At 44.8% G+C, this 44,042-nt stretch carries 33 protein-coding genes and 1 tRNA gene (1 of these 34 cut by a window edge); 21 read left to right on the forward strand and 13 right to left on the reverse strand.

Annotation, left to right across the window (positions count from 1 at the left end):
- Window positions 1-463 carry the 5' portion of an AAA family ATPase gene (locus BHV83_RS06405; protein WP_232432029.1) on the reverse strand. The gene continues 11 nt to the left of window position 1, outside the view, so 463 of the gene's 474 nt are visible here — the first part of the coding sequence; it begins with the start codon at window positions 461-463; its stop codon lies off the left edge, out of view.
- Between the two features lie 216 nt (window positions 464-679).
- Between BHV83_RS06405 and BHV83_RS06410 the strand changes: the two genes are divergently transcribed.
- A complete protein-coding gene (locus BHV83_RS06410) occupies window positions 680-1,369 on the forward strand; it encodes a type 1 glutamine amidotransferase domain-containing protein (protein WP_022192360.1) in 690 nt (229 codons plus the stop codon).
- A gap of 55 nt (window positions 1,370-1,424) precedes the next feature.
- Window positions 1,425-2,153: a nitroreductase family protein gene (locus BHV83_RS06415; RefSeq protein ID WP_057326109.1), complete on the forward strand. Its 729-nt coding sequence runs from the start codon at window positions 1,425-1,427 to the stop codon at window positions 2,151-2,153.
- 94 nt (window positions 2,154-2,247) lie between these two features.
- On the opposite strand, the gene BHV83_RS06420 is transcribed toward BHV83_RS06415, so the two are convergent.
- The 6 genes from BHV83_RS06420 to BHV83_RS06445 form a co-directional block, all read right to left on the reverse strand.
- The gene (locus BHV83_RS06420; RefSeq protein WP_005863355.1) at window positions 2,248-2,658 is read right to left on the reverse strand and encodes a hypothetical protein; all 411 of its coding nucleotides are present in this window, start codon (window positions 2,656-2,658) and stop codon (window positions 2,248-2,250) included.
- A gap of 1,038 nt (window positions 2,659-3,696) precedes the next feature.
- Window positions 3,697-4,752 carry a fimbrillin family protein gene (locus BHV83_RS06425; RefSeq protein WP_005863353.1) on the reverse strand — a complete coding sequence of 352 codons (1,056 nt, stop codon included), beginning with the start codon at window positions 4,750-4,752 and terminating at the stop codon, window positions 3,697-3,699.
- 53 nt (window positions 4,753-4,805) lie between these two features.
- Window positions 4,806-5,837: a DUF5119 domain-containing protein gene (locus BHV83_RS06430; protein ID WP_005863351.1), complete on the reverse strand. Its 1,032-nt coding sequence runs from the start codon at window positions 5,835-5,837 to the stop codon at window positions 4,806-4,808.
- On the reverse strand, window positions 5,834-6,409 hold the full coding sequence (locus BHV83_RS06435; RefSeq protein ID WP_005863349.1) for a DUF5119 domain-containing protein: 576 nt from the start codon (window positions 6,407-6,409) through the stop codon (window positions 5,834-5,836). Before BHV83_RS06435 ends, BHV83_RS06430 begins: the two co-directional genes overlap by 4 nt.
- Window positions 6,410-6,541: 132 nt before the next feature.
- A complete protein-coding gene (locus BHV83_RS06440; RefSeq protein ID WP_286756936.1) occupies window positions 6,542-7,396 on the reverse strand; it encodes a helix-turn-helix transcriptional regulator in 855 nt (284 codons plus the stop codon).
- Window positions 7,397-7,408: 12 nt separating this feature from the next.
- Window positions 7,409-8,938: a glycoside hydrolase family 10-like protein gene (locus BHV83_RS06445; RefSeq protein ID WP_008772985.1), complete on the reverse strand. Its 1,530-nt coding sequence runs from the start codon at window positions 8,936-8,938 to the stop codon at window positions 7,409-7,411.
- Between the two features lie 206 nt (window positions 8,939-9,144).
- Between BHV83_RS06445 and uvrA the strand changes: the two genes are divergently transcribed.
- Window positions 9,145-11,928, forward strand: coding sequence for an excinuclease ABC subunit UvrA (gene uvrA, locus BHV83_RS06450; RefSeq protein ID WP_057326112.1), 2,784 nt, complete (start codon window positions 9,145-9,147; stop codon window positions 11,926-11,928).
- 88 nt (window positions 11,929-12,016) lie between these two features.
- Here uvrA and BHV83_RS06455 read toward each other — a convergent pair whose 3' ends face one another.
- From BHV83_RS06455 to BHV83_RS06470, 4 genes are all read right to left on the reverse strand, one after another.
- A complete protein-coding gene (locus BHV83_RS06455) occupies window positions 12,017-13,648 on the reverse strand; it encodes a RagB/SusD family nutrient uptake outer membrane protein (protein WP_005863343.1) in 1,632 nt (543 codons plus the stop codon).
- 25 nt (window positions 13,649-13,673) lie between these two features.
- Entirely contained in the window at window positions 13,674-16,862 is a 3,189-nt protein-coding gene (locus tag BHV83_RS06460) for a SusC/RagA family TonB-linked outer membrane protein (RefSeq protein WP_048927039.1), read from the reverse strand.
- Window positions 16,863-17,298: 436 nt separating this feature from the next.
- The gene (locus tag BHV83_RS06465) at window positions 17,299-17,517 is read right to left on the reverse strand and encodes a hypothetical protein (RefSeq protein ID WP_005863339.1); all 219 of its coding nucleotides are present in this window, start codon (window positions 17,515-17,517) and stop codon (window positions 17,299-17,301) included.
- A gap of 49 nt (window positions 17,518-17,566) precedes the next feature.
- Window positions 17,567-19,369, reverse strand: a complete 1,803-nt coding sequence (locus tag BHV83_RS06470) for a T9SS type A sorting domain-containing protein (protein ID WP_005863337.1) — start codon at window positions 19,367-19,369, stop codon at window positions 17,567-17,569.
- A gap of 73 nt (window positions 19,370-19,442) precedes the next feature.
- Here BHV83_RS06470 and hflX point away from each other — a divergent pair, with 73 nt between their 5' ends.
- From hflX to BHV83_RS06530, 12 genes are all read left to right on the forward strand, one after another.
- Window positions 19,443-20,654 (forward strand): GTPase HflX, encoded by a 1,212-nt coding sequence (gene hflX / locus BHV83_RS06475; RefSeq protein ID WP_036643657.1) that lies wholly within the window; start codon window positions 19,443-19,445, stop codon window positions 20,652-20,654.
- Window positions 20,655-20,675: 21 nt separating this feature from the next.
- Window positions 20,676-22,664 carry a DUF4954 family protein gene (locus BHV83_RS06480; RefSeq protein ID WP_048927040.1) on the forward strand — a complete coding sequence of 663 codons (1,989 nt, stop codon included), beginning with the start codon at window positions 20,676-20,678 and terminating at the stop codon, window positions 22,662-22,664.
- A gap of 5 nt (window positions 22,665-22,669) precedes the next feature.
- On the forward strand, window positions 22,670-23,551 hold the full coding sequence (locus BHV83_RS06485) for an AraC family transcriptional regulator (RefSeq protein ID WP_005863332.1): 882 nt from the start codon (window positions 22,670-22,672) through the stop codon (window positions 23,549-23,551).
- Between the two features lie 97 nt (window positions 23,552-23,648).
- Window positions 23,649-24,206: a glucose-6-phosphate isomerase gene (locus tag BHV83_RS06490; protein WP_048927041.1), complete on the forward strand. Its 558-nt coding sequence runs from the start codon at window positions 23,649-23,651 to the stop codon at window positions 24,204-24,206.
- Window positions 24,207-24,209: 3 nt separating this feature from the next.
- Window positions 24,210-25,169 carry an ROK family protein gene (locus BHV83_RS06495; protein ID WP_048927042.1) on the forward strand — a complete coding sequence of 320 codons (960 nt, stop codon included), beginning with the start codon at window positions 24,210-24,212 and terminating at the stop codon, window positions 25,167-25,169.
- Window positions 25,150-25,938 (forward strand): glucose-6-phosphate isomerase family protein, encoded by a 789-nt coding sequence (locus BHV83_RS06500; protein WP_286756947.1) that lies wholly within the window; start codon window positions 25,150-25,152, stop codon window positions 25,936-25,938. The genes BHV83_RS06495 and BHV83_RS06500 overlap by 20 nt, the downstream gene beginning before the upstream one ends.
- Window positions 25,939-25,970: 32 nt before the next feature.
- Complete coding sequence (locus BHV83_RS06505) at window positions 25,971-27,407, forward strand: sugar porter family MFS transporter (RefSeq protein WP_009016583.1); 1,437 nt, start codon at window positions 25,971-25,973, stop codon at window positions 27,405-27,407.
- A 1-nt stretch (window position 27,408) separates the two neighbouring features.
- Window positions 27,409-28,668, forward strand: a complete 1,260-nt coding sequence (locus BHV83_RS06510; RefSeq protein ID WP_048927043.1) for a cellulase-like family protein — start codon at window positions 27,409-27,411, stop codon at window positions 28,666-28,668.
- 134 nt (window positions 28,669-28,802) lie between these two features.
- A complete protein-coding gene (locus tag BHV83_RS06515; protein ID WP_048927044.1) occupies window positions 28,803-31,043 on the forward strand; it encodes a glycoside hydrolase family 2 protein in 2,241 nt (746 codons plus the stop codon).
- A 152-nt stretch (window positions 31,044-31,195) separates the two neighbouring features.
- A complete protein-coding gene (locus BHV83_RS06520) occupies window positions 31,196-34,393 on the forward strand; it encodes a SusC/RagA family TonB-linked outer membrane protein (protein ID WP_048927045.1) in 3,198 nt (1,065 codons plus the stop codon).
- 17 nt (window positions 34,394-34,410) lie between these two features.
- On the forward strand, window positions 34,411-35,916 hold the full coding sequence (locus BHV83_RS06525) for a RagB/SusD family nutrient uptake outer membrane protein (protein ID WP_048927046.1): 1,506 nt from the start codon (window positions 34,411-34,413) through the stop codon (window positions 35,914-35,916).
- Between the two features lie 332 nt (window positions 35,917-36,248).
- Window positions 36,249-37,205, forward strand: a complete 957-nt coding sequence (locus tag BHV83_RS06530; RefSeq protein WP_048927047.1) for an Rpn family recombination-promoting nuclease/putative transposase — start codon at window positions 36,249-36,251, stop codon at window positions 37,203-37,205.
- 39 nt (window positions 37,206-37,244) lie between these two features.
- Here BHV83_RS06530 and xerD read toward each other — a convergent pair whose 3' ends face one another.
- A complete protein-coding gene (xerD, locus tag BHV83_RS06535) occupies window positions 37,245-38,150 on the reverse strand; it encodes a site-specific tyrosine recombinase XerD (RefSeq protein ID WP_005859891.1) in 906 nt (301 codons plus the stop codon).
- Window positions 38,151-38,251: 101 nt separating this feature from the next.
- Between xerD and aroQ the strand changes: the two genes are divergently transcribed.
- The 5 genes from aroQ to BHV83_RS06560 are packed head-to-tail and all read left to right on the forward strand — an operon-like array spanning window position 38,252 to window position 42,416.
- Complete coding sequence (gene aroQ, locus BHV83_RS06540) at window positions 38,252-38,668, forward strand: type II 3-dehydroquinate dehydratase (protein ID WP_005859889.1); 417 nt, start codon at window positions 38,252-38,254, stop codon at window positions 38,666-38,668.
- A gap of 60 nt (window positions 38,669-38,728) precedes the next feature.
- Window positions 38,729-40,186 (forward strand): pyruvate kinase, encoded by a 1,458-nt coding sequence (gene pyk, locus BHV83_RS06545; protein ID WP_005859887.1) that lies wholly within the window; start codon window positions 38,729-38,731, stop codon window positions 40,184-40,186.
- 5 nt (window positions 40,187-40,191) lie between these two features.
- Entirely contained in the window at window positions 40,192-40,827 is a 636-nt protein-coding gene (locus tag BHV83_RS06550) for an O-methyltransferase (RefSeq protein WP_005859885.1), read from the forward strand.
- 12 nt (window positions 40,828-40,839) lie between these two features.
- Window positions 40,840-41,175, forward strand: a complete 336-nt coding sequence (rbfA, locus tag BHV83_RS06555; protein ID WP_005859883.1) for a 30S ribosome-binding factor RbfA — start codon at window positions 40,840-40,842, stop codon at window positions 41,173-41,175.
- An 11-nt stretch (window positions 41,176-41,186) separates the two neighbouring features.
- Window positions 41,187-42,416 (forward strand): FtsX-like permease family protein, encoded by a 1,230-nt coding sequence (locus BHV83_RS06560; RefSeq protein ID WP_008778805.1) that lies wholly within the window; start codon window positions 41,187-41,189, stop codon window positions 42,414-42,416.
- Window positions 42,417-42,460: 44 nt separating this feature from the next.
- Here BHV83_RS06560 and BHV83_RS06565 read toward each other — a convergent pair whose 3' ends face one another.
- On the reverse strand, window positions 42,461-43,543 hold the full coding sequence (locus BHV83_RS06565) for a mannose-1-phosphate guanylyltransferase (RefSeq protein ID WP_009016577.1): 1,083 nt from the start codon (window positions 43,541-43,543) through the stop codon (window positions 42,461-42,463).
- Window positions 43,544-43,746: 203 nt separating this feature from the next.
- Between BHV83_RS06565 and BHV83_RS06570 the strand changes: the two genes are divergently transcribed.
- A tRNA-Leu gene (locus BHV83_RS06570) sits at window positions 43,747-43,830 on the forward strand.
- Window positions 43,831-44,042: the final 212 nt, after the last annotated feature.

Here is a 44,042-nt window from a genome sequence, read left to right on the forward strand (position 1 = left end):
TGTTGAAAAATAGGTCGATGCCATATTCGTACATTTCTTGTACTTCTGTGTCACTGGCTCTTTTCACGAAAGTTTCCCCATTCCTGAAGTCAACTAGGTAAATGGCAAGTTTGTCACTCGGTAATTCCAGAAAGTCGTTAACCACATAAGGACTGTGTGTCGTTATAAAAAACTGGTTTCTGTCCGATTGGATAATATCCTGCGTTACCTTTGATATGAAAGGAGGGTATGAGTGGGCTTCCGGTTCTTCAAAAACTAATGCGGACTCACTGTTACTTTCAATAGCCGCTTTGTAGAAAATCATACGCTGCAGGGTATCGGCTATGGAATGAAATGGAATTAAAAATATCTCTCCCGGTTTCTTTTCTTTCATTACTTTAATCTCCTGGCTATTGGTATCGAAGACATATTTCAAGCCATAGTCGTTGAAAATAGTTCTTAATTCTTCTTTCAACTTGGGCATCATGGAAACAATATTCATCAAATTGCTTCCTCCCGGAGGTAATAGGAAAGGGATCGGTAATTTCTCCTTATCGAATGCTGGTGGATAGAGATAGCATTTGAAAGGATTTGCAGGTTTTCATATTTTCGGATTATGTTAAAGATTCCATATTCTGAAAAACAATCTATCCATGTGTATGTTTTCTTTTAAAGAATATGAATCAATAATTTGATTATCATGAAGATTTTAATAATAGTTACTAGCACAGGGACTTTTGCCAATGGGAAACTCGCGACCGGATTATGGCTTAGTGAGTTTACTCATATCTATCATAGTGCAAAAGAAAGCGGCTATGACATAACGGTAGCCAATCCGAAAGGAGGTTATACTCCCATTGATCCCGAAAGTTTAAAACCAATTTTTTTAGATGAAATGTCCGAAAAGTATTGGGAAAAGCCAGAATTCAAAAAGCTGTTGGATCATGCAAACAGTTTGGATAACCTGTTGGAACAACAGTTTGATTGTGTCTATTTAGCCGGCGGACACGGTGCGATGTATGACTTTCCTGACAATGAAGCTTTAAAGACTATCGTAAGGAAACAGGATGAAAGTGGGAGGATAGTGTCGGCCATCTGCCACGGGGTCAGTGGGTTGTTGAATGCCAAACTATCCAATGGCGAATATATGATTAAAGGCAAAAAGCTGACGGGATTCAGTTGGTTTGAAGAAAGTCTTGCCAGAAGAAAAGAAGACGTGCCTTTTGATCTTGAAGCGTTGTTGAAAGAGAGAGGAGCGGATTATGAAAAAGCATTGATACCTATGACTTCAAAAATAGTTGTAGATAATAATCTGATTACTGGGCAGGACCCGTTCAGTTCTAAAGAAATGGCGAAGGTCGTTATGCGGCAATTAAATAAAGCACAATAATAAATGGCTGAAGTAATCAGCTGGGAATAAATGTTTAATTCAAATCAGTATCATTATGAATTTAGATGAAGTCCTTCATCATCGTCGTTCTGTACGGGTGTATGATAAAGAAAAACCAATAGATACGGAAAAGGTAAAACATTGTTTGGAACTGGCTACATTGGCTCCTAACAGTTCTGATATGCAATTATGGGAATTTTACCATATTACAGAACCTGAATTATTGGCAAAAATTTCAAGGGACTGCCTTGGTCAGAAAGCGGCTTCTACCGCTTCACAAATTGTCATTTTTGTGGTTCGGCGTGACTGGTACAAGAAACATGCGCGATTCGTACTCAATTTTGAACGGGAGAACATTCGTCATTACAGTCCTAAAGAACGTCAGGACAAACGTATTAAGGATCGGGAAATATATTACGGTATATTGATGCCCTTTGTTTATGCCCGGTTCTTCGGTATTCTCGGATTGCTCAGGAAATTGTTGGCTAATATAATCAGTATTTTCCGTCCTATGATGCTTGAAGTTTCCGAGAATGACATACGTGTGACAGCCCATAAATCCTGTGCGCTTGCCGCACAAACGTTTATGATTGCGATGGCAAACGAAGGCTATGACACGTGTCCCTTAGAAGGGCTGGACAGCCGTCGGCTAAAAAGGACATTGAAACTACCTCATGGTGCTGAAATAAACATGGCTATTCCTTGTGGGATACGGGATGGAAATAAAGGCATTTGGGGAGAACGTTGCAGAGTACCTTTTGAAGATGTTTATCGTAAACTTTAAGGCCTCCTTTTTTAAGGCTGGAATTTTCACTCACAAATAAAAAGTACAAATATCAAGTATAAGTGGTAGATGTTGTAGATGTTCGCATGAGCCGTTAATTCCCTATCTCGCAAAAATAAGTGACTTGTATCCATTGGCCATTCTGAAAGTGGATAAGTTGAAGGACGGCCCGATGGCTGTTGATGGTGAGGTTGGCGGTAATCTGCTCCGTGGAGAATGAGTGGTGAGCGTATTTGGCAGTGTGGTTGATGATCTTGTTGGCATACGTCTCTTTTCCTTCCTTTTCCCACGTGAAGATAGCGCGATCGAAATCTAGCGTGAAACGATCATGGAAGGTGTTTCCTTTCCATGTCTGACCCAAGGGCTTGACGCCTTGTGGAGTATCAACGCATTCTGTTATCCGGCAAGTGTTGTCGGATAAATGTAGGTGATAGACTTGGGCATGGGCTTGCGTGGCAAGCAGGAGCCATAGCGACAAGACGGGTAACAGGAGGATCGTCTTCATTTAATGGATAAGGGCAACCTGTCTCCATCGGTTGCCGGGCTAAAAATACAGAAGCGTGGAAACTATTGATATTACCGTATTGAGGCTCTGGACGGCCCTATCCATGTAATAAACAATAGCCCACGCCATGCTGTTATATCGTCCAGAGCGATTACTGGTAAATATAGCACCGACGTGAGCGTTTATTGTCTATTATCCATGGATATGAAATTGTCCAGATTTCAATACGGGATAATATCTTTAAACGCTCTTCGTTAACTTATGTCCTCCTTCAGTGACCTACGCTTAGATATGAGGGATTATCGCAAATATAGGAAGAATAATTGATATCCGTATGCTATGTGGGGAGAAGTTTCCTCGCGGATTGACATTTTGACAAAATGTAAACGGAAGTCCGTGAGAGTCGATTATTTCGGGCGGATGTACGTCTCGCTTCCAAATACGCAAGAAAAAAACAGCAATTGTTTAGTAGACAGACAGATGTTGGAAAATGGCCTTTTATTCTAGCGAAATTAATTCATCGTAACTCATGGTTTGCCGGGTGTTTGGGCGATTCCATAAGGTTACGATAGGGTTATAATAAGGTTATAACGCCTTTCTCATTAGGTTATAACCCTATTCTTAGCTGCTTACGATGCCCAACGTAACCATATGTGTCGCCTAACGCGGCCTTTCGCGTTGGCTTTCGCAACCTATTGTGTGTGAAAAGGGGTACTTTTGAGATGGAAAAGGGCACTAATGGCTATCTCCTTCTCGTTGTTTTGTGGTTCTTGCGGGAAGGGGATGTCACGATATATGGCTTATATTGCTCAAAAAGGTGGGATAATGACCGTATTGCTATCGAAAGGTTTTCTGATATTTATTTTATTGTAAGTAATCCTAGCTAAATATAGAGTGGCGTGTTTTTATGAGAATGGATTTTATGATAGAGAAGAGAGGCGGTGATATGAAGACCGGCTATTAAAAATTAATTAAGGGATTAGGTCTTCTATGTTGAAGAAGCCTAATCCCTTAATCTATGAAAATAAAGATAATATATTACTTGATTTCACCATTACCCCATTCTGCGGATTCTACTCCAACTGTTACATTCTGTAATTCGATCTCAAAAGTATATAAATATTTTTTACTAGGCTTCCATCCGTCTGTAACTACCGGTAAATCGATTTTCTTTACATTATTAACATCACCTGCACTTGTGGTTACAGTGTAACTGATCACAGCTGTTATATCTTTTTCTGCATATGATTGAGGAAGTAAAAACATAGGATCTAGTAAGTCGGTCGCTGCTAGTGCTACGGTATTGTCCAACTCATTTGCTAAGTTCGTTTTTTCGATGGCTACGTTGTGGTAAGTATTATCCAGCACCCATATATTATCTGTGTTATTAGTGTTAAATGTATATGTTCCTGCATTCTTAATTTTGTTGGTTGCAAATGATAACTTAAATCCTGTTACGGTAATCTTTGTTGCTCCAGTGTACTGTGCCTTGAGCTTTGCTTGAAACTTAATTTGAGAAAGAAGGTGATCCATTTTGAATTTAACAGTACCTGCATCTACTGCAACTCCATCTATAGTTGTGCTTGTTTTAGTAAGATCTGTGACCATATCTGCTACTAAATCTATTTGCGTATCAATTTCATCGGAAACAGTCAGTTTAATAGTCGGTGCTCCTGTTTTTGCTTTATCTGATATTGTAGTGATACTAGTTGTTTTAGGGCTGTAGGCAAAGAAAGTTACTTTACCAAGATCTCCATCCTCATTTTGTTCATTTGGCCAATATTGTATAGGAGAATAAGACCATTTACTATCAGTATATGTAACGGCTTGATCGTACATGAAGTTTGGAGCTTTAGCTTTGTCTCCACTTAATGATGCCCATGTATCGACACCTGTATAAGTTGCTATAACATTGAATCCCGTTGTTTGTAGTTTGGTGTCATCCATAATACTGGCCTTCGTCTGTTTCCCCACATAAGTTCCGAAATTAATCGCATTGTCATTCTTTGCTACCAATGTGCCAATCTCATCTTCGCCTGAGCAGCCCGCCAATACTACTAGGCTTAATGCTGCGATAAATAAATTTGTCTTCATAATGTTTAGTCTTTTAATGTTGTTTTATGTTGTTACTATTTATCATTCTATAGTTATGCGGGGATTACGATATTCGTCTCATCTCCCCAATTGTCTACTGTCGCATCGAATCCCCCTTCGCCGCCATTCTTTTCCGGCTCCACGTTTGGTAGCTCCAACGGAATATCCTCGGGAACTTCTTCCTTATCCGGATCAATTTTCGTACCCAGCACCACCTCTACCTCTTTCGTCTCATTATTGATCGCGGCACGTGGAGCTATATCATATTGCTTCGTAATGACCGTTCTGTTATCGACCAATAAGATGGAGAGCGTAAGCAAATTACTGATCTCGTCCGTGGCCTTCGATGTGACGTTTGGTCTGCCGAGTGTCAAGTAAGAGCCGGATAAGATACCATCGGTCGTTGAGTTCTCGTGAAAGGTCTTTTCCGAGAAGTCCACGAGTTGCGTCGCTACGCTACTTCCGGTCTTTCTATCCGCTATCCAATATGTATCCGCCATCCCTTTAATCGATCCCCTCGCAGTCCGCATGTTGTGCAATCCTTTTATCTCTAAGGACAGATGGGTCGTGAAGATTACCTTCTCGGGCCGGCAAGCCAAGGAAAACTCCTTTCCCTCCTTAAGGTTCGCCCGTACCATCTCTTGCGTCACCTCAAAACCCTCCAATGTAGCTACCGCTAAAGGTTCCGGATCGTAGATCAGCCGCTCTCCCTCGGTGGGCGTGTACCAATCGCTATCCGTCGTCTTCATCACGATCCGCAGGGTGCTGTATTGATCTTGACCCTCGATCGTGAGATAACTGTATTCTTCGGCCGCTTGGTTAAATACCACTACGTTATAGATCCCTTTCCTCAATCGCACCTCGTCGCCCGTCACCGTGTTGGTAAGGAAACGGCTTGGCTCCCCTCCATCGACCGGGTAAAAGAGCGCGGTCATACCATCCGGGTCGATACCGCAAGGACCCCAATCTATGTCGAGGCGCACTGCGCAACGGTCTACATACTCGCCGATCATAGTCTCTTTCGAGCATCCCGCCAATCCCATGACAAGCGAGATCAAGATGATAAATAACCGGCTCTCTCTCATCGGATACTCGTTTTCTTTAGCCCGTTGATATTGTTTGCGATCCCTTTCCTTTCATTGCTTAGATTCAAGGAACTGTCCTTCGATAGGAAAAACGGCGACAAGGTCAATTCCTTATGCTTCTCCGTGTCCCCCTCAACCTCTACCGAACGGATCGTGGCGACATATAACGGGATCACCTCGTCTTGACATGCCTCCAGATCCTTTAGAGAGGAGATATATGCTTCCGCTTCCTCGAACTTCGACATATTACGAAAACCTATGTTTTTCGCGTCGTAATTGAAAACCAATACATTATATTTATCCGGTGGTAAGAACAGGGTGATGCCATTGGCGTTCCCATCCGTCTGTATCATCGGCCCGCCCTCCGACGGGTAGATACAATAGCGAAGTTTCTCCGGTACCGGGGAAACTGCTACCACGCTATCCCAACGAAGGGTGCAAGTGATGTAGCCCGTGCCTCTTTTCTCCGGTTCCTCGGATCTCTCGCAACTACATTCCAGCACCATGCCGATAATGAATAAAACCGCAATAGAGATCTTTAAGATAATACTTGTCTTATTGTACCTATACATTTTATTTATCTTTGAAAATCAATTATGATTGATCTTCTGGACGCAAATGTATAGGGAATGCTAAAGGGGAGAATTGTTATTTTTGTCCAAAGAGTTGCAAAAGTTGAGAGATTTAAAAAAAATCATTGAATATTATGTATTTTCATCCTTTAGAGAACGGACAGAGCGGGGAGATTGGCCGAAATTAGCCCTGCAGAAGTGCAAGAAGTTGGAAAGCGACTCAAAGCCATACTTGTAGCAAATCTCGGATATGGAAAGCTCTGTCATGATAAGGTCGTTATGAATGTCTTGGCATTTGCGTTTCAGCATCCATTGATAAGCGGGCTCTCCGAACGTATCCTTGAAGATACGGCGGAAGGTGGGTACGCTGTAGCCTCCCAATTGGGCGAAGGTCTCCACGTCTTTTGCCTTTTGGTAGTTCTGCATCACGAAATACTGGAAACTGTGGCTATACCGGTAAACCGGGGCGTAAAAGGCGGCTAGCTCCTTGATGGGGTAGTAGCAGTTCAGCAAGTAGACCATCTCCGAGCGTTTGGCTTGCATCAGTCCGGAGCATCTTAAATCATCGTTGAGGTAAAGCTTCATGCCCTCGATGAAGAGTTGTATCGGCGGGACCATCGTCATTACGATGGGCTGCTGGCGTTCGTTCTCCACGATGGAGATGCCTTTGTTGAAACGATTGTCGCATATGTTTTGCGGACGCTCGAAGAGATAGATGATACATTCGGTGTAGTCGAGTACCTTGCATTCCACTTTCGAGCCGATCGGTTGCAACACGAACTGTCCGCCCCGGAACGTAGTGTCCGGGTGCTCCTCGCTGTTCAGCCAGATCTCTCCCTTGACTAGGAAAAAGACCATGTTCTGCATGCATCTTGTCTGAGGGATCACGTACCCTTTCGGATAAAGACGATACTTGAATATGTCCCTCTGGTAGAAACTACAAGAGGAACAGTCGGTATATTTGGTGCAGCGATGGTCGGTTAACATATATTGTTGTCTTTATAATTTTACTTTCTTTGTCTTGCCCTCGCTCTCGTTGTGAAAGCGATCTACGGCGGTCACTACATAGCGATATTTTACCTTTCCTTTCTCGTAAGGCATCAAGTAGCCGGTTTCCCGGGTGATAGCCACGATCTTCGAGGGATCGCTCGTGTCTATCGGCTCCTTGTCGTTAAAGCGATAGACCACGAAATAGGAGGCTAGCTCCGGATTCGTGGGGCTTTGCTCCGCTTGCCAATGTAACAAGAAGCCTTTAGGTGTCCATTCGGTCTTTAGCTTGCTTACGTCTTTTGGCGGACGGTTATGCATATGGGTATAGGCCGGGATAAGGGCCGGGTAACGGTGGTAGTTCCGTTTCAGGCTGTCGGCTACGCCCTTGTTGTTCCATAGAATCTCATTGGCGGGCCAGAAACAATTGCCGCTCACGTGAGGCAAGGCACGCTCGTAACGCATCTTGCGGGTTAATTGGTCCGCTTTCATGGTGCGGGCCACGTCTTGCCCGATATATAAATGACCTCCGTTGGCGTTTTTGTCCCACCATTTGATAAGCGTGATGTAATCCGCCGCCGGGTGTCCGATCTCCCAATAGATCTGGGGGATGTTATAATCGATCCAACCTTGCTGTACCCAATAGGTGATATCGGCGTAGAGGTCGTCGTAGTTTTGCAGACCGTTGGTATTGCTACCCGATCCGTCTGCGGTGCTTTTCTTGTTGCGGTAGATGCCGAAGGGACTGATACCGAAGCGTACCCAAGGCTTGGTGAGCAGGATGGTACGTTTCAATTCCCGGATCAGGGTATTCACGTTCTCCCGGCGCCAATCGTTCCTTTGCGCCTCGCTGTATCCTTTTCGCAAGCCGTATTTGCGGAAGCTGTTATCATCCGGGAAAGGCATACCCGCTACGGGATAGGGATAGAAATAATCGTCCATATGGATAGCGTCCACGTCGTAACGGCCGACGATATCACGCACTACCCGGCAAATAAACTGACGGCTTTCCGGCAATCCCGGGTCGAAAAGGATTTGTTTATTATAAGTGACAAACCATTCGGGATGCTTATGATAGATGTGGGAATCGGCGAAACGGGTGTTTCCCGCCGTGCTCGCCCGGTAAGGATTCAACCAAGCGTGAAACTCCATGTTCCGTTTATGGCATTCTTGGATTAGGAAGGCCATCGGGTCGAACTCACCTGCCGGGGCTACGCCCTGCTCTCCGGTGAAGAAGCGACTCCACGGCTCGATATCGGATTTATAGAAAGCGTCCGCCTCGGGGCGCACCTGAAAGATGATGGCGTTGATGCCGCATGCTTGCAGGTAATTAAGCTTGCGGATGAAGTCTTTTTTCATCCGGGCGGGAGTCATATCCTTGTATTCGCCTTGAAAAGCGGTCTGTATCCATGCTCCCCTAAACTCTCGCTTGGCCTCCTTGCCCGTACTCGTAGCCGGACGAGGCTTCTCGCGAACCGTAGAACATGAGGTTATCGCACAAAAGAGAATCGCTACTAAGAAGCGAAAATATTTAATGTACATGGGTGCCTTGCTGTGTTTGTCTATGAAATTTTCAACAAATGTAGAAGATTCCCTGTAAATATGAAATATTTCACCCTTGTTATTTTATTTACTTGGCAGTAGGGACGAGGCACACCCTGTCTAACTGTGTGAATTAGTTCGATGAAGATAGGGCAGAATCGGTTAGTTTTGGCTATCTTTGCGTTAAAGAAAAAGATAAAGGTAATATGTCTGAGAGCAATTCGATTTTCATCAAGGGGGCACGTGTCAACAACTTGAAAAATATAGATGTAGAGATTCCGAGGGACAAGCTGGTGGTGATAACCGGGCTGTCGGGGAGTGGAAAATCATCGTTGGCGTTCGATACCCTTTATGCGGAGGGACAACGCCGGTATGTAGAGAGTTTATCCGCTTACGCCCGCCAGTTCTTGGGAAGGATGAGTAAGCCGGAATGCGACTATATTAAGGGAATACCGCCCGCTATCGCTATCGAGCAGAAGGTGAATACCCGTAATCCGCGTTCCACGGTCGGTACATCTACCGAGATTTATGAGTATTTACGCTTGTTATATGCTCGCGTCGGGAAGACGATATCGCCGGTTTCCGGCACCGAGGTGAAAAAACATCAGGTGAGCGATATTATCAAGGAGGTCGTGCGATATCCCGAGGGGACTCGTTTTGCCGTATTCGCCCCGGTTGTCTTGCCGGAAGGCCGGGATATGAAGGAACAGCTGGAGATCTTGCGGAAAGAAGGATATGCCCGTCTGTCGGTGAATGATACGGTATATCGTATCTCGGAGGTACTGGCCAGCGAGGAGTTACTGTCTTACCCGATCGAGTTGTTGGTGGACCGCCTGACGGTATCGGACGATAAGACCTTGAAAAGCCGTTTGGCGGATTCGGCCGAGACCGCTTTCTTTGAGGGCCATGGTACCTGTTTGATCCGTATTTATACGGAGGAAGGGGTAGTCGTGAAGGAATTCTCGAAGAAGTTTGAGGCGGATGGCATGATATTCGAGGAGCCTACCGATATGATGTTTAGCTTTAATAATCCGTTGGGCGCTTGTCCGACTTGTGAGGGGTTCGGTAAGGTGCTGGGCATCGATGAGAATCTGGTGGTGCCCGATAAAAGTTTGTCTGTCTACCAAGGAGCCGTGGTTTGCTGGAAAGGTGAGGTGATGGGGGAATGGCTGAAAGACTTTATCGTGAAGAGCGAGAAATATAACTTCCCGATCCACCGTCCGTATTACGACCTGACACAGAAAGAGAAGGATCTGTTGTGGCATGGGGCGAGAGGCTTACACGGTATCGACGATTTCTTTAAGTTCGTGGAAGAGAATCTTTATAAGATACAATACAGGGTGATGCAAGCCCGCTATCGGGGAAAGACGACTTGCCCGGTTTGTAAGGGGAGCCGCTTGAGACCGGAAGCGCTGTATGTGCAAGTGGGCGGTAAGAATATCGCCGAGCTGGTGACGATGCCGGTTTCGGAGGCAAAGGCTTTCTTTGATCAACTGGAACTGGACGAGACGGATGCGGCGATCGCTAAACGTTTGCTCACGGAAATCAATAATCGCTTGCAATTCCTGTTGGATGTGGGGTTGGGTTATCTGGCTTTAGATCGCCTCTCGGCCTCTTTATCCGGAGGAGAGAGCCAACGTATCAATCTGGCTACCTCGTTGGGTAGTAGCTTGGTGGGTTCGTTGTATATTTTGGATGAGCCGAGTATCGGTCTGCATTCCCGGGATACGGATTTGTTGATCAAGGTATTGCGACAGTTGCAAGCCTTGGGGAATACCGTGGTCGTGGTGGAGCATGATGAGGAGATTATCCGTGCGGCGGATTATATCATCGATATCGGTCCGAAAGCGGGGCGTTTGGGGGGTGAGGTTGTTTATCAAGGCGATGTGAATAACCTCCGGAAATGTAGCGATAGCCATACGGTACGTTATTTGACGGGAGAGGATCAGATCGAGATCCCGCCTTACCGCCGTCCGTGGAATAATTATATAGAAGTGACAGGGGCCCGGAAGAATAACTTAAAGGGCGTGGACGTGAAGTTTCCTTTGAACGTGATGACGGTGGTTACCGGCGTGAGCGGTTCGGGTAAAAGTTCCTTGGTTCGTGATATTTTCTACGAGGGCGTGAAACGCCATTTGGATGATGCCGCCCGCCTGACCGTAGATTGCTCCGGTATCAGTGGAGATTTGAATATGATTCAGGCGATTGAGTTTGTAGACCAGAACTCGATCGGAAAGAGTTCTCGCTCGAACCCTGTGACGTATATCGGCGCTTACGATGAGATCCGTAAACTATTCGGCGAGCAGCCTCTAGCGAAGCAGATGGGATATAACGCCGCTTATTTTTCCTTTAATAAAGAAGGAGGTCGCTGCGAGGAATGTAAGGGCGAGGGCAAAATCACGGTAGAGATGCAGTTTATGGCGGATATCACCTTGGAATGCGAGGCTTGCCACGGCAAACGCTTCAAGCAGGATGTATTGGATGTAGAGTATCAAGGCGCTAACATATACGATGTGTTGGAAATGACCGTGAATCAAGCGATCGAGTTCTTCGAGAAAGGTTCCGGCTCCCAAGAAAAGAAGATCGTGAAACGCTTGAAACCGCTGCAAGACGTAGGTTTGGGCTATATCAAGCTGGGACAGACTTCCTCCACTTTATCCGGTGGTGAGAACCAACGTGTGAAACTGGCTTATTACTTAGGCCAAGAGAAGCAGCAACCTACCTTGTTCGTTTTCGACGAGCCTACGACCGGTTTACATTTTCATGATATCAAGACTTTATTGAAAGCTTTCAATGCCTTGATCGAGAAAGGCCACTCCGTGGTAATTATCGAGCATAATATGGATGTGATCAAATGCGCGGATTATGTGATTGATTTAGGACCGGAAGGCGGAAAGGCCGGCGGACAGCTGGTTTGTGCCGGCACACCGGAGGAGATAGCGGCTTGCGAGGCATCCTATACCGGTAGGTTTTTAAGGGATAAGTTATAAAGAGACGATATAAAGACAAATGTAAATAGCTCCTGCCCGAATATTCGGATAGGAGCTATTTCTTTTAAGAAGAATGGGAGCATTCCCATTAATATCCTGGGTTTTGCTCGATGATTCCATTTTTCGCAAGGTCTATAACCGCTTGCGGTATCGGGCCGTATTCGTGGGTCCCTTTGATGAAACGGGCATTTTGGAGATGAGAGCGGAATGTCTTCTCATGCTCGAAATAAGTGTTCATCACGTCTGAGGCGATTCCCCAACGGACTAGATCAAAGAAACGTTCACCTTCTAAGGCGAATTCCAGACGTCGTTCGGTACGTAAGGCTCGGATCGCCTCCTCTTTGTCGGAAAATGACGGATATAATCCGATCCGGTATTTGGCGGCATCCGCTGTCCCGTCAGCGGTTTTTACGGTCTGGCTGTTCATGGCACGCTCGCGAACTTGGTTGATGTATTTCAATCCGGTAGCTAAATCGCCTAGTTCGATAGCAGCTTCGGCACGCCACAATAACACGTCCGCATATCGAATAATATAAACATTCAATGCGTTTACGTATGGCCAGATAGCCAAATAGTAACTTGAGTTCTTGGAGACAATACGTTTTTTCGGGCTATACGGACCGTAAACCGTAGCCTCACGAGGAGTCCAGTCATAGAGTTGGACATCTAGGAACATGATTCCGGGGCGGGCTACTGTGTGGTCTAGGCGGGTGTCTACATAATCATTTTCCGAAACGTCTATGCCGTCTTCCAAAGGCAAGCCGTTGGAGTCGGTCTTATAAGCGTTTACTAGGTTTTGGGAAGGACGAAGGAAACCATAGTTGGGATAAGGGCCTCCCGGAGGTAACAAACGGTCGCCCGGATTTCCGTTGTAGTTGTTCGGGGAGCCATCGTTGATAGAGGCTTGGACTGAAAATAAAATTTCAGAGCAGTTGTCATTTTCTGGCAAGAAGATATTCCGGAAGTCGGGGAGTAGCTGGTATTTGCCGGAATTGATCACCTCATCCGTCGCTGTAGCGCATTCCTGCCATTTGCCTTGGAACAAGTAAACTTTAGCCATATAAGCCCGGGCCGTCATCTTACATGGACGTGCCACATCCGGCTGGGAATCCGGGAGACCTTCGTAGGCGGCCTTAAAATCATTCAGTATCTTCTCCCATAATTGATCGGATGTATACTCCTTATTCGAGATAGAGGCGAACGCGGAAGGATCGCTGACACTCTCGTCGAAATATGGGATCTGGTTATAGATGATCTTTAAGTTGAAATAGAAATGGGCACGCAGGAAACGCATCTCGGCGATACGGGTCTCCTTTTTATCATAATCGCTGCCTTTGAGGATACGGATCGCTTGGTTACAGCGGTTCACGCCCTCGTATAAGGCTAGCCATTTCCGATTGTAATCTTGGATAGTCGGGTCGATATGGAAGATTTCCATCAAGTGAACCGGGTTCTGGTCTCCCGTACCACCTCCGCCTTTGTAGGTATCGTCTGAGATCACATCGCCAAATTGCCAGTTGGAGCATCCTGAATTCAAGCCGGAGCTGGCATCGTCCATCTGGCCGTCTAGGATGGAATAGGCGGAGATAATCAATCCCTCGATGTTATTGGGATCTTGTGCTTGTTCGGGAGTCAGTTCGCCTACAGGTGTCTCTTCCAGAAAATCGCTGCATGATGTCAATGCGAATACGGCACAGGCCGCTATAATCATTTTCTTCATATTCTTGTTTGTTGTTGTTTGATGATTAAAAACTTACGTTTACTCCAAAGGTGAAGGTGCGGGATAACGGATAGATGCCGCGGTCCACACCCATATCTAGGTTACGGTAGTCACTGGAGTAACTTTGCAATCCCACTTCCGGATCGATACCGTCGTATCCGGTGATCGTGAATAAGTTGGTTGCTTGCGCATAGATATACAAGCTATTGAACTTAATCTTGGATAGGATGGACTGAGGTACGGAATAACCGATTTTCATGTTCTTTAAGCGAACGAAAGAAGCGTCTTGCACATAGTAAGACGAGGGCCGGATGTTATTGTTCGGATCGTCCATGGTGACACGGGGTATGTCCGTATTCGTGTTGGTTGGTGTCCATGCATTAACGACACGGCTGTTTTTGTTGTATTGCGATTGATTGTAGAAATCACCCACATAACGGGTCAAGTCGTATACATCGTTTCCGAACATTCCCTGAAAGAATAGACTGAGGTCAAAATTATGGAAGTTGACTCCTAATGTAAGGCCTGCCGTGACATCGGGGAGCGGGTTACCGATATAGTCACGGTCGTTACCGTCTATTACGCCATCTCCGTTTACGTCTACGAACTTGATATCACCCGGTTTTGCGTTAGGTTGGAGCAGTTCGCCTTTATTATTGGTATATGATTTGATTTCCGCCTCGCTCTGGAATAAACCGTCTTCTTTATAAGCGTAGAAAGAGCCGATTGGTTGTCCGATGGCGGAACGAGAAACCTCTTGATCGAAGTTGAGGGAGTGAATCACGCTGGTAGGCAGTCCGATATAGGAGACATCACCGTCTAATTCAGTCATCTTGTTTTTGATAGCGGACATATTGAAGGCGACATTGAACCCGAAATCTTTATTGATGCTCTTATTGTAGCTGACCTCAGCTTCGAAACCCCGGTTACGCATTTTCCCGACATTGTCCCATACCGTTTGGTTCGTACCCCCCACGGTACCGATCAAGGGACGCTCCCATAATAAGTCCTTGGTATCTTTGTTAAACCAATCCAGCACAACGGTTAGGCTGTTATCTAGGAAGCCTAGATCCAGCCCGACATTAGTTTGCGTGGTGGTCTCCCATTTCAGGTTTGCGTTACCGTAACGGGTTTGGGTGTATCCGGTTGTCACGGAACTTTGGCTACCGTCGATCGGATAGTTGGAGTGGTTCGGATTACTCATGTAAGAATCGATCGTAGAATAAGCCGGGATATCAGAGTTGCCGTTTTGTCCCCAACCTATGCGGACTTTCATGTTGCTGATAGCCGGAATATCATAAAACGGTTCGCTACTGATACGCCAGCCTGCGGAGACAGCCGGGAAATTACCCCATTTATTGTTACCAAGTTTAGAAGATCCGTCACGTCGGAACGTGGCTGCGAATAAGTAGCGGTTGTCGAAATTATAATCAATTTTACCGAAATAAGACATCATCTTGGAAGTAAAGGCAGAACCTGCGTTCTTCTGGGAGCCACTATCGCCCGCATCGAGGAAATGGAAGTTATCGTCATCCGAGGCAAAGCCTTCACGGGAGGCGGAGAAGTATTCCTCTTGATAACGGTTTGTCTCGATACCTAATAAGGCTCCGATCGTATGTTTATCGAATGTCCGTAAATAGTTTAACGTGTTCGTGAATACCCAATTGAAGTTCCAACGGTTTTGCGTGCTCAACGTACTCAAGGGTTGCTGGGTGTTCAATTCGTTGTATTTGGCCTTGAAGCTTCGTTTATACAGGTTTTTGTAATCCGCTCCGAAGTTGGTCTTGAAATAAAGTCCCTCTAGGATATTCAGTTCGGCGAATAGATTACCGAATAGACGGGTGGTACGATCTTTATTATCCTTATTACGGTATAATTCGCCTAACGGGTTGGAGATGTCGGCGATCGGGTTGCTGCCGAAATTCCCGTCCAGATCGTAAACAGGGGTAATGGATACGGTCTTATAGGCGTTGTATAACATACCTCCCAGTGCGGCGTTATTGGTGACCGAGGTTCCCCACGCATGTGATAATGTGGCGTTCTCACCGATTTTCAAACGATCGTTGAAGAGCTTGAACTCATTGTTGAAACGTCCGGATATACGTTCGAAACCAGTATATTTCATAAGACCGTCTTGGTTGAAATAGCCTAGGGAGAACAAGTGGCTGCTAACTTTATCTGCTTTCGCCAGAGAGAGGTTATAGGACTGGACCATGGCTTTTTGCATGATCTCGTCAACCCAATCCACGTCTCCCGAGGGAAGGCGGTGATCTGCGTCAAGGAATTCCGGAATTACGGCGGTCTCGCCGGAGCCATACACGTCGCTTACTGGTGATTTCCCGTCGTTACGCTGTGCCTGCCATAATAAGTCACCATATTCTTGGGCGTTTAGCATACGCATCTGTTTTGCCGAGGTTTGTACTCCCACGTAAGCGTCTAGGTTTACCCGGAAAGTACCTTCCTTCCCTTTTTTTGTACTGATGATAACCACGCCGTTTGCCGCACGTGCGCCATAGATGGAAGCGGAAGAAGCATCTTTCAATACCTGCATACTTTCGATATCATTCGGGTTGAGAAAATTGATGCCGCCCTCTACTGGTACGCCATCGATGATATAAAGCGGATCATTGTTACGGATCGTGCTGAAACCGCGTACACGTACCGCTACGCCTCCGCCGGGCATATTATCCGGGATTACGTTTACGCCGGACAATTTACCTTGCATCATTTGATCTACACTGGATACCGGGGTATCTTTCAGATCGCCTACCTCCAGTACGGAAACAGCACCGGTAAGGTCTTTTTTCTTCTGTACACTATAACCTACCACGATAACCTCGTCTAGGTTCTGGGTGTCATCCTGCAATTGGATCGTGAGGGGAGAACCATTCCCGGCTGGAATCTCCTTGGTGTTATAACCGATATAAGTAACGACCAATATGCTTTGCTTGTTTTGCAGCGAGAGAGAAAATTTGCCGTCAAAATCGGTTACGGCTCCATTTGTAGTCCCTTTCTCAATCACGTTAGCCCCGATAATTGGTTCTCCGTTCGTATCGGTGACTACGCCACTTACCGTGAATGTCTGTTGAGTGATCGTCATTCGTCCAGTAACGTTTGGCAGATCCTCCGCCGATGCCGCATTGATTGGCTGTAAGTATGCTACGCCTAGCAAAAGAGCGGGAATCGCCATCGTAAAGTAATTTCTGTTGTCCATCCTTTTGTCCTTAAAATATATTAGAATTAATCTATTTTTTCAGAACGCAAAGGACGTGTGATTATATTACGATGATATGTCTATGTTATTAAAAATATGTTCACGATTGTATTGCCTTTCAGGGATATGACGATTAGGCTACGATTACAAAAATGATATTGGCTGTCTTTTGCGTATTGGTTAATGACGTTTTAGTACTAGTGAATAAAATGTAAGAATTATGAAAGTAACTCATTTTAAGAAAGTAAGCGAAACAAGTGGTGTGTGTGTCCTGTTAAGATTGTACTTATTTATAATCGAATAATTTATACTGTGCGTAGTCTTTATGAGACATTCAAGTAGCCTGTGAGGGCGAAAAAGCAGTAATATTAATACTAGTGTAATAAAATAAAGTTCATTCAGCCTGTTCTTCTGTGAAGAAAAACAGGCTGTGTTTTTATTGCTTGGCAGGATCATCGTCTTTATTCCACTTATCTCGCATTCTCAGACGTTTGACTTGCAGATAGCGTAGAAGGATGATGATGACGAGCGTAGCGCCGATCATCAAGAAATATTCGGTATAATTGTTTCCGGGATTGTTTCCCGGCCAGCCGATGATACTCATTACGATTAAGTAAACAAGTAAGGCAATTGTTGTGATATTGATCTTCTTCATATTCGTTTTATTCTAAAAACAGGGCAAAGATATAAGATTGTTTCGGGCTTTAGGAGGTTAAAACGCATTTGTACTGTGCCCGATAATGTTCTGTTTGAATAATTAAGATATATAAACCTTGTGGGAGGGGAATCGGGAGGATAGGGTTCCCTGCCTGTACCGCTTGCGTGAATACTAATATGCCTGCCGGAGTAAACAGTTCGACTTTACCGGGGGATGGAAGATTAGTAATGAATAAAGTCTTGTTCTCTAGCTGATAGCTTAATTCCGGAAATGAAAATACTTGATTGGAAACAGGGGAATCTTGTCGGGCTTGAGGTTCCGATGTCGGGAAAGATATGGGTGCGTTCGTTGATAATAATTTATAATTGGCTGGTTCGGATGTATTATATACAGATAGGCTGGTACTTTTATTCGCTTTGACAAAGAAAGCGGAGAATGGAGGGATGGCGAAATCGCTACCGATCACGTAGGGTTGGTAGGTGGAGCCGTCATATATATAAATGTATCCGTCTAAGGCCGAGTTTGATTCTATTTGACTAAGAGATAAAGGAGCCGGCAGAGGATTACCGCATAGATACCAGCCGTTATGATTCTGGTTCTGGCTTTGGTTGTTAATGCTTACCGGAATAGAGGCTTGACCGTTTTTTCCGAAATCTATAGGGATATCTCCTGCTTTCGAGGAGAAACGAAGGTTCTGACGATCGGCGGAAGCGTCAATAGCGATTAGGTATCCCTTGTTCTTCTTGAAGATGGGCTGGGATGTATTGATTATTGTTTGTGGTATGACTTCCCAGTTGTTGGAAGGGCTTTGTGAATTAGCTCGCTTTTCTCCGTTATAGGTTTGTACGTAAAAGTAATTACCGTTTGTATCGCTTTTGTCATCACCCAGTTGGAAATCCGGGTCTATGCCGGAAGCGAATACATCGAAGGGGAAGGAGATAAAATACCATTTGCCTTTTTGAGCGAAGGTCTTCTCGATTGTTATTTTGCCGGAGATGTTAATAGTTCCAGACGATCGCAAGGTGGAGGAAGACGCCAAGATACCATCATTAGGATAGATGGTAAGGTTATTTGCGGATAGATTTCCGGTTGGTAAAATATGGATATTTCCATTGCCAATAAAGATATCTTTACAGCTGATATTTGTATTTATGGAGATATTGCCGTTAATCAAGGCGTTGCGGTGACGGTAGGCGGGTAGGTGGCTCCAGCGATCCTCATGGTTCCAATCGCTGTTTCCGGTAAATAGGGAATAGGTAGGAATCATGCCGTGTGCGTAAACGCTGTCTACATAATAATAGCCGTTTTTGGTATTGGCGGCCTGTGTGGGGACGATAATATCCAATCCCGGGGGATTGCTGCCTATATCCGTCTTTTCGAATGAAGCAGTAGCATCGTCTTTATTTAAAGTTATGATCGACACATATTCTGGTTTGTTAGGGCGGTAAGTCTTAACTTGCATCTTTTCTCCGAGCATTAAATGGATGCCCCCTTTCCGTATACTGATTTTTATATCTTGATGATCTGTTAACGTGAAATGCTCGAAAGCCGCTTGCGTATTCATTGGCATTCGTAACCCGTAGTTTCCGTGGCTGTTAGGAATATCTTTCACGCCGGAGATATCTTCAATAAGGGCTTCACCTGTAATGGCATAATCCCAATTATCAGAAGCAAGTCCCTCAAATGTCTGCATCCGAAACGTATCTCGAATAGATATATTTGCGTTACTTTGCACAAAGCTTTCCCATGTAGACGGATTTGAAACTTGTGACTGGATAAATTGTTGTACGAATAGGAATACCGTACAAACGACAACGCGTCTGGATAGATGCCAAATTCTCTTTTTCATAGCTAAGTTGATTTATATTTGTAAATATGTTCGCGAATATACGTAAATAATTGAAATAATATATCTTTGTGGCATGAAAGAATTTATCATATCTGAGGCACAGACCGAGAAGGCCGTTTTGGTGGGTTTGGTTACCCCTGAGCAAAATGAGCAAAAAGTTAAGGAATATCTGGACGAATTGGCTTTCTTGGCCGATACGGCAGGGGGGGATGCGGTAAAGCGTTTTACCCAGAAAATGGATTACCCGAATTCCGTCACTTTTGTCGGGACCGGTAAATTGCAGGAAATTAAGGAGTATGTGGTAGAGAATGAGATCGGTTTGGTGATCTTTGATGATGAGCTGAGTCCGAAGCAACTCCGTAATATTGAGAAAGAATTGCAGGTGAAAATCTTGGATCGTACGAGCTTGATCTTGGATATCTTCGCTAGCCGTGCACAGACCGCCCATGCGAAGACACAGGTGGAGCTTGCACAATATAAATATATGTTACCCCGCTTGACTCGTCTGTGGACACACTTGGAGCGTCAGCGAGGCGGCGTAGGTATGCGTGGTCCGGGTGAGACACAGTTGGAGACTGATAAACGTATTATCTTGGATAAGATCGCACGATTGAAGAAAGAGCTGGTGGATATTGACAAGCAAAAAAGCGTACAACGGAAAAACCGGGGTAAGATGGTACGTGTAGCGTTGGTCGGATATACGAACGTAGGTAAATCTACCTTGATGAACTTATTGAGCAAGAGTGAGGTCTTTGCCGAGAATAAGTTGTTCGCTACGCTAGATACGACCGTACGCAAGGTAATTATCGAGAACTTGCCGTTCTTGCTGTCTGATACGGTCGGATTTATCCGTAAGTTACCGACCGAGTTGGTGGAATCTTTTAAATCTACCTTGGATGAGGTACGGGAGGCGGATTTGCTGGTACATATCGTGGATATCTCACACCCGACTTTTGAGGAGCAAATAGAGGTCGTGAACCGTACGTTGGCGGAGATCGATAAGACCGAGAAACCGATGATCATGGTTTTCAATAAGGTGGACGCATTTACCTTTGTCCCGAAAGAGGAAGATGATTTGACCCCTCGTGGTCGTGAGAATATCGATCTGGATGAACTGAAACGTACGTGGATGGGAAAATTGCAAGATAATTGCATCTTTATCTCCGCCAAGGAACGTACGAATATAGAGGCGTTGAAAGAGATGTTGTATGAACGGGTCAAACAAATCCATATCACCCGTTTCCCTTACAATGACTTCCTCTTTCAGCAATACGATGAAGAGTAGAGTCTTACAAAATTAGTACCAATGAATCATTTGAGAAATTTGCGGCCGGATGAGATCGCCACCTTGCGATCTCAGGCTTGCCGGGCCGATGATTGGAATCAAGTTTGGGTTCCAGAGGTGTTTGATATTGAATATGTGAACCATGTACGTTTTTCAGGAGTGGTTAAGTTAGGAGCCTTTCGTAAGGTGTTTACCCTGCCGGGAGGATTGGTAAAGCATAGCGGGCTTCGTCATGTTACCCTGCATAATTGTACGTTGGGGGATAATGTGCTGATCGAGAACGTACAGAATTATATCGCTAATTACCGGATCGGTGATGACTGCTTTATCCAGAATATAAATGTTATGTTGGTGGAAGGCAAGGCTACGTTCGGGAATAATGTCGAGGTGTCGGTCTTGAATGAGACCGGCGGGCGTGAGGTTCCGATTTACGATGGCCTGTCGGCTTCATTGGCTTATATTATCGCTTTGTACCGCCATCGTCCGGCCTTGATCGAACGCTTGCGGGATATGATTACCGCTTATACGGAGGGTATCGCCTCTACGGAGGGAACGGTTGGCGATAAGGTCAAGATTGTCAATACCGGTACGATCCGTAACGTGAAGATTGGTGATTACGCGACCATAGAGAATAGCGCACGTCTGGAAAATGGTTCCGTAAATAGTAAGAGAGAGGCCCCGGTATTTATCGGGGATAGTGTGATCGCGCAAGATTTCATTGTCTCTTCGGGAGCCAAGATCGCGGATGCCGCTAAGATTATCCGTTGCTTTATCGGACAGGCTTGCCAAGTGACGCATAACTTCTCGGCCCATGATTCCTTGTTGTTCAGCAACTGCGCTTTCGAGAATGGGGAGGCTTGCGCTATTTTCGCCGGTCCGTTTACGGTGTCTATGCATAAGAGCAGTTTGCTGATAGCGGGAATGTATTCGTTCTTGAACGCGGGAAGTGGCTCCAACCAGAGTAATCATATGTATAAGCTGGGACCGATTCATCAAGGGATCGTGGAACGTGGTTCCAAGACGACCAGCGACTCGTATATCCTTTGGCCGGCCCGTATTGGCGCTTTCTCTTTGGTAATGGGTCGCCATCATCACCATAGCGATACTTCCGATATTCCCTTCTCCTATTTAATAGAGAAGGATGATGAGACTTACTTAGTCCCGGGAATTAATCTTCGCAGCGTAGGTACGATCCGTGATGCCCAGAAATGGCCGAAGCGTGATAAACGTACGGACCCGGATCGCTTGGATATGATTAACTATAATCTATTGAGTCCCTATACGATCCAGAAGATGCTGAAAGCGGTGGATATCTTGAAAAACCTGCAGGCATTGGTTGGAGAGACTTCCGAGATTTATTATTATCAGAATACTCGTATAAAAGGTTCCTCACTCCGGAATGCGTTGAACTTTTATGGCATGGCAATTAATAAGTTCTTTGGTAACTCGTTAATCAAGCGTTTGGAAGGTACGACCTATTATTCTATGGAAGAGGTCTGGGAGCAATTGCGTCCTACGGAATCCAAAGGCTCCGGAGAATGGCTGGACTTGGCGGGCTTGATCCTCCCGAGGGAACCGCTAGATGCCTTGTTGCAAGATATCGAACAGGGGGAAATCGCTTCCTTAGAGGATGTGGAATGCTTTTTCCGTTTGGTTCACGGACGTTATTATTCCTTGGAATGGACATGGGCCTACGAGATGATCGAACGTTATTATGGGGTGGATCTCCGTTCGATTTCCGCCGCGGAGATTATTGATCTGGTTCGTCGTTGGCAAGAATGTGTGATCCGCTTGGATGAGATGCTTTATGAGGATGCCCGTAAGGAATTCTCTTTGACTTCTATGATCGGTTTCGGAGTGGATGGTTCCAACAAGGAAAAACAACAGGATTTCGAGGGTGTTCGAGGAGATTTCGTGAATAATCCGTTTGTTACCGCCGTGCAGGAACATATCGTGAATAAACGGGCGCTTGGGGATGAACTGATCGAGAGGTTGAAACCTTTAGTATAAAGCTTATGAAACCATTATTTCAAGAACTGCCATTCCCGATAGATAGTCACATTCATTTCTATGTGGAGGATCTACCGCATTTTATAGTGCCTTGGCACTACCATCCGGCTATTGAGATAATGTATATCACAAGTGGTACGGGTACTCGCTTTGTCGGGGATCATGTGGAAGGATATTTCGAGGGCGATGTTTGTATGATCGGCCCTCAACTGCCACATGAGTGGAGAAACGACCCTGTTTATTTCGATAAGAGCTCTGGCTTGCGGGCTACTTGTATTTGCTTGTTCTTCAAGCGTCAGATTTTTGAACCTAATTTAATCCGTCTTCCGGAGATGAATAATATCCGGGAATTGATAGAGCGTTCCCGTAGAGGGATTAAGTTTGTGGGTAAGTCCCGGAAGAAGATTGCCGAGCTGATCAGCCAATCCGCCAATGAGACGGGAGCGAGTAGGGTGATCAAATTGATTGCTTTACTGGAATTAATGGCGACTTCCGAAGAATATGAGATATTAGCCAGTACGGGGTTTACGGAAACGGTCAACTCGGACGATTTCGAGCGTTTCAATAAGGTCTATAAATATCTGGTGAAGAACTTCACGTCTCCAGTGAAGCTGGAGGAAGTCGCCGCTTTGGTAGGCTTGACTCCGACCGCTTTTTGTCGTTATTTCAAGAAACGGACCAAGAAGACTTTCGTGGAGTACTTGAATGACATGCGCATAGGACACGCGAAAAAACTATTGATAGAGGGAAATCTGAAGATATCCACGATTAGCTCCGAGGCCGGATTCAATAATCTATCCAACTTCATCGGCCAATTTAAGAAAACCACGAATATGCTTCCATCCGAGTACCAGAAAAAATATAAGGAGCGCCTGGATGGAGAATAAGGGCAGGATTTCATAGTTGTTTGGAAAAATACTAAAATAAAGCCCAAGGTATTCGATCTATTTTTGCGATATAAGTTGTATCGTAAAATAGAATATCATGGAACATAAAAAGATTGTAATCCCATCCTTGTCATTTTTTCAAGATGAGCTAAAGGGGGAAGGTGTGGTAAAGAGCCGGAGAACTTTAGGCGAGCTTGCCGGAATTTTTGAGAATCAAGATGCTTATTCCCAATTACCATTAGATCAATTAGCATACGAGGTATATAGTTATTTACCGGAGCGGGAAGGCACTCCGGGAGGGCTTTATTTTGGTATTACTCAATTATATCCGGGAAAGGTGGGAGATGAGTATTTCATGACGAAAGGCCATTTTCATCAACAAGAGGATCGTTCGGAGTATTATTGGGGATTGGAAGGCGAAGGTATGTTGATCTTGATGGACCGAGAACGGAATACGTGGGCGGAAAGGATGATGCCGGGTAGCCTGCATTATATACCGGGCGGTGTAGCGCACCGGGTAGCTAATACTGGAAATAGCGTCTTGTCATTTGCTGCGTGCTGGCCTTCGGATGCCGGGCATAATTATGAAGAGATCGCGAATAAGGGCTTCTCGGCCCGATTGGTAGAAGTGGACGGTACCCCTAAATTGCGATAGCTTATGTATACGATAGCGATAGATTTAGGGGGGACGGTCGTAAAGATCGGACTATTGTCTGATGGTGAGATCGTAGACTGTGTGAGATTACCTTCCCGTCTGGCTCTGGGATTAGCTCCGAACTTACCTAAGATAAAGGAGGCGATTGATCGGTTGTTGGCCGCTTGGCGTATTGATGTGGCTGCGCTTCGTTGTATCGGCCTGGCTTTTCCCGGGCTGGTAGATCCAATTCATAACCGGGTAATCTCTACGAATGAGAAGTATGATGATGCCTGTTCGATCAGTCTGGATAAATGGGCATGGGAGAATTGGGAAGTTCCTTTCTGCATGGATAATGACGCTCGTTTGGCCGTAGCCGGAGAATGGTGGCAGGGTGCGGCCCGGGGAAAGAACAATGTAGTCATGATGACAATCGGAACCGGTATCGGTACGGGAGTCGTGATTGATGGACGGCTCCTGTATGGACAGCATTTTCAAGCGGGTTCTTTGGGTGGGCATTTTGTGCTGGATTATAAGGGCCGTCGGTGTTCATGCGGGAATAACGGCTGTGTAGAAGCTCTGTCTTCCTCTTTCTTCTTACCGACCATTGTCAGGGAGCATGCCCTTTTATCGGAATCGTTTAAACGAGATGCGGATGTCTATGATTTCAAGCGCATTTTTAGGTTAGCGCAGGAGGGGGATGAAGATGCTTTATTAATTAGGAATGAATGTATGGATATCTGGGCGTCGGCGATAATAACCTATATACATGCTTATGATCCGGAAGTCGTGATTCTAGGTGGGGGGATTTTAAAAAGCCAAGAGGTGATTATCCCTTATATCAGCAAACGAGTGGATGAGTTGGCTTGGTGTCCTTCCGGGAAAGTCCCGATTGTGCCGGCAATCTTGGGCGATGACGCCGCTTTATTCGGTTTGGAGTATTTCATGGTAAAACAACAGCAAAATGAACGGATTTGTATTTGATAAAGGAATTGATATAACACCGGTTCAATCGCCTATGGGGTTTACCTATGGGGCGGGTGTATTTGGTCCGGAGGTCGAGATTCGCCGGCTGGAAGATATACGGGCTAGTTTGCGTGATCCTCAATGCAAGGGACCGGAGCAGGTTTACTCGATCGCTATGGATGTCGGCAAAGAAGAACATCGTGCGTTGCTGAATAAGTTACATTTGTTATTCGGGGTAGTGACATATAGTGCTGGTAAATTGGGGCAGGAGCCAGTCAGAAGTCAAGGGCATATTCATAAGATATCTCCTTATAGCGGTTGGTCTACGCCGGAGATCTATGAGATTTGGTCGGGAGAGGCGATTATTTATATGCAGGAGTATGCGGAGGATCAGCCCGGTCGATGTTATGCGGTACATGCCTTTCCGGGGGATGTAGTGATCGTTCCTCCCTATTGGGTACATGCGACGATTAGCGCGAATCCGAGATTGCCTTTGACTTTCGGAGCGTGGTGCGATAGAGATTATGGTTTTGTGTATGAGGGGATTCGTAAACACAGGGGAATCGCTTGGTTTCCTGTATTTAATGGAAGCGATGAATTAGAATGGATCGCAAATTCGATGTACGATTCCTCTCATTTGATTTGTAAATCTCCTTCGGATTATATTTCTTTAGATATTCGGAAAGGGGTATCTATTTACAGACAATTCGAGGAAAATCCGGAGATTTTCTTATATGTGCCTAATCCGGCGTTGAAGGCGGAGGTATGGCGTGATTTCGAGCCTTGAGTTTATAGATGGATTAAATACACAAGAAAAACATGAAAAACACGAGCTATAGATATTGGATGATTTATGTAATAGCGATTGTCGCCGCTATGGGAGGACTATTGTTTGGCTTTGATACCGGCGTGATTTCCGGGGCGATTCCTTTTTTCCAGAAAGATTTTGGTATAGACGATAGTATGGTGGAGGTAGTTACTTCCTCCGGTTTGCTGGGAGCTATTCTGGGAGCGCTGTGTTGTGGTAAATTGACGGATCGCATAGGACGTAGGAAAGTCATTTTGACTTCGGCTGTTATTTTCGCTTTCGGTGCGTTAGGATCGGGTTGGGCTCCGGACATTTACCACTTGATTGCCGCCCGTTTATTCTTGGGAGTGGCTATCGGGATCTCTTCTTTTGCTGTACCTCTTTATATTGCGGAAGTTTCCCCGGCGAAGTCACGGGGGATGTTTGTCGCCATGTTCCAATTGATGATTACGATCGGGCTTCTGGTATCTTATCTTTCGGATTTGTATTTTGCGGATGAGACGTCTGTTTCATGTTGGAGGCCAATGTTTTATGTGGGGGTGATTCCCGCTATTATTTTGTTCGTGGGTATGTTGCTGGTTCCACCATCTCCAAGGTGGTTGATGTCTGTTGGCCGGGAGGAAGAGAGCCTATCCGTCTTAAAGATGGTCGAGCATCCGGATTTGGTAAATGCCTCGTTTGAGCAGATGCGGAATGAGATGCGAAAGAATGATGAGCGACAAGGATGTTTTAAGGATCTGGCCCAGCCTTGGTTACGGAATGCGTTAGTTATCGCTATCGGTATTATGTTTTTCCAGCAATTTGTAGGTATCAATACCGTGATTTATTATAGCCCTAAAATCTTTTTGATGGCCGGTTTCGATGGTGCGGTCTCTGCGATTGGGGCCTCTGTCGGGGTAGGTGTTGTCAATTTATTATTCACGTTGTTGTCTGTCTACTTTGTAGATCGGCTGGGAAGGCGTAAACTTTATTTTCTGGGGTTGAGCGGTATCGTGATTTCCTTGTTGCTACTCGCTACCTCTTTTATATTCGCCGCTCAATTAGGGGATTCTGGGAAATGGCTTTCCATCGTCCTTATTTTCTTATATGTGGGATTTTTCGCTATCAGCATCGGGCCGTTAGGTTGGTTGATTGTGTCGGAAGTGTTTCCACAAAAGCTAAGAGGGTTGGGGACTTCTCTCGGCTCGTTGTCCGTATGGTTTTTCAATGCGATCGTATCGTTTACTTTCTTCAAGATATTGAAGGTGTTTTCAATATCGGGAACCGAATTAACGATCAATGGCGAAAGCCAAGGGAATCCGGCGGGAGCGTTCTTATTTTATGCGTTCATTGGAATTGTGGCGATTATTTGGGGATATTTCTATGTACCGGAAACGAAAGGAGTTTCATTGGAGAAGATCGAGGCTTTTTGGAGAAAAGGAGGACACCCGAAAGATAAAATAATATAATATGGATAGAAGAGTATTTATTAGACAAACAGCAGTTGCGGCATTAGGCGGCTTAGTGGCTTTTGATTTATCAAAGGCATCAGCTAAAAGTGAAATGGCTTTTGCCGGGAAAGGAGAAATCTCGCCCCGGGCAATCACCATGTGGGATTTTTCTTGGTTGGAGAGGCGTTGGCCCGGAGCCGGTTATGAGGACTGGGACCAAGTATTGGACGAGCTCTCGGAACGGGGGTATAATGCGATACGTATTGATGCTTATCCTCATTTAATAGCGGAGAATCCAATGAAGAAATGGTTACTTAAAGAAGTTTGGAATCAGCAAGATTGGGGAAGTCCGGATATGAATGAGGTACAAGTTCAACCGAATTTGAACTTGTTCTTGTCGAAATGTAAGGAGCGGGATATTAAGGTCGGGCTTTCTTCTTGGTATCGTCTCGATGTGGATGAGGTTTGCCTGAAATTGGATACACCGGAGAAATTGGCGGATTGCTGGCTGACAACCCTTCGTTCGATCGAAGAAGAGGGGCTATTGGATACGATCCTTTATGTGGATCTTTGCAATGAATGGCCCGGTGATTCATGGGCTCCTTTTTTCGCTAAGACATATCCGAATGTCGGTTGGGGGAATTGGTATAAGGAGGAATCCTTACGATGGATGAAAACCTCGTTGGGGAAGATGCGACAAGTATATCCGGATATGCCATTCTTATATTCTTTTGATCATGGGGATGTCAAGAAATATGAAGAGGTGGATTGCTCTTTTCTTGATTTGTATGAGCATCATATTTGGATGGCCCAACAGAATGGTGGAGAATTTTATAAGCTGGTGGGATATGGCTACAATCGTTTTTCACCGGATGATTATAAGAATGTGGTGAAAAATGCGGAACGGGTTTATCGGGAAAGACCTGAATATTGGCAGAAATTGTTGACTGATAAGATCGAGCTTATGGCTTCCGTGGCCCGGAAGAATCGCCGTCCTCTCGTTACGACAGAATGTTGGGGATTGGTGGATTATAAGGATTGGCCTTTATTGAAATGGGATTGGATAAAGGATCTTTGCGAGTTAGGAGCTATTACGGCTGCCCGTACGGGTATGTGGGTCGGTGTAGCGACCAGTAATTTTTGCGGACCTCAGTTTGTTGGGATGTGGCGGGATGTGGAATGGCATAAACGCTTGACTTCCATCATCCGTTCTTCTCCGATTGATGCGTCTCTCATGAAGAATAATGAGGTAGCGGCCAAATTGTTGAAACGACTTTAATCTTGGGATGGTATGTATTACGATCATTCTTATATTTTGATAAGATTCTAAAAGCAGGAGGTAAATTTCTATAAAGTTTATGTCTTTAATAATTGTAACTTGCCTTCGTGAAAGAGTTAAATAAATCGGATGTCATGAAAAGAATAATTTTAATTATGTGTTGTTTCCTATCTGTATTCGCTTGGGCCGATGATGGGAGGACAACGATCTCATTAAATGGGGAATGGGATTTCGATCAAACGGAACTGGCTTTTCCTCCACGGAAATATACCCGTAAGATACCGGTTCCGGGATTGGTGCATTTAGCGAGGCCTAAAATCTCTCAATACGAGAAATTCTTTAAGAAACCTGACGGCGTGGAGCTGGTGGAACAGTTTAATTTCTTAGAGAGAGATTATACGCCGATGTATAATTGGTATAAGCGGAAAGTATTTATCGATGAGAAATTTAAGGATGAGCAATTATTCCTTACGATAAAGAAAAGCCAATATGTTACACGAGTCTTCGTGAATAGGCATGAAGTGGGGGCTTCTATGGAATGCTATACTCCAATGGATTTTAATATTACGAGTGCCGTAAAATATGGTTCGGACAATGAGATATTGATTCAGGTGGGCGACCGGGCGTGGTTGCCTAGCGAGGCCGCCGGCGGAACGGATAAGGAGAAAGTCCATTACCTACCCGGAATCTGGGATGACGTGTTCATTACGGCTACTGGTAAGATGCGGGTCGATAAAGTTTTATTCCTGCCTTCTCTGGCTAAAGGATTGGTGACAGTTAAGACCTTGGTGAGAAGTTTGTATCCACCCCAAATGTTGTATGGGGATAAAATGAAGGATTCTTGTAAGATTGAGTACTGTGTCAAGGAGAAGACTACAGGGAGGATAGTAGGAAAGAAAATGATTGAAGGTGAGGCTAAGCGGGATAATAGGACTTATTTCGAAACGAGTATCTCTTTGGATAATCCGAAGGCTTGGACTCCTGATTCCCCTTTCTTGTACGAAGGTGAGGTCTCGGTGTATGACCAAGATGAGCTTGTAGATCGTTATTCCGTGAACTTCGGTATGCGTGATTTTTCGAGAAAAGGTAAATTCTTTACGCTTAATGGGGATAAATTCTACTTACGAGGCTCCAATATCACGCTTCAACGTTTCTTTGAGGACCCGGATTGTCAAGCGTTGGCTTGGGACCGGGAATGGGTGAAGAAGCTGATGGTAGACCTGCCAAAGTCAATCGATTGGAACGCTATGCGAATATGTGTAGGAATTGTACCTGACTTCTGGTATGACCTTTGCGACGAGTATGGTATCGTATTACAGAATGAGTGGCTATATTGGCAAAATCATGGATGGGATGAACAGGTACGTAAGGAGTATACGAATTGGGTATGGAGCGATGGGAATCATCCCAGTATCGTGATCTGGGATGCGATCAATGAGAACTGGGACAGTTATATAGGAAATACGCTGATTCCCAAACTAAAGGAATTAGACCCGACCCGGATCTGGGATGCCGGTTACATGACATCAGATCAGATGGGGACGAACGATGAGATGGATGAGCCACACCCTTATCGTGCGCTTACGTTGATGCATTCCAGCGAACTGAACGACTATTTCAAAAACAATCCCTATAACTTAGGTGCATTGCATGAGAATTGGGTAGGTTTCTCTTCTATACTAGATGCGGGCGTTCCTCAGTTGGTGAATGAGTACGGATGGATTTGGTTATGGCGTGATGGACGGCCCTCGAAATTGACACTTAACAATTACAATTACTATCTTGGCGAGAATGCCACTCCGGAACAATGTCGTGAATTGCAGGCATATTGGTTGGAACTTGAGACGGAATGGCTGCGTTCGGAACGTTCGGTAGGCGGAATCTTGGCTTTTTGTCATTTGACCAATAATTATGGTTTCACGGGAGATTGGTTCATCAATGATATCAAGGATTTGGAACCTTCACCGGCTTTCCGCTGGTTCAAGCATTGTTTCGCCCCCTCGGCAGTCTTTATCGATTTAGCGGATCGTCGTTATACCAAACATCTCGAGCCCTTGAAACCGGGTAGTGATTTAGTATTCAACTTGGTAGGGGTGAACGACTTGAATAAGGAGTCGTCTGGAAAAGTTCTCTTGAAACTACTAGACGAGAAAGGAACTATTATTTCGACACAAGAAGAGTCTATTGTGATTGAACCTTTTGGCAAGCGGCTTCAACCTTGCCTTCTGAAATTGCCCTCAAAATCAGGAGGCTATCTTCTGATAGCCGAGTATCATGAGAAGGGGAGGGCGAAACCAGTACTTAGTCGCCGTTATCTAAAAGTAGGCGATGCGGTAACCTCTTTCAAGGATTACTTTGAGTATACATTAAATTAGTTAGGTTAGCTTTTATATCCAATTTCCTACGGCGGCACTCCTCGTGAGTGCTGTCGAGGGGAATGCTACCCCTTTTTTGAAAATACTCAGAGTCCGACTAACCAAAAAGTAATGTTAGGAATATTGTTTAAACCTTTAAATTCGAATAGTTTATGAAAAAGAAAAGTAAGGATCAGCGATGGCGTTGGATATGTGTCGGGTCATTATTGCTCGCTTCCTTAAATGGCAATCTGGAGGCAAGCGGCCTTTCCCATCCTAATGTAAATCCGGTGGAAGTTTCTCAAGCGACAAGAAAATTGCGAGGAACGATCTTGGATACAAATGGAACTCCGGTTATCGGTGCGAGTATTTCCGTAAAAGGAACTACTACCGGTACGATCTCTGACATGAATGGCGTATTTACGCTAGATGTGAAAAATGGCGATGTATTAGAAATCTCGTTTATAGGCTATCTCTCCCATACGGTTAAGGTCGGTACGCAGACTGATTTACAGATTGTCTTGAAAGAGGACACGCAAGCCTTGGATGAGGTGGTAGTGGTTGGTTATGGCGTTCAGAAGAAGAGCGTGATGACAGCGGCCATCAGTCGTGTCACCTCCGATGATTTGGAGAAGCTGACGCCGACCCGGGTAGAGGATGTGTTACGAGGAAAAGTCTCGGGAGTAAGCATTATGCAGAATTCCGGACAACCGGGAGCCGAGTCGAGAGTCCGTATCCGTGGTACAGGAACTATCAATGATAGTAACCCTCTGTATATTGTGGACGGAATGCCACTTGAAGGAGGTGTCGATTATCTGAATCCGCAGGATATACAATCTATCGAGGTCTTAAAAGATGCCGCTTCTGCCGCTATCTACGGTTCGCGTGCGGCTAATGGTGTTATTCTGGTTACGACAAAGAGCGGGAAAAAAGGAAAAGCGGTTGTCAATTATGATTTCTCTATCGGTTGGCAAAATCCTTGGCGAAAAATGTCGGTCTTGAATGCCACCGAATATGAGACAATAATGAATGAGGCTTACGTGAATGCCGGGATGGACCCTATTTACGATGATCCTTCGAAAGCAGGTGTAGGGACGAACTGGCAGAATGAGATTTATAACGAGAATGCCCCGATCATGAATCATCAAGCGAGCATCAGTGGGGGTGGTGATAAGGGAAGCTATTTCCTCTCTTTTGGTTATTTAGATCAAGAAGGAATTGTTGGAGGAAAAGATAAGTCGGATTATAAACGATATAGCTTACGTTTCAACAATACCTATAATGTGTTTGAGAATAAGGCGAATAAATTTTTCCGTAGTTTCAAGGTCGGTACGAACCTAGGATATACACGGATCATATCCAAAGGTATTTCGGAGAATGACAACTTCTCCGGCCCGTTAGCAAGTGCGGTGATGACTCCACCGAACGAATCGGTCTATCTGGAGAATCCTTCGGCGGAAGATCTCGCTTATTACGAGAAAAATTATCCCGGCTATGTCAAGGATGATGAAGGCCGCATCTATAACGTGATCGAGAATCAAGAGATCGTGAATCCGGTCGCTATGATGCAGACCTTAAACAATAACAAGGACTGGGATAAATTTGTAGGTTCTGTTTGGGGTGAATTGGAAGTATTCGAGAATCTTACGTTTAAGACCTCTCTCTCCACGGATATGGCTTTTTGGGGCGAAAGGAATTGGTTCCCAGTTAGCTATTTGTGTTATATGGTCAAGACTGAGAAATCGAGGGTGGAGCAAACGATGAATCGTGGCATGAAGCTTCTTTGGGAGAATACGTTGAGTTATAAACGTTCGATCGATAAACATAATTTCGCCGTTTTACTGGGAACCTCTATGGAACGGTATGATAGTAAAAAGGTAAAGGGAACAGCATTGAATTTACGAGCGGAAGATGATCATAAAGCATGGATCGATTTTACCAATAGTGCCTCTCCCGGCGATCAGCATTCGGAAGGTGGTGCGACAGAGCATCGGATGGCGTCCGTTTTCGGACGATTAAACTATAATTATGACGAAAGGTATATGCTAGAGTTAACCCTTCGTCGGGACGGTTCCTCTAACTTCGGCCGGAATAATCAATATGCTTATTTCCCTTCCGTCTCCGCAGGCTGGACGTTGACTAACGAGCCTTTCATGGAAAATAAACCGGGATGGCTCGACTTTCTGAAAGTGCGCGGGAGCTGGGGCCAGAACGGAAATGAAAAAATCGGATCGTTTGGATATACTACGACAATGACCGGAGGAAATAACTATAGTTTCGGGGCTGGCTCGAACGGTGTCATCCATAGCGGAACAAAACCTACTTCTTTGGCCAATCCTGATTTGCGTTGGGAAACCTCGGAGCAATTGGACTTTGGATTTGATTCCCGCTTCTTTAATAACTCCCTTTCTTTTAGTTTTGATTGGTTCAAGAAAGATACAAAAGACATGTTGATGGAGCGTCCGATACCCCTATATGTGGGAAGTGGCTCGCCTTTGTCGAATGTCGGGACATTGACCAACCAAGGTATCGAGCTTGAAGTCGGTTATAAATTAAGTGTAGATAAAGTGAATCTATCTTTCTTGGCGAATGCTTCTTATGTGAAGAATGAGATCAAGAATCTGGGAAATCAAACAGGATATATCGATAAGGAGAGTTTACCGACTTTAGGTACGGTATCAAGGAACCAAAATGGTTATCCGATCGGTTATTTCTTCGGATATAAGGCGATTGGGGTTTTCCAGACACAAGAGGAGATCGATAACTATATCAGTCCTGCTACCGGTAAGCCTATACAACCGAATGCGGTACCCGGTGATACGAAATTTGAGGATTTGAATGGAGACGGCGTGATCAGCGATGATAACGAGGACCGTACGATGATAGGCAAACCTAATCCGGATTGGATGGTTGGACTTACTGTTGCGGCTGATTGGAATGGCTTTGATTTAAGTGCCTTTTTCCAAGGTTCTTTCGGGGCGGATGTTTTCGATGCGTTACGCCGTTATGAGTTGGCGGCGGTCAATTATACGTCGGATGCTTTGGAAAGATGGACAGGACCGGGCACCTCCAATTCGATGCCAAGGATTGTCTTGGGTGATACGCCTAAGAACTTCCGTCCGTCTACTTTGTTGGTTCACGATGCTTCTTTCTTGCGCTTACGTAATTTACAGGTAGGTTATACGCTGCCGGCCCAGTTGACCCGAAAAGCTTATATACAACGCTTGAGGTTTTATGCGTCGTTCGATAATTTGTTGACTATTACGGGATACAAGGGAATGGATCCGGAAATCGGTTCGACAATGGGTATAGATAAGGGTGTATATCCTCAAGCCCGGGTTTATACATTTGGATTGAATTTGACATTTTAATCATTAAAATTAGTGTTATGAATAAATATATTTATCTGCTAGCCGTTGTATTCGGACTAAGTGGCTGCAATGATTTTTTGGAGTTGTCTCCGACGAATAAGGTTATCGAAACGGATTATTACAAGACACAGGAGGATTTGACCGAGGCATTGGTCGCTGCCTATGACCCGTTGAAATGGAACGCTTATAATGCGTATAGCTCTTATGAACTGGTAAGTAATATCATGTCGGATGATGCGGAGACCGGTGGATCGACGGTATCGGATCAACCGCAGTTGCAGCGAGTGAATGATTTTACCAATTGGGTGACACCGACAAACTTACCCGAGGGTTTATGGGGGCGTTCGTATGAGGGTGTGAACCGTGCGAATATCGTGATAGAGAAATGCCCTCTTCTTCCGGAGGGGACGATGTCGGAGGAGCTTCGTGATCGTTATGTGGCTGAGGCTCATTTCTTGCGTGTATTTTATTATTTCCAGTTGTGGCGTTTCTTTGGATACATACCGTATTACGAGACGAATTTGGGATTGGATGATATAACAACTGTCCCTCAGTTACAGCCGGATGAGGTCTATGCGAAATTAATCGAGGATTTAGATAATAATGTTATTGGGAAGTTACCTAAGATAGTCCCGGCTAATGAGAAAGGACGAGCTACGAATGGTGCCGCTATCGCGATGAAAGCACGTATCGTTTTATATCAGAATGATGATACTAAAATGAAGGAGATCGCCAGCCAATTGAAAGAACTAATTACCGATCCTGCCTATCAATATGATTTGATCCCGGATTATAAAGTTCTTTTTGATGATGAGTATGAATGGTGCAAAGAATCTGTTTTTGAAGTCAATTATACGGAAATCGGGAACTCGAATGATTGGGCAGGCAAGGCTAATCAAGGTAACTCCGATATAATAATGCTAGGAGCCAGAGGTTTGAAAGATCCTAATAATGTATATGTGGAAGGTTGGGGTTTTGCGCCTGTAACAAAAGCATTGAATGATGCGTTTTTACCAAATGATCCTAGAAAGTGGACAACAATCATAGATCATGAGGAGTTTAGAGCGGAAGGCGGGACGGTTAGCTCGGATGTGAATCAATATACAGGATATAGCGTACGCAAATATCATCCTCGTGCGGGGTATTCTTCTACGGTTGGCACGGAAGCGCTGAATTATAAGAACAATTACCGTGTAATTCGTTTCTCCGACGTATTATTGATGGCATCGGAAGCTTTGTTGAGAAGTGGAGGTAGCGTAGGCGAGGCACAGGATTATTATGCGAGAGTCGTTAAACGTGCGATGGGGGATGATTATAAGGTTCCGGCGGTTTCATTGGATAATATCTATAAGGAACGCCGTTATGAGTTTGCGATGGAAGGTATTCGTTATTGGGATTTAGTACGTACGAACCAAGCAAAAGATTTTATCAAAGGCTGGGATGATACAAAGAAATACTTGCCGATTCCTCAGTCGGAGATTGATAAGTCGGATGGCCATTTGGTACAGAATCCTCATTTCTAAGAATTGAGCTGTATTTACATTTGTTCATTTTAGGAGAACCTGATAGCTTTTAATTTGTTGATAATTAGATATGGATGTGTGATCATTTGTCCACATCCATGTTTTTTGTCTTTAAGTAAATAGTTTAAATCGATAAAATATGAGATTAAAATAGAGTAATAACGGTACACGAATACCCATTTGCGACCGCTTACGATCCCGTTCGTTGGCTATTCACTTACGGATCCAAAAAGAAGGACATTTCTTTTTAGATGGGATAAGCTTGTATTCCAGATCTTTTTATGTACATTTGAAGCCACCCAATAGTGGGGTAACTAAAACATGATATGACTATGGAAAAGAAAACAGAAAAAGAGGAGAAGTATATGAAGGAATTACAAGATCGATATATCCGTTTCGACTGGGCCATCAAACGCCTACTCCGGCAAAAAGCGAATTTCGGAGTGCTAGAAGGCTTTCTTACCGTGTTCTTGGGCGAGCAGATCAAGATTGAGGAGATATTGGAGAGTGAGGGATACCAGCAAATGGCCGATGAAAAATTCAATCGGGTGGATATCAAGGCTAAGAACACAAAGGGAGATATCATCCTTATCGAGATCCAGAATACCCGCGAGCTTTATTATTTGGAACGTGTGCTTTATGGCGTGGCGAAGGCCGTCACCGAACATCTTCATTTGGGACAGGACTATTCCGGGGTGAAAAAGGTCTATTCTATCAGTATCCTTTATTTTGATATAGGCGTAGGAACCGATTATCTGTATCACGGGCAGAACCAATTTGTCGGCGTGCATACCCATGATCATTTACAGGTAAATACCAAGGAGAGGGGTGCGATCGTCAAGCGTCTTCCCTCGGAGATCTTTCCGGAGTATATATTGGTCCGGGTGAATGAGTTTGATAAGGTGGCCGTGACCCCCTTGGAGGAATGGGTGCGATACTTGAAAGATGGGATCATAACTTCCGGAACGACAGCCCCTGGCTTGGAAGAGGCACGAGAGAAATTACGCTATTACTCAATGTCTCCCGAGGAACGTTATGCTTATGACGAACATCTGAATGCGATTATGATCCAGAATGACGTGTTGAGCACTGCTAAGTTTGAAGGACGGGAAGAAGGATTAGCAGAAGGATTAGCAGAAGGCAGAGAAGAAGGACTAATAGAAGGTCGAGAAGAAGGCCGTGTGGAAGAACGTCTAGAAACAGCTCGGCGTATGCGGTCTGATGGGCTTTCGATGGAAATGGTCGTGCGTTATACTGGTTTGTCAGAGGAGGAAATAAATAATTTATGACATCCTTGAGGCTTTGCTAGCGGAGTAGGATCGGTTCTTTTAAGTTCTTGGCCTGCTCCTCGGATGATGTTCCAGTATCTCTTTGCGAAGGAATTCCCGGTCGATATGTGTATATATCTCGGTGGTGGTGATTTTCTCATGCCCCAGCATCTCTTGGATAGCGCGTAAGTTGGCGCCTCCTTCCAGCAAGTGGGTGGCGAAAGAATGACGGAAGGTATGGGGACTTACGTTTTTATGGATACCGGCGGCCTCCGTCTGTTGCTTGATGATATGAAATACCATGATACGGGAGAGGGCCGTTCCTCGCCGGCTTAGAAATAAAATATCCTCGAAGCCTTTTTTAACCACGACCGAATTCCGGTCATACAGATAGTTTTTAATTTCCCGCAAAGCAACTTCGGAGATAGGAACAAGCCGTTGTTTGCTTCCTTTACCCTCTACCCGGATGAAACCTTCCTTGGGATATATATCCGAATAACGCAGGCCAGTAAGCTCCGATACGCGCAGTCCACAACTATATAAAACCTCCAGCATCGCACGGTTCCGCTGTCCCTCGGGAAGCGTGAGGTCTATTGTGTCGAGAATGCTATTTATCTCGTTGACGGTTAATACTTCCGGCAGCTTCAATCCGATCTTGGGAGACTCTAACAATTCGGTCGGATCATTTGTTATATAATTGTCAAGCAATAAGAAACGATAGAACGATTTGATACCCGAGATGATGCGTGCTTGCGATCGGGGATGGATACCGATGTCACGTAATTGGGCGATGAACTGTTGCAAGTCGTCGTAGCTGATCTCCTTAACGTCCTTTTTCTCATCCTCTGCGAAACGTAGCAATTTGTCAAGATCTGTCAAATAGGCGTCGATGGAGTTGGCTGAGAGCGATTTTTCTAATCGTAAATAGGTGTTATATCGGTTTATTATATCTTTTCCTTGTCGCATTGTCGGTATGTCGTTATGAATGTGTCAAATAAAATCCTTACCTTTGCCGGATAATTCCGGCCTCAACGGGCGGTACAAAGGTAATAAACTTACAATTAAGAATGAAGAAGATTCAGATCATCAATGGCCCTAATTTGAATCTGTTGGGCAAGCGAGAACCGACAGTATACGGAAATGCCTCGTTCGAGGACTATTTGAGCGAGTTACGTGCCCGCTTTCCTCAGTGTGAGATATCTTATTATCAAAGTAATGTGGAAGGAGAGATAATTAACAAGATCCATGAGGTGGGTTTTGAATATGACGGTATCGTGTTGAACGCCGGCGCTTATACGCATACTTCCATTGCGTTGCACGATGCTATCAAGGCGGTTACTACGCCAGTCGTGGAGGTGCATATCTCGAATGTGCATGCCCGTGAATCGTTTCGTCATGTGTCGATGATATCGGCGGCATGCAGGGGAGTGATTCTTGGGTTTGGGCTGGATTCGTATCGGTTGGCGATCGAATCGTTTATGTGATAGAAGGTTTAGAAGGTTATCAAATAGAATTAATAATTAGGTTATAATAATTTAAGGTATATGTTAAAGCATACGAAGATTGTTGCTACAGTTTCCGACCAGCGCTGCGACGTTGCGTTCGTTGAGGCGTTATATAAAGCGGGAATGAATGTGGTGCGCCTGAATACGGCTCACATGATGGAAGAGGGGTTGACCCGTGTGGTAAATAACGTCCGTACCGTATCCGACCGTATCGGTATCTTGATGGATACGAAGGGGCCGGAAGTACGTACCACGACGACGGTAAACAAGGAACCGATCCCTTTCAAGACTGGAGAGATCGTGAAGGTAATCGGTAATCCCGATCAGGAAACTTCGCATGATTGTATTTGTGTGTCATATAAGAATTTCGTGAACGACTTGGCGATTGGCAGCGACATCCTTATCGATGATGGTGATCTGGAAATGAAGGTTACCGGGAAATCCGGCGATTGTTTGCTTTGCGAGATCCAGAATGACGCTACGCTAGGTAGCCGCAAGAGCGTGAATGTGCCGGGCGTACGTATCAATTTGCCTTCGTTGACTGAGAAAGACCGTAATAATATCCTTTGGGCGATCGATCATGATCTCGATTTTATCGCTCACTCATTTGTTCGCAACAAACAGGACGTATTGGATATCCAACGTATCTTGGACGAGCGTAACAGCCCTATCAAGATTATCGCTAAGATCGAGAATCAAGAGGGTGTAGACAATATCGAGGAGATTTTGGAAGTGGCTTATGGCGTCATGATCGCTCGTGGTGACTTGGGTATCGAGGTTCCGGCCGAGAAGATCCCGGGTATCCAGCGTATGCTGATCCGTAAATGCGTGGAGGTGAAGAAGCCGGTTATCGTGGCTACGCAAATGCTTCATTCCATGATTAATAATCCTCGTCCTACTCGTGCCGAGGTTACGGATATCGCCAACGCTATTTATTATCGTACGGATGCTTTGATGTTAAGCGGTGAGACGGCTTATGGAAAATATCCGATCGAGGCGGTACAGACCATGACGAAAGTGGCTCGTGAAGCTGAGAAGACTAAGCTTTCCGCGAATGATATCCGTGTGCCGATCGAGGGGAATGATTTAGACGTGACTTCTTTCTTGGCGAAACAAGCCGTTAAGTCTTCTTCTAAATTACATGTGAAGGCGATTATCACGGATAGTTATACGGGTCGTACGGCACGTTATCTGGCCGCTTTCCGCGGAACCTCTACTGTGTTCGCTATATGCTATAATCCTCGTGTGATGCGTATGTTGGGTCTTTCTTATGGGGTATGGGCGGTTCATCAGCCGTACAACGACAGTCGTAGGGGATATTTCTATGATGCGTTGAACCAGCTGATCCATAGCGGACGTATCACTCGCAACGATATGGTAGCGTATTTGAGCGGTAGCTTCGGCGAAGGTGGCGGTACCAGCTTTTTGGAGATTAACAACGTAGGAAAGGTGCTGGATGCCGGCACGCAATATCAGTTGCCTACTTTTAAAGAGTAAGAGGAATGTTTACGGGCGAGATTGATGCGTATATTCTTTCTCATATAGATGAAGAAGGGGATTTGCTGTCGGCGTTGAATCGCGACGCCAATGTGAACCTTCTCCGTCCGCGTATGCTATCCGGGCATTTGCAGGGTAGGATATTGAAGATGTTTTGCCGGATGATTCGTCCGAGAAGAGTCTTGGAGATCGGGACTTATACGTCTTATGCCACTTTGTGTATGGCGGAAGGCATGGAAGAGGGGGCGTTGATCCATACGATCGAGATCAATGACGAGATGGAGGATTTTATCATGAAATATCTTTCCCGCTCGCTACATAAGGACAAGATAAAAGTCCATTTTGGGGATGCGATGGAGATTATCCCCCGTTTGGATGAGACGTTCGATATGGTTTTTATCGATGCCGACAAACGCCTGTATTCCGAGTATTATGATTTGGTATTCCCGATGGTCCGTCCGGGCGGCTTGATTCTCGCGGATAATACGCTTTGGGACGGTAAAGTGGTAGAAGAAGTGCATCCTTCCGATAAACAAACGAAGGGAATACTGGTTTTTAATGAAAAGGTTAAGCAAGACGATCGGGTAGAGAAGGTGATCCTCCCTTTACGTGACGGCTTGACGATGATCTGGAAAAAGTAAATAATAAAGCGTATGGAAAGTACTAGATTACAAAAGATCGAACGCCTTCTTCAGAAGGAGTTGAGTGATATATTTCAGAAGCAGACGCAAGGAATGCATGGCGTATTGGTCTCTGTCAGCGTAGTTCGTGTAAGTCCGGATTTAAGTGTGGCGAGAGCTTATTTAAGCATTTTCCCGTCGGATAAATCGCAAGAGCTATTGGAGGCTATACGGAGCAATACGAAAGCGATCCGTTTTGATTTGGGGCAACGTATTCGTTTGCAGGTTCGTAAGATTCCAGAATTGAGCTTCTTTATAGACGATTCATTGGATTATATCGAGAATATCGACAATCTTTTGCATAAGTAATCAGAGGAGCCTTGAATCTTCCGTTCTATATAGCCCGGCGATATCTCTTTTCGAAGAAGTCGCACAATGCCATAAATATCATATCGATGGTATCGGTATGCGGGGTTGTTGTCGCCACGATCGCCTTAGTATGCGCCTTGTCGGTCTATAATGGTTTCAACGATTTGGTCTCTTCTCTCTTCAGCAATTTTGATCCGGAGTTGAAGATCATGCCTCGGAAAGGGAAGGTTTTCGACCCGACCTCGGAAGAGATACGTAAGGTGAGGGAATTGCCCGGCATTGTTTGTTTTAGTGAGGTATTGCAGGACAATGCCTTGGTCCGTTATCGAGATCGTCAGGGTGTAGCTACCTTGAAAGGTGTAGACGAGCAATATGAGAAACTGGCGCAGATCGATAGTATCTTGATCGATGGAAAATTCCTTCTGAATGACGAGGTGGCGAATTACGCGAATATGGGGATCGGATTGGCTTTCTCGCTAGGAATAAACGCAGGCTTTGTCTCTCCGCTGGAGATCTACGCTCCGAAGCGGGAGGAGAAGGTGAACATGGCGAATCCGGCTTCTTCTTTCAATTTGGAATATGCTTATATCGGTGCTGTCTTTCGTACGGACCAACAGGTTTACGATGATTCATATATGATCGTGCCTTTGTCATTGGCCCGTTCTTTATTTAATTATGATAAAGAAGTGACAGCGGTGGAATTGAAGGTGAAAGATAGCGGAGATATCGCTCCGGTAAAGAAAGAGATTCAACGTATCCTAGGTGATCAATATATCGTGCAAGACCGTTTTGAGCAACAAGAGGCTTCTTTCAAGATGATGCAAGTCGAGAAATGGATGACCTTCTTGATCCTTACTTTTATATTGGCGATCGCCTTATTCAACGTGGTGGGTTCTTTATCCATGTTGATGATCGAGAAACAGGAGGATGTGAGTACACTGCGTAATATGGGGGCTGATGACAGTCTGATCCGTCGGATTTTCTTGTTTGAAGGCTGGATGATCTCCGGTTTTGGAGCTTTGATCGGAGTCTTGATCGGGGTTGTACTTTGCTTGCTACAACAAGAGTTTGGCTTTATAAAACTAGGGGAAGCTGCCGGAGCGTTTATTATAGAGGCTTATCCAGTACGTGTAGTCACGGTGGATATAATAACAGTCTTTGTAACGGTATTAACGATAGGCTTTTTGGCTGCGTGGTATCCTGTACGATATCTTGCTAAGAAGTTGAAAATTGAGAATTGAGAATGAATACCGCTTGCCGATAATTCTCAATTCTCAATTCTTAATTAGTTGTATTCTTTTCCGTATTTGATTTTAGCGTCGGCTACGAATTGTTTGATACGTTGTTCGTCATCCTTCTTACAAATCAATAATACGTTTCCAGACTCGGCCACGATGCAATCTTTTAGCCCTTGGATAACGGCTAGACGTTTCGGGTTATTTAATGCGATCACATTGCCGGAGCATTCGTATAGCATTGCCTCGTTATTTTTCAATACTGCGTTCTCATTTTCGTCTTTATTCGCTAGGTCGAACAAAGATCCCCAGCTACCGAGGTCGGCCCAACCGAAATCTACACATAGCATATATACGTTGTGTGCTTTCTCCATGATACCGTAGTCGATGGATATATTTAGGCAATAAGGGAAATTCTCTTGGATGAACGCTTTTTCTTCCGGGGTATTAAATTTATCCTTACCTAGATCGAAACGGCTGCTGATATCCGGGAGATATTTAGAGAACGCTTCCAAGATCGTATTCACGTTCCAGACGAACAAGCCAGAATTCCAGAAGAATTCTCCACTTTCCATAAATACCTTTGCCAACTCGAGGTTCGGTTTTTCAGTAAAGGTCTTCACCTTGGTGAAATCATCTACTACCGTATCACTGCTTTGGATATATCCGTATCCTGTTTCCGGGCGGCTAGGCTTGATGCCCAAGGTGACCAACGCACGGTTTCTCTTCACGAAATCCAACGCCTTTTGAACGTCCCTCAAGAAAACATCCTCTTTTAAGATCAGATGGTCGGAAGGGGCTACGACAATATTGGCTTCCGGATTGCATGCCTTAATATGATAAGCCGCATAAGCGATACAAGGAGCTGTATTGCGACGAGCCGGTTCCAAAAGGATTTGTTCTTCCGCTAATTCCGGCAACTGCTCCTTGATTAAGTCCGCATAAGATTCGTTGGTAACGATGTATATATTTTCAGTAGGGATGATTTTTGCGAAGCGATCAAATGTCATTTGCAGTAAAGACCGTCCGCTCCCAAAAAAATCAAGGAATTGCTTTGGGTAACTTTCTCTACTGAAAGGCCAGAAACGGCTACCGATTCCGCCTCCCATGATGACGCAATAATTATCTTTCATGATATTGGCTGTTATTATGATTATACGTTTACAAATGTAACGAAATAATCTTTCTATGCGAAACAATCCCGTACATATTCCCACTGTGAAAAAAATATTTGAAAATTTTCACCCAAACGCTTGCGGGTTTAAAAAAAAGCTGTACCTTTGCAACGCATTTGAGAAACAAACCTACTGCTAAAGCTAAAAGGTTAATCAAAAATGCCCAGATGGCGGAATTGGTAGACGCGCTGGTCTCAAACACCAGTGGATTCACTTCCATGCCGGTTCGATCCCGGCTCTGGGTACTAATAAACCCTGATAATCGACTGATTATCAGGGTTTTTCCTTTCTGTAAGGCGTACTAAATGTGTACTGAGCGACAAAAACAAGAATAGAGTGTACTTTTGTGGTTTTCATCCTTTCATCTTTATGATTTCTTAACTCTTATGCATTCTTTTCTGTCTTATTATTGCTGATGTTTTCTCGGAAAATGCGATTTCCACCTTATATTTGTATC

The sequence above is a fragment of the Parabacteroides sp. merdae-related_45_40 genome (assembly GCF_001915675.1).

What these genes read in the sequence shown, in the direction of transcription:
- BHV83_RS06410 (WP_022192360.1), top strand. Translation starts at nt 680, where the DNA reads ATGAAGATTTTAATAATAGTTACTAGCACAGGGACTTTTGCCAATGGG.
- BHV83_RS06415 (WP_057326109.1), top strand. Translation starts at nt 1,425, where the DNA reads ATGAATTTAGATGAAGTCCTTCATCATCGTCGTTCTGTACGGGTGTAT.
- BHV83_RS06420 (WP_005863355.1), bottom strand. Translation starts at nt 2,658, where the DNA reads ATGAAGACGATCCTCCTGTTACCCGTCTTGTCGCTATGGCTCCTGCTT.
- BHV83_RS06425 (WP_005863353.1), bottom strand. Translation starts at nt 4,752, where the DNA reads ATGAAGACAAATTTATTTATCGCAGCATTAAGCCTAGTAGTATTGGCG.
- BHV83_RS06430 (WP_005863351.1), bottom strand. Translation starts at nt 5,837, where the DNA reads ATGAGAGAGAGCCGGTTATTTATCATCTTGATCTCGCTTGTCATGGGA.
- BHV83_RS06435 (WP_005863349.1), bottom strand. Translation starts at nt 6,409, where the DNA reads ATGTATAGGTACAATAAGACAAGTATTATCTTAAAGATCTCTATTGCG.
- BHV83_RS06440 (WP_286756936.1), bottom strand. Translation starts at nt 7,396, where the DNA reads ATGTTAACCGACCATCGCTGCACCAAATATACCGACTGTTCCTCTTGT.
- BHV83_RS06445 (WP_008772985.1), bottom strand. Translation starts at nt 8,938, where the DNA reads ATGTACATTAAATATTTTCGCTTCTTAGTAGCGATTCTCTTTTGTGCG.
- uvrA (WP_057326112.1), top strand. Translation starts at nt 9,145, where the DNA reads ATGTCTGAGAGCAATTCGATTTTCATCAAGGGGGCACGTGTCAACAAC.
- BHV83_RS06455 (WP_005863343.1), bottom strand. Translation starts at nt 13,648, where the DNA reads ATGAAGAAAATGATTATAGCGGCCTGTGCCGTATTCGCATTGACATCA.
- BHV83_RS06460 (WP_048927039.1), bottom strand. Translation starts at nt 16,862, where the DNA reads ATGGACAACAGAAATTACTTTACGATGGCGATTCCCGCTCTTTTGCTA.
- BHV83_RS06465 (WP_005863339.1), bottom strand. Translation starts at nt 17,517, where the DNA reads ATGAAGAAGATCAATATCACAACAATTGCCTTACTTGTTTACTTAATC.
- BHV83_RS06470 (WP_005863337.1), bottom strand. Translation starts at nt 19,369, where the DNA reads ATGAAAAAGAGAATTTGGCATCTATCCAGACGCGTTGTCGTTTGTACG.
- hflX (WP_036643657.1), top strand. Translation starts at nt 19,443, where the DNA reads ATGAAAGAATTTATCATATCTGAGGCACAGACCGAGAAGGCCGTTTTG.
- BHV83_RS06480 (WP_048927040.1), top strand. Translation starts at nt 20,676, where the DNA reads ATGAATCATTTGAGAAATTTGCGGCCGGATGAGATCGCCACCTTGCGA.
- BHV83_RS06485 (WP_005863332.1), top strand. Translation starts at nt 22,670, where the DNA reads ATGAAACCATTATTTCAAGAACTGCCATTCCCGATAGATAGTCACATT.
- BHV83_RS06490 (WP_048927041.1), top strand. Translation starts at nt 23,649, where the DNA reads ATGGAACATAAAAAGATTGTAATCCCATCCTTGTCATTTTTTCAAGAT.
- BHV83_RS06495 (WP_048927042.1), top strand. Translation starts at nt 24,210, where the DNA reads ATGTATACGATAGCGATAGATTTAGGGGGGACGGTCGTAAAGATCGGA.
- BHV83_RS06500 (WP_286756947.1), top strand. Translation starts at nt 25,150, where the DNA reads ATGAACGGATTTGTATTTGATAAAGGAATTGATATAACACCGGTTCAA.
- BHV83_RS06505 (WP_009016583.1), top strand. Translation starts at nt 25,971, where the DNA reads ATGAAAAACACGAGCTATAGATATTGGATGATTTATGTAATAGCGATT.
- BHV83_RS06510 (WP_048927043.1), top strand. Translation starts at nt 27,409, where the DNA reads ATGGATAGAAGAGTATTTATTAGACAAACAGCAGTTGCGGCATTAGGC.
- BHV83_RS06515 (WP_048927044.1), top strand. Translation starts at nt 28,803, where the DNA reads ATGAAAAGAATAATTTTAATTATGTGTTGTTTCCTATCTGTATTCGCT.
- BHV83_RS06520 (WP_048927045.1), top strand. Translation starts at nt 31,196, where the DNA reads ATGAAAAAGAAAAGTAAGGATCAGCGATGGCGTTGGATATGTGTCGGG.
- BHV83_RS06525 (WP_048927046.1), top strand. Translation starts at nt 34,411, where the DNA reads ATGAATAAATATATTTATCTGCTAGCCGTTGTATTCGGACTAAGTGGC.
- BHV83_RS06530 (WP_048927047.1), top strand. Translation starts at nt 36,249, where the DNA reads ATGGAAAAGAAAACAGAAAAAGAGGAGAAGTATATGAAGGAATTACAA.
- xerD (WP_005859891.1), bottom strand. Translation starts at nt 38,150, where the DNA reads ATGCGACAAGGAAAAGATATAATAAACCGATATAACACCTATTTACGA.
- aroQ (WP_005859889.1), top strand. Translation starts at nt 38,252, where the DNA reads ATGAAGAAGATTCAGATCATCAATGGCCCTAATTTGAATCTGTTGGGC.
- pyk (WP_005859887.1), top strand. Translation starts at nt 38,729, where the DNA reads ATGTTAAAGCATACGAAGATTGTTGCTACAGTTTCCGACCAGCGCTGC.
- BHV83_RS06550 (WP_005859885.1), top strand. Translation starts at nt 40,192, where the DNA reads ATGTTTACGGGCGAGATTGATGCGTATATTCTTTCTCATATAGATGAA.
- rbfA (WP_005859883.1), top strand. Translation starts at nt 40,840, where the DNA reads ATGGAAAGTACTAGATTACAAAAGATCGAACGCCTTCTTCAGAAGGAG.
- BHV83_RS06565 (WP_009016577.1), bottom strand. Translation starts at nt 43,543, where the DNA reads ATGAAAGATAATTATTGCGTCATCATGGGAGGCGGAATCGGTAGCCGT.